The sequence below is a fragment of the Proteiniphilum sp. UBA5384 genome, assembly GCF_002410825.1.
Classification (GTDB): Bacteria; Bacteroidota; Bacteroidia; order Bacteroidales; family Dysgonomonadaceae; genus Proteiniphilum.
This window is the reverse complement of record NZ_DHOS01000032.1, coordinates 105,392-163,062: the sequence shown is the minus strand read 5'-3', so window position 1 is coordinate 163,062 and position 57,671 is coordinate 105,392. Positions and strand designations below refer to the sequence as shown.

Annotated in this window: 35 protein-coding genes and 1 pseudogene (2 of these 36 running past the window's edge); 18 read left to right on the top strand and 18 right to left on the bottom strand. The window is 43.4% G+C overall.

Annotated elements, in window-relative coordinates; translation table 11 throughout:
- From B4G81_RS06890 to B4G81_RS06875, 4 genes are all read right to left on the bottom strand, one after another.
- Positions 1-230: the beginning of a hypothetical protein gene (locus B4G81_RS06890; RefSeq protein WP_294081249.1), read on the bottom strand. Its footprint begins 358 nt before the window's first position; the window shows 230 of its 588 coding nt (coding positions 1-230); the start codon lies at positions 228-230; the stop codon falls past the left edge of the window.
- Between the two features lie 348 nt (positions 231-578).
- On the bottom strand, positions 579-2,066 hold the full coding sequence (locus B4G81_RS06885) for a TolC family protein (protein WP_294081248.1): 1,488 nt from the start codon (positions 2,064-2,066) through the stop codon (positions 579-581).
- 46 nt (positions 2,067-2,112) lie between these two features.
- Complete coding sequence (locus B4G81_RS06880; RefSeq protein ID WP_294081247.1) at positions 2,113-5,232, bottom strand: efflux RND transporter permease subunit; 3,120 nt, start codon at positions 5,230-5,232, stop codon at positions 2,113-2,115.
- The gene (locus B4G81_RS06875; RefSeq protein ID WP_294081246.1) at positions 5,229-6,296 is read right to left on the bottom strand and encodes an efflux RND transporter periplasmic adaptor subunit; all 1,068 of its coding nucleotides are present in this window, start codon (positions 6,294-6,296) and stop codon (positions 5,229-5,231) included. The genes B4G81_RS06880 and B4G81_RS06875 overlap by 4 nt, the downstream gene beginning before the upstream one ends.
- A 206-nt stretch (positions 6,297-6,502) precedes the next feature.
- Between B4G81_RS06875 and B4G81_RS06870 the strand changes: the two genes are divergently transcribed.
- Together B4G81_RS06870 and B4G81_RS06865 are read left to right on the top strand one after the other, a co-directional pair.
- Entirely contained in the window at positions 6,503-7,798 is a 1,296-nt protein-coding gene (locus B4G81_RS06870; protein WP_294081245.1) for an MATE family efflux transporter, read from the top strand.
- Positions 7,799-7,983: 185 nt separating this feature from the next.
- A complete protein-coding gene (locus B4G81_RS06865) occupies positions 7,984-9,057 on the top strand; it encodes a DUF3810 domain-containing protein (protein ID WP_294081244.1) in 1,074 nt (357 codons plus the stop codon).
- Positions 9,058-9,131: 74 nt separating this feature from the next.
- On the opposite strand, the gene B4G81_RS06860 is transcribed toward B4G81_RS06865, so the two are convergent.
- From B4G81_RS06860 to B4G81_RS06850, 3 genes are read right to left on the bottom strand one after another with little or no spacing between them, the layout of a single operon-like run.
- The gene (locus tag B4G81_RS06860) at positions 9,132-10,484 is read right to left on the bottom strand and encodes a TolC family protein (protein WP_414703178.1); all 1,353 of its coding nucleotides are present in this window, start codon (positions 10,482-10,484) and stop codon (positions 9,132-9,134) included.
- Between the two features lie 48 nt (positions 10,485-10,532).
- The gene (locus B4G81_RS06855) at positions 10,533-13,586 is read right to left on the bottom strand and encodes an efflux RND transporter permease subunit (protein WP_294081242.1); all 3,054 of its coding nucleotides are present in this window, start codon (positions 13,584-13,586) and stop codon (positions 10,533-10,535) included.
- A gap of 6 nt (positions 13,587-13,592) precedes the next feature.
- A complete protein-coding gene (locus B4G81_RS06850) occupies positions 13,593-14,699 on the bottom strand; it encodes an efflux RND transporter periplasmic adaptor subunit (protein ID WP_294081241.1) in 1,107 nt (368 codons plus the stop codon).
- Between the two features lie 350 nt (positions 14,700-15,049).
- Here B4G81_RS06850 and B4G81_RS06845 point away from each other — a divergent pair, with 350 nt between their 5' ends.
- A complete protein-coding gene (locus B4G81_RS06845) occupies positions 15,050-15,751 on the top strand; it encodes an SGNH/GDSL hydrolase family protein (RefSeq protein ID WP_294081240.1) in 702 nt (233 codons plus the stop codon).
- A gap of 66 nt (positions 15,752-15,817) precedes the next feature.
- Here B4G81_RS06845 and B4G81_RS06840 read toward each other — a convergent pair whose 3' ends face one another.
- Positions 15,818-17,119, bottom strand: coding sequence for a fimbrillin family protein (locus B4G81_RS06840; protein ID WP_294081239.1), 1,302 nt, complete (start codon positions 17,117-17,119; stop codon positions 15,818-15,820).
- A 555-nt stretch (positions 17,120-17,674) separates the two neighbouring features.
- Here B4G81_RS06840 and B4G81_RS06835 point away from each other — a divergent pair.
- The 14 genes from B4G81_RS06835 to B4G81_RS06770 all read left to right on the top strand — a co-directional run bounded on the left by B4G81_RS06835 (position 17,675) and on the right by B4G81_RS06770 (position 39,535).
- Entirely contained in the window at positions 17,675-18,421 is a 747-nt protein-coding gene (locus B4G81_RS06835; RefSeq protein ID WP_294081238.1) for a FadR/GntR family transcriptional regulator, read from the top strand.
- Positions 18,422-18,438: 17 nt separating this feature from the next.
- A complete protein-coding gene (locus tag B4G81_RS06830) occupies positions 18,439-19,491 on the top strand; it encodes a hypothetical protein (RefSeq protein ID WP_294081237.1) in 1,053 nt (350 codons plus the stop codon).
- A gap of 60 nt (positions 19,492-19,551) precedes the next feature.
- Positions 19,552-20,463 (top strand): dihydrodipicolinate synthase family protein, encoded by a 912-nt coding sequence (locus B4G81_RS06825; RefSeq protein ID WP_294081236.1) that lies wholly within the window; start codon positions 19,552-19,554, stop codon positions 20,461-20,463.
- A gap of 142 nt (positions 20,464-20,605) precedes the next feature.
- The gene (locus B4G81_RS06820) at positions 20,606-21,994 is read left to right on the top strand and encodes an IPT/TIG domain-containing protein (protein ID WP_294081235.1); all 1,389 of its coding nucleotides are present in this window, start codon (positions 20,606-20,608) and stop codon (positions 21,992-21,994) included.
- A gap of 49 nt (positions 21,995-22,043) precedes the next feature.
- Positions 22,044-25,151, top strand: a complete 3,108-nt coding sequence (locus B4G81_RS06815; RefSeq protein ID WP_294081265.1) for a SusC/RagA family TonB-linked outer membrane protein — start codon at positions 22,044-22,046, stop codon at positions 25,149-25,151.
- 12 nt (positions 25,152-25,163) lie between these two features.
- Positions 25,164-27,251 (top strand): RagB/SusD family nutrient uptake outer membrane protein, encoded by a 2,088-nt coding sequence (locus tag B4G81_RS06810; protein ID WP_294081234.1) that lies wholly within the window; start codon positions 25,164-25,166, stop codon positions 27,249-27,251.
- Between the two features lie 12 nt (positions 27,252-27,263).
- Positions 27,264-28,274 (top strand): BT_3044 domain-containing protein, encoded by a 1,011-nt coding sequence (locus B4G81_RS06805; protein WP_294081233.1) that lies wholly within the window; start codon positions 27,264-27,266, stop codon positions 28,272-28,274.
- A gap of 166 nt (positions 28,275-28,440) precedes the next feature.
- Positions 28,441-29,391 carry an Ig-like domain-containing protein gene (locus B4G81_RS06800; protein ID WP_294081264.1) on the top strand — a complete coding sequence of 317 codons (951 nt, stop codon included), beginning with the start codon at positions 28,441-28,443 and terminating at the stop codon, positions 29,389-29,391.
- A 110-nt stretch (positions 29,392-29,501) separates the two neighbouring features.
- Positions 29,502-31,475: an exo-alpha-sialidase gene (locus B4G81_RS06795; protein ID WP_294081232.1), complete on the top strand. Its 1,974-nt coding sequence runs from the start codon at positions 29,502-29,504 to the stop codon at positions 31,473-31,475.
- 67 nt (positions 31,476-31,542) lie between these two features.
- Entirely contained in the window at positions 31,543-32,673 is a 1,131-nt protein-coding gene (locus B4G81_RS06790; RefSeq protein ID WP_294081231.1) for a sialidase family protein, read from the top strand.
- Positions 32,674-32,882: 209 nt separating this feature from the next.
- The gene (locus B4G81_RS06785) at positions 32,883-35,354 is read left to right on the top strand and encodes a hypothetical protein (protein WP_414703177.1); all 2,472 of its coding nucleotides are present in this window, start codon (positions 32,883-32,885) and stop codon (positions 35,352-35,354) included.
- A gap of 60 nt (positions 35,355-35,414) precedes the next feature.
- On the top strand, positions 35,415-37,046 hold the full coding sequence (locus tag B4G81_RS06780) for a sialidase family protein (protein ID WP_294081229.1): 1,632 nt from the start codon (positions 35,415-35,417) through the stop codon (positions 37,044-37,046).
- Between the two features lie 19 nt (positions 37,047-37,065).
- On the top strand, positions 37,066-38,226 hold the full coding sequence (locus tag B4G81_RS06775) for a hypothetical protein (RefSeq protein WP_294081228.1): 1,161 nt from the start codon (positions 37,066-37,068) through the stop codon (positions 38,224-38,226).
- A 40-nt stretch (positions 38,227-38,266) separates the two neighbouring features.
- On the top strand, positions 38,267-39,535 hold the full coding sequence (locus B4G81_RS06770; protein WP_294081227.1) for an MFS transporter: 1,269 nt from the start codon (positions 38,267-38,269) through the stop codon (positions 39,533-39,535).
- Between the two features lie 208 nt (positions 39,536-39,743).
- Here the strand turns inward: B4G81_RS06770 and B4G81_RS06765 are convergent, their stop codons facing one another.
- From B4G81_RS06765 to B4G81_RS06750, 4 genes are all read right to left on the bottom strand, one after another.
- The gene (locus B4G81_RS06765) at positions 39,744-42,467 is read right to left on the bottom strand and encodes an alpha-L-rhamnosidase (protein ID WP_294081226.1); all 2,724 of its coding nucleotides are present in this window, start codon (positions 42,465-42,467) and stop codon (positions 39,744-39,746) included.
- Between the two features lie 155 nt (positions 42,468-42,622).
- Positions 42,623-45,409 carry a family 78 glycoside hydrolase catalytic domain gene (locus tag B4G81_RS06760; RefSeq protein WP_294081225.1) on the bottom strand — a complete coding sequence of 929 codons (2,787 nt, stop codon included), beginning with the start codon at positions 45,407-45,409 and terminating at the stop codon, positions 42,623-42,625.
- A 170-nt stretch (positions 45,410-45,579) separates the two neighbouring features.
- Positions 45,580-48,300 (bottom strand): glycoside hydrolase family 78 protein, encoded by a 2,721-nt coding sequence (locus B4G81_RS06755; protein WP_349678739.1) that lies wholly within the window; start codon positions 48,298-48,300, stop codon positions 45,580-45,582.
- Between the two features lie 272 nt (positions 48,301-48,572).
- Positions 48,573-48,794: a hypothetical protein gene (locus B4G81_RS06750; protein ID WP_294081223.1), complete on the bottom strand. Its 222-nt coding sequence runs from the start codon at positions 48,792-48,794 to the stop codon at positions 48,573-48,575.
- Between the two features lie 320 nt (positions 48,795-49,114).
- Here B4G81_RS06750 and B4G81_RS06745 point away from each other — a divergent pair.
- Positions 49,115-49,791, top strand: a pseudogene (locus B4G81_RS06745) (IS982 family transposase); the annotation flags it as partial.
- Between the two features lie 707 nt (positions 49,792-50,498).
- Here B4G81_RS06745 and tnpA read toward each other — a convergent pair.
- From tnpA to B4G81_RS06715, 6 genes are all read right to left on the bottom strand, one after another.
- Entirely contained in the window at positions 50,499-50,927 is a 429-nt protein-coding gene (gene tnpA, locus B4G81_RS06740) for an IS200/IS605 family transposase (RefSeq protein WP_294081222.1), read from the bottom strand.
- Positions 50,928-51,111: 184 nt separating this feature from the next.
- Positions 51,112-52,587, bottom strand: coding sequence for a phosphodiester glycosidase family protein (locus B4G81_RS06735; protein ID WP_294081221.1), 1,476 nt, complete (start codon positions 52,585-52,587; stop codon positions 51,112-51,114).
- 55 nt (positions 52,588-52,642) lie between these two features.
- Entirely contained in the window at positions 52,643-53,818 is a 1,176-nt protein-coding gene (locus B4G81_RS06730) for a DUF4998 domain-containing protein (RefSeq protein ID WP_294081220.1), read from the bottom strand.
- Between the two features lie 117 nt (positions 53,819-53,935).
- Entirely contained in the window at positions 53,936-55,177 is a 1,242-nt protein-coding gene (locus B4G81_RS06725) for a DUF5000 domain-containing lipoprotein (RefSeq protein WP_294081219.1), read from the bottom strand.
- 31 nt (positions 55,178-55,208) lie between these two features.
- Entirely contained in the window at positions 55,209-57,122 is a 1,914-nt protein-coding gene (locus tag B4G81_RS06720; protein ID WP_294081218.1) for a RagB/SusD family nutrient uptake outer membrane protein, read from the bottom strand.
- 16 nt (positions 57,123-57,138) lie between these two features.
- Positions 57,139-57,671 carry the 3' end of a SusC/RagA family TonB-linked outer membrane protein gene (locus tag B4G81_RS06715; protein ID WP_294081217.1) on the bottom strand. Its footprint extends 2,593 nt past the window's final position, so the window shows 533 of its 3,126 coding nt (coding positions 2,594-3,126); its start codon lies off the right edge, out of view — the gene reads right to left on this strand; its stop codon occupies positions 57,139-57,141.

Here is a 57,671-nt window from a genome sequence, read left to right as displayed (position 1 = left end):
GCCTCTGAAGATTGGGCTGCATAGAGTTTTAACTCTGCCTCGGTGTTTTTTTTCAGTTCAACGCTCTCCTTTTCCGCAGAAGAGAGCAATTCTTTGGCCTTAATACGCGCAGCATCCAATATCTGTTGCTCCTGTGCCTGTGCTTCCGCAATAATCCTGTCGGCTTCCTCTTTGCCTTTTTCCACGCCTTCTACGTAAAGTTTTGACGTAAGTTCCTGAATTTTGTCCATATATTAGTTTGTAATGAGTTTCTCCTGAAAAAATGAAACACCTTATCTACGTTAATAGGGTGTTGGATATCAGTAATTATTCTACTTTCTGTAAGTGAATGTACAAATTTACAAAAAAAGAATATATAATAACCGGATTATCATTTCAAAAAAAGAATCTTTTAAGAAAAAAAGGTTTTAATCCAGTTCTTTAATAAATAGTAATTTTGTGCAGCTACTTTTTTACTGTCACTACAAATTTACGATTGAGTACCTTAATTTATTTAGGTTCACTTACCGAAATGGAAATTTTGGGCACCTAATTGTAAAAGAAGAGCGCTCAAAAGCAGTTGCCATGGTGATATGATATCATAACTTACCTGCCGCTTTCAGATAATAAGTCTGGTTCAGCCATGAACGGGTCACAGCGTCAACATGATCCTTCCATGCACGTTGCCAGGTGGTTTGCGCTTCCAGGTAATCGGCAAGCGTTTCCATGCCGGTCTTATAGCGGTCTTCGCTTACCCGCATGTTTTCTTTTGCCTGGTCCAGAGAGCGACTGGTGAGTTGTACTTCGAGAATGGATTCATCCCATTTATCGAAAGCCTGTGTCAGTTCAAGTTCCATCTGTTGGGCAATGTCGTCCCGTTGTAATTGGACGATAGCCCGCTCAGTTTCGGCAGCACGGATCTTATTACGCCCTTCACCCCACTGGAATAGGGGAATATTGACGGAAACCATGGCTGAGAAAGATGCCCCGTCAAGGAGTTTATTGCCGTTCAATTCCAACCCGTTGATATATCCGTAATTAGCTGCAACGCCTACCTGGGGAAGAAAATCACTGCGGGTAAGGTTGATTTCCTGTTCTTTCAGCTGTATCTGTTGCTCAAGCATGGCATATTCGGGGCGGGAAGTGTAATCGGACAGATACCTGTTTTCTAAGGCGATAGATTCGTCGAATGATTCAGGTAGGGATATTTCACTGTCGAGTGGAAGACCGATTACATAACAGAGGTTTTTACGTGCCAGCCTGTGTCCGTTTTCAGCCTGCCGCAGCTGTAATTCGGCTTCATTGACCTTTACCTGCACTTTTAGCACATCATTCTGATGCTTCATCCCGACTTCCTGTGCATTCTGTACATCCCGCATAAGTTCTTTGACCACACGTTGGTAAGACTCCGCCAGGTTAACCAGTTCCCTCGTCTTTGCATAAGTCCAGTAGGCTTCATCAGCTTTTACAATGATTTCCGCACGGGAGAGTTGCTCATTCAGTCCGGCAATTTTATTTCCTATCTGTGCCATCCGGTAGGCAGACGTTATTTTACCACCCATGTAAATAGGTTGTTCAGCGCGCAATCCGGCCATCCACGTATTTTTCAGTTTCATTAAAATGTCCAGGCCGGGAAAAAGGGCATATTGGTTGAAGATGGGATTCCCATCAGATCCCATGACAGGGTTCCCGTCCGGACCATGAAGGATGTTCGGTACCAGCTGACCCGTTGCCGGATCGGGAACATAAGTAGGAAGATAACCTCCTTCAAAGCGGGTGTTCAACTTCGTATTGGAATAGAGATAGTTCCCCGAGGCGGAGATTTTGGGGAAGTAATTGGCCTTGTATGCTTTTAAGGTGTATTCGGCCTTTTCTTTGTTACGGGATGCTATGGATATCGCCTTATTGTTCTCCAGTGCCAGCTCCCGGCATTGGTCGAGGGTCATTTCCCGAACTGACAGGGAAGCTCCTTCCGGTTTATCGGCGGCTTTTCTTCCTTGTTCTGCCGCGGCACTCATTTCCTGTCCCCATGAAAGAGTAGGGACAAATAATAAGCAAATCAGTATAATTATTTTGTTTAGTTGCATACTTTTTAAAGTGAAAAATTAAAAGTGAAATCAACACATCATCATATCATTTTATCTTAATCTTAAAGAACAGCGCATATAACACCGGGATAAAAAGCAGTGTGATCAGCGTGCCGACCAGCAATCCTCCCATGATTACCACGGCGGCGGGACCGAATAGCGAATCGCCCAATAGTGGGATCATCCCCAGGATGGTTGTCAGCGAAGCCAGCATCACCGGGCGAAAACGGCTTTCTGAGCTGTCTATCAATGCTTTTGCCGGTTCTGTGCCGCTTGATATCTGCAGGGTGATCTCGTCCATCAGCACAATACCGTTCTTGATGAGCATGCCTACTAATCCCAGTGCTGCTACTATGGCGACGAACCCGAATGTTTTACCGGACAGGAGCATCGAGGCGATGATGCCGATAAAGAGCAGCGGCAGACAAAGGATGATGATGAGAGGTTTCTTATAATCTTTGAAAAGCATGATCAGGATGCCAATCATCAGGATAACCGCAAAGGGATAATATTTGAAGAGGTATTTCATTGACTCGTCGCTCGCACTCCGTTCCCCTTCCCATTTCATGCTGTAGCCTGCAGGCAGGTCGATACTTTCTATCTGCTGTGCGATGGTCTGGCGGGTATTTTCTACCGCCTCTCCCGATATGGGATAGCATTGCACGCGCATGGCACGTTCGCCATTGCTGCGGATAACTACAGGTTCTTCCCAGTCGATATAGACTCCGTTGGACGCCTGGCTAAGGGGGACGGTTTCCAGTATCGATGCCAGCACATCTTCTTCCGAGATAGCCCCGGTCATTAATCCCTGCAAGGTTTGACGGTCTAAGCCGGTCAACGAAGGCAGCATGTTGAAGACAGGCGTATGCTCGATCGACTCTATGGCGTTGCCGTCTTTATCGACACATTTCACGGTAATGGTCTTGCTGTCGATGCCGTCATAGAAAACGCCGGTGGGTATTCCGTCCGTCGCGCTCATGATCGACAAGCCGACATCCTGGCGGGTTAAGCCTATGTTCCGTGCCACCGGTTGGTTGTAATCCACCATCAATACCGGCACTTTGGGTTCCCAGTCGGTGGTGGGCATATATATCACAGGGCTGGCGTTGATGATTTCCGTTGCCTGTGCCGACAAACCCCTGAGCACTTCGGGATCGGGACCGCGGAATTCAATCTCGATAGGGAATTTCTTGTACATCAGGTTATAGCGTTTTACCCGGATATAGGCGTCGGGGAAATGCATGTTGAGATAATCCTGTATTTCATCGATAGAAGCGACGAGGGCTTTGGGTGAAGTGTAATCCACGATCAACTCACCATAAGAGAGCGACGGGTCGGCAATGCTTCTGACCAGGTTGTAACGGCTGGGTGTACCGCCGATGGATGTGGTGACATGGGTGACATCTTCACGGGCGAGCAGGTAGTCTTCTATTTCGCTCAGGTCGGCTTTTGTCTTTGTACTGTTGAGTCCTTCCTGTAATTTATATTCTATATAGAGCTGGTCGTAATCCATGTCGGGGAAAAATCCTTGTGGCAGGAGACGGAAGAATAATAGGCTGACGAGTACCAGCGCGACTCCCGTACCCAATGTAATGAGGCGATGCGACAACGTCCAATTCAGTACTCTCCGTAAGGCCCGGTAATATTTGTTGTCGTAAGGATCTTTCTGTTCTTTGCCTTCTTTTACTTTTAACGATCTGTCCGCCATAATAGGAACCATCGTCAATGCGATCACCCAACTCAACAGAAGTGAAACCGCCAGCACGATAAACAGGTCGCGTACATAAATTCCGGCTGTGTCGGGCGACAGGAAGATGGGCCAGAATGCCAGCACTGCGATCAATGTGGCTCCCAGTAACGGCATCGCCGTTTTTTTGCCGATGGCGGTCAACGCTGTTTTTCGTTCCACTCCCCGCTCCAGGTCAATCTGGATACCGTCGAGTATTACAATGGCATTATCCACCAGCATCCCCATTGCCAGTATGAATGAGGCAAGCGAAACCCGTTGCAGGGTGCCGTCGAACATTTGCAGTATCATCAGCGAACCGAATACAGTAACAACCAGGCTTAAGCCTAAGATGAGTCCGCTCCTGAACCCCATTGAGAAGATAAGTAAAAGCACCACAATAAGTACCGATTCAATCAGGTTGACTATAAAGGAATTCAATGCCGTGTTGACTCTTTCGGGTTGGAAGAATACCTTGTTCACTTCCATGCCGGCAGGAAGCCGCTCGTCCACCAGTTTTTCCACCACTTCATCCACCTTTTTGCCTATTTTTGTGATATCAGTTTCACTTAAAGCGGAGATGGAGATACCCAGCGCTTGCTTTTTGTCGTACCTCAGTTCATTGCGGACGGGACTTGTATTTTCTTCAGTGATGCGGGCAATGTCGCGCAGCCGTAACTGGTCGTTTTCATGCCCCTGCAGCAAGAGGTCTCCGATATCATCCACCGTCCTGTACCTGTCATTGACCGATACCCGTATGCGTGCGTCACCGCTTTCGTAGTAGCCGGAATAGATGGTACGGTTCTGGCCGTTCAGGGTGGAGAGCACTTCTGCGGGATGTACACCCAGGTTGGCGAGTTTATCTTCATAGAGTTCTATGTTGATGGATGCTTCCTGCTTCCCGTAGAGGGTTACATTGGATATACCCTCTATTTTCAGGATCTCCTTTTTGATCAGTTCCGCATATTTTCCCGCCTCTTCGTGGGTATATCCCTCAAAGGTAAGGGCATAAACCATACCGTAGACATCGCCAAAATCATCCATTACAACGGAAGGGGAGGCTCCCTCGGGCAGATTGGCCTGCACATCGCTTACTTTTCGGCGAAGAAGATCCCAGTACTGCTCCACCTCGTTGTTCTGCACCAGTGTGGTCAATTCGACCGTGATCATGGATACGTCATTCATCGAGCGGCTATACACATCGCCGATCCCTTTCATGGAACGGATGCTCTTTTCCAGCATATCGGTCACTTCGAGTTCCACCTGGTGGGCCGAGGCGCCGGGGTAGAGCGTAACGACGGTTGCTGTCTTGACCTTCAGTTCCGGATCCTCCAGCTTACTCATATTATAGTAAGCAGCCATGCCGCCGACTACCAGTACGACGAGCAGGAAATAAATCAGTTTCCGGTTACCCAATGCCCAGTTTCCTACGTCATTCATAACAAGCCTCCTACGTTGGTTTCAGTCGTTTGGGGTAACAGTTCGACTTTTTCCCCGTCCGACAGATGGTGGACTCCTGCTGAAACAACTTTTTCGCCGGCACGCAATCCTTCCGAGACGGTCAGGGTGCCGTCGGTCATTATTTCGGAGATGCGGATAGCGCGGGCATTAACCCTTTGTTGCGTTGAATCATACACCCATACCGTGGGGCTGTTATTGATTTCAAACACGGCGTTAAGAGGGATGGAAACCATGGTGGCGTTCTCCGGCTTGTATTGGATTGTCACCATAGTGGACATGCCGGGTGAAGGTAATGGCGAATCAGGTTCTTTATTGAACCGGAGACGAACGGTATAAAGCTGGTTCAGGTTTGCTTTCCGGTTGATGGCGATGAGTTCCAGCGGGAAAGTGCGGTTGGGGTAGAGTTCAAAATAGCAGCTGTAAGAGTCGAATTGGTCGCGTTGGATAAACTCACCTGCGGGAATATAGATCTCTACTTCCGGTGTTCCGGCACTGATCATTGAAAAGACAGGCATCCCGGCGCTGATTGTTTCGTTGCTGTCAAAATAGCGCTTTTGGATGTACCCGTCGAAGGGCGCTTTCAGCTTCGTATCCGATAAAGCGTTTTTGTGGGCGTCATATTTGGCGGTGATTTGCTGTAATCCCGATACGGCTTTGTCGTAATCGTTTTCCGATACACTTTGTCTTTCATGGAGTTGGATTATCCGTTCCGCTTCCGCCTTTATCTGTTTATATTCTGCTTCTGTAGCCGACAGTTGTATCGCGTAATCGCGCGAATCCATTTCGGCTATCACCTGCCCTTTTCGAACAAATTGTCCTTCCGTTACATTGATCTTTGTGATCGGTCCGCTTATACGGAAAGCCAGATTCACCTCTGATGCTGCTTTTACCTTACCCGGGAAGGAAACGGTTTTTTTTTCGCCATAGGTTATGGCGGAATCTACTTTTATCGTTTTTATAACCTCTTTCTGCTCTTTATCCTGTTTGCATCCGGTAGAACCTAGAAGCGATGCGCACAGACAGATAAATAGAATCTTCTTCATGTGACTAAAATTATATATTTTTTATTGATCCGTGAATTACCAAATTGCTAAAATTTCAAATACGGAAAAAGATATGTAAGAATAACGTTTTTTATCTAAAAATGTTTGAGTTTGGAGTATAAACAAAAATATATACTGTGACAATTCCCTGGATATTTGATAAGTTGAATTTTGCGAATCTTTCATTTTAGCGTAATTTTGCGGCAATGGACAAAAAAATATTTAGACTTGCCCTTCCCAATATCATTACCAATATTACTGTTCCGCTGTTAGGGATGATCGATATTGCGATTGCCGGCCGGCTTGGGTCAGCGGTTTATATTGGTGCCATTGCATTGGGTGCTACTATTTTCAATATGATCTACTGGAATTTCGGTTTCCTGCGGATGAGTTCCAGTGGATTCGCCTCCCAGGCGTTGGGTGCGCGGAATTTCACCGAGGTGATGAATGTTTTTATCCGTTCACTGGCTATTGGTTTGGGGGTAGGAGTATTGATTATCTTGTTGCAATATCCTATTGGATTGCTCGCTTCCGGGCTGATTCAATCGGGGCCGGAATCCACTGAGCACGTGATGACCTATTTTCATATTGTCATATGGGGTGCTCCTGCCGTATTGGGGTTATATGCGTTCAATGGTTGGTTTATCGGTATGCAGAATGCCCGGATTCCGATGATTGTGGCCATTCTGAATAATTTGCTCAATATTGCTTTGAGCTTCCTTTTCGTGTTCGGCTTCGGAATGAAAATTGAAGGGATCGCATTGGGAACTACACTTTCACAAACCATTTCGTTGGCGGTGGCTGCCGGTTTCTGGTGGAAGTATTATCGCCGGTTGCGGAAATATATCCGCAAAGAAACTATTTGGGATAAACAAGCTATCAGAGAGTATTTCAGGGTGAACGGTGATATCTTTGTCCGCACTTTTTTATTGACGCTGGTGACTACTTTCTTCACTTTTGCATCCTCGGGCATGGGAGAGATCATTCTGGCGGTAAATGCTTTGTTGATGCAATTCTTTATGCTGTTCTCCTACTTTATGGATGGATTTGCTTATGCTGCAGAAGCATTGACCGGTCGGTTTTATGGCGCAAAAAATCGGGAATACCTTCAATGGATGATTCGCAGGGTCTTTTTCTGGGGATTGATGGTCAGCCTGGTGGCGGTAGTGATTTATATGCTCTTTTCCGATCCCATATTGCTTATCATGACCAATGACCTTGCGATTATCGAGCACGCCAAAGATTTTATGTTTTGGACAGTATTAATCCCGATTATTGGTTTTGCCGCCTTCCTGTGGGACGGCATTTTTATCGGTGCCACCGCCTCCGCCGAGATGCGCAATGCGATGATCGTTTCTTCCGCCTCTTTTTTTGTTTGTTATTTTATCACGACACCTCTGTGGGGAAACAACGGACTCTGGTTTTCGTTTATCCTTTATCTTTTTGTGCGAGGAGCTACGCAGACCCTCTGGGCGAAGAAAGCATTGAAAATTAAGAATTAAAGAGAATCAGGGATTGGGCTTAAAAGATCTTTACTTTTAACAATCGAGAATTTTGAAGATAGAAAAATAGCTATCCCGAACCAATTGAGTAAAAGGGGTAAAAAAGACAGGAGGTTATTACCTTACAGAAAATGCGAGAAATAGGTTGAAATGAAAAGTCAGAAGAAAAGTAACATGAAGGCAGCATGAGACTAAAAAGAGAGGATAGAGTAGGGAAGCGGCAATTTATACGTTTGTTGATGGTGGCCGGCGGGTTATTTGCGATCATCTTCTTGTTCAGCCTCAGCCCGACGCTTTCGGAATGGTATATGCACCGGATTTACCCGGCGGTGGCCGTTGTATTGTCTTTTATCTCCAATATTTTCCCGTTTTCATTGTACGATATTTTTCTGATTGTGGCAGTACTGTTGTTGATAGTGTTGGTTGTGTCCGCCGTCATGCGTAAGATTTCTCTTTCACGGTTCCTTTTTTCGGTTATCCGGTTTGTGACAGTGTTGGTCGCTTGGTTCTATTTTGTATGGGGAATTGCTTATTTCAGGGAAGATTTTTATACCCGGAGCGATATAGAGGAAAAGGAGTATGATCCGGAAGTGCTTAAGAACTTCACCGTCCGGTTTATCGAGAAAGCCAACCTATATTATGTCGATTGCCGGGATATGGACCGGAGCGATGTACGGCTGGAAATTGAATCATTGTACCGTTCATTGCACGAGCCGCTAAAAATATCTTACCCAAACGGAAAAAGGAAGCCCAAGCCGATGATGTTTGAGCCGCTCTATTCCAAGACGGGTGTTTCGGGGTATTTCGGTCCGTTCTTCAATGAGATACATGTGAATAACTACAGCCTTAATTTTACCTATCCATCAACCCTGGCGCATGAAATGGCGCACCAGTTCGGAATTGCCCTCGAATCGGAGGCGAACTTGTATGCTTTTGTCATTTGTGCGCAGAGTAACGATGAGAAGATCCGTTATAGCGCGTATGCATCGACGCTCAACTATCTGTTAAACGATGTTTACAGGGTTTTGCCCGAGGAATACGCGTCATTAAGAACATCTGTCCGACCGGAGATTATTGCCGATCTCCAACGTAACCGGAGGCACTGGCTTGCTGCGAGAAATGAATCCCTGTCAACTATACAGGACAAGGTGTATGACGGTTACCTGAAAACAAATAAAATCAGTTCGGGGCAAGCCAACTATTCAGAAGTCGTCGAGTTACTGATCTCAAGTTATGGTATTTTGACGGAGTCTCCTTGATAATCCGCCGGTCTTCCGGTCATTTTTTCCCAGTCACCTCGTCTCCCGGTCATCTCTTCCTCTTGTCTCCCGGTCTATTCCAAATATTTCCCGATTCTCCCGCTGATCTGCAGCAGTGATATTTCATGAAGTTTGGTATTGTATTGTGCGGTGAGAAGTCGCTGCTCCGCTTCGAGCAGGCTATTCTGCGCCTCCCGCAGTTCCAATCCCGACAGGTCGCCGATCTTGTACCGTTCCATGGCGATCTCGTAATTGAGTTCTGCATTTTTGAGACTCTCTATTTCCAGATTGGTCAACTCTATATTGATCTGGTAGGCCATCCACATATTGGCAAAGTCGCTTTCCAGCGCCAACTTATTGCTTTCTACTTGTAACTCCCGATTTTGGATAGTGATCTCTGCATTTTTTTGTTCTCTTTTACGGTTGAATCCGTCGAAAATCGTATAACCGAGGGTGAGTCCCACGTTCGGACCCCAGGTGCGTTGCTTGTCAAGTGTTCCCTTATTGTAATTATAGTGGGTAAAACCATATCCCCCGTTTAAACGTAGATAGGGGTAATTCCTGCTTTTCAAGCTTTTGAGATCCAGTTCACTTAATATTTTATTCTTGTCGCTTAGCAGGAGGGTGGTGTTATGCTGCATGGCACGGGTAAATAATTCCTCTTTCGATAAGGAGGCGTCAAAGAGAATAGTGGTGTCTCTCGCAAGGAAATGTTGTTCCACATCACCGCCCATCAGCTCATTCAACTTTATCCTTGATCGATTGAGTGTTTCATACTGTTGAATAAGGAGTGAACTGTCGGCATTGAAGTAGACTTTCGCTTGTTGCAGGTCGAGTTGGGAAAGTGATCCCACCTGATATCGCGCTTCCACAATGCGTAATCTTTCTTTGGAAAGAGACACTGCATATTGGAGGTTTCCCAACCGTATCTGTTGTTGCACATAATTATAATATTCTGCCGTGAGATTAGCAATAAAATCTTCCATGGCCAGTCGTGTGTTCAATTCACCGATAGTTTGTAACTCTTTTAGCCGCTGATAATTGGTTTGTATCCGGAATCCTTCGAAGATCGTCCAATTGAGGTTTACACCTGCATCTAACGCAGAAGTGTTGGAATTGCGGGCTTTTATTGTCTCCCCTCCTTCCGCAGGATACTGGTCTGAATTGCTGTTGCGCAGGTTATAGCCGGCATTTACGCTGACATCCGGCAGGAATCCCGCATTTCCCAATGTGACATTATTATCTGAGATCAACTCTTCATTTCGTACGATACGTAGATCGTAATTGTTTTCTAGCCCGATCCTAAGACATTCCTGCAAATCCATCATGAGGTGTGTGGATTGTCCCTGTTGAGGTGCTTGTACGGTTTGTGCAGAAACAACAGGTGCAATCAGCAAGAAAAAGAGTAGTAAAAGCACGTTTTTTATCATCATTTTTTTAATTTCTCACATTCATCACATCTGTAAATCATCAAATCAACCTTGTTTCCTTTTCAACCGTTTCATTTCCTGTACTTCCCTGTTTGTAGAGAGATATATATACATGGTCGGGACGACATATAGGGTGAACAGTGTAGAAATAAGCAATCCGCCGACCACTGCCGTACCCATGGCAACTCGTCCGTTGGCTCCTTCGCCGGTGGCGAACATAAGGGGTAACAATCCAAGGATGGTGGAGATACTGGTCATAAGTATAGGGCGTAACCGCTGTATGGAGGCATCGATGATTGCTTTGAGCTTATTGACACCGGCATTCTGCCGCTGGTTGGCAAACTCCACGATCAGAATTCCGTTTTTGGTCACCAAGCCGATCAGCATGATAATACCTATCTGACTGTATATATTCATTGTAATGTCAAATATCCGCATGAACAGCAATGCTCCGAACAATGCCAATGGAACGGAGAACATGATGACAAACGGATCTTTAAAGCTCTCGAATTGTGCCGCCATCACCAGGAAGATCAATACGATAGCGAGGCCGAAAGCGAAAATCAGGCTCGAAGAACTCTCTTTGAAGTTCCTGGATTCGCCTTCCAAAGCAGTCCTGAATGAGTCGTCCAGTACTTCGGAGGCGATCCTGTCCATTTCTTCCAATCCCTCGCCGAGTGAATAACCGGGAGCTAATCCGGCAGTGATAGTGGCTGAGTTGAAGCGGTTATACCGGTAGAGTTGGGGAGGGGCAACCGTCTCTTCGAGTTTTACCAGATTGTCCATCTGGATCATCTGACCGGTATTGTTTTTGATGTAAATGGTTTTCAGGTCGACGGGAGTATTTCGCTGTTGCCGATTGATTTCCCCCAGTATCTGGTATTGTTTGCCATTCATGTAGAAATAGCCCATCCGCTGTCCGCTCAGCGCGTATTGCAGGGTTTGCCCGATGTCACGGGTGCTTACCCCGAGCATGGCTGCCTTATCGCGGTCGATAATGATTTTTGTTTCCGGTTTGGTGAACTTCAGGTCCACGTCGCCCATTCGAAAAACGGGACTGGCATCTACCCTTTCCATGAAGGGAGGAATAAATTCCTGCAGTTTTTCAAGATTGGGTGCTTGCAGGATATACTGTATCGGCATACCGGCGCGGCGTCCACCAAAAGTGGATTGCTGTTGCACAAAAGCACGGGCAGCGGTTTCATCCCTGACGGCGAGGGTGAGGGCGTCGGCAATTTCCATCTGGCTGCGGTCGCGTTCACGCATATCGGGTAGTACAAGTCGGATCGAACCAAAAGTGCCGCGGGTCATATTGATATTCGACACCCTTTCCGGTGCGATAACGTCGGCGATTTGCGAGATGCGTTCGGTATAATCCCTGATAAACTCATAAGTGGCCCCTTCGGGTGCAGAACTACGAATCATTACCAGGGATCGGTCTTCGAGTGGCGCCATTTCCGCGGGAATCTTATTCCAAAAAATAATAATAAATATACCTGCTACGATGATTACCGGCAGCACAAGCCATTTATTACGCAGGAAGGCCCGCAGCGATCTGTCATAAATATGATTCAATCCATTGAATATAAATTCGGTCTTTTCATGTAGCTTATTCTTTTTTCGTCCCGTGGTGAGCATTTTCGAGGATAGCATCGGTACGAAGGATAATGCGGCAAAAGCTGAAATGATAAGTGCTCCGGAAATCACAATGCTGAATTCACGGAACAGGCGCCCTGTCATCCCTTCCAGAAAAACAATTGGAAAAAATATCGCCACCAAGGTCATTGTGGTGGAGATTACCGCAAAGAAAATCTCCTTCGATCCTGCGATGGATGCCTCTTCAGGATCCATTCCACCTTCCACCTTCTGAAAAATATTCTCGGTCACTACGATCGCATCATCAACGACCAATCCTACAGATAGTACTACGGCCAACATCGATAATACGTTAATGGAAAACCCCGCCAGGTACATCACAAAGAAAATACCGATTAGCGAAATAGGAATCACAAGGGCGGGAATCAGCGTCACCCGCCAATTCCTTAAAAAGAGGAAAATGATCGCTACCACAAGGATAAAAGCGATCAGCACGGTCTCTTCCACCTCGTTGATAGAGGCACGAATGAATTTGGTATTATCGAATGCCGTATCGAGAGTCACATCTTCCGGAAGGTCCTTGCGCATTTGTTCCATACGTATCCTCACCTCATTGGCAATATTGATGTGATTGGCTCCCGGTTGCGGAATAATTACGCAACTCACCATGGGCACACCGTTCCTTTTGAGGATATTCTGCCGGTTGGCCGCATCGAGCTCGGCAAATCCCACGTCGCGGAAGCGTACGACACGGAAGTCGTTTTCCACGAGGATGAGGTTGTTGAAATCTTCAGGAGTTTGCATCAATCCCATGGTGCGGATGGATTGTGCTATCTGGTCGCCTTCGATACTTCCGGCGGGAAGTTCGATGTTTTCCCTGTCGAGTGCGTTCTTTATATCTATCGGGGTGATATTATATGCTGCCATCTTAAGCGGATCGAGCCATAGCCGCATGGCATAGCGGTATTCACCCCATATCTCCACGGCGCTTACATTGGAAATGGTCTGCAGACGCTCTTTCACGGTGAGGTCGGCGATCTCGGAGAGTTCCAGCATGGAGCGTATGGGACTCTGGATGGTGATCTGCATGATAGGATCGGAGTCGGCATCGGCTTTCGACACCGTGGGGGGATCCACATCACGCGGGAGATACCTTTGCGCGATGGAGACCTTATCCCGCACATCGTTGGCGGCGGTTTCCATATCCACGCTCAGTTCAAATTCTACGGTGATCCTTGCACTTCCCTGACTACTGCGACTGGTCAGCGAACGGATACCGGGGATACCATTGATATTCTGCTCCAATGGTTCGGTGATTTGATTTTCGATCACTTCCGCATTGGCCCCCGGATAGGATACCTGTACGGTGATGATGGGATTGTCTACGTTGGGATATTCGCGTACAGGCAGACTGGTGTAGCCGATCATACCGAAAATGATGATGATCAGCACTAATACGGTGGCTAAAACCGGGCGCTTTATACTTAATTCAGATAAATTCATTTCCTGTTAATCTGCTCTGTTTTCAACCATTTGGCCGATTTGTACCGGCATCCCATTCCGTAATTGCATCACACCGGTAGTGAGCAGCGTATCGCCTATATTTAGGCCGCTGATTACTTCTACTGATGCTGATGTACGCATCCCGGTAACGATTTCTACCTCTCTTGCATTGCCATTGTCGTATACATAGGCAATATCACGTCCCATCTCCTTAATGCTGGAAATACTTGGTATGACGATGGCATTGTTGATTTGGTCGAGATTGATACGGACGCTGGCGGACTGACCCGGTTTCATCTTCCCGTCGCTATTGGGATAGCGGGCACGGGCAAAAAGGCTGAGTGTACGCACGTCTAACCGTGATTCAACGGCATATACTGTAGCGTTGTATACTCCCAGGTCATTCTCTACCGAGAAATAAATTTCTGTTCCCGGTTTAATCGTATTCACAAAATTCTGGGTGAGGGAAAATTCAATCTTGAGGGGTGAGATTTTAGTGAGTGTAGTGATTACAACCGATGGTGAAGCATATGCTCCCTCACTCACTTGACGTAAGCCGATCATCCCGTCGAAAGGTGCTCGCAACTCGGTTTGCTGAATGCGTGTTTTTACCAATTCGATATCGGCTTTTAATGTTTCTAATTGTGTAGCAACCGATTGATAGGTTTCCTGGCTGATGGCGTCCTTTTCAAGGAGGGTTTGTTGGCGGTATAACCTGTCTTCAGCTAATGGCAATTGCGCCTGGAGTTTTTTTAGTTCAGCCTGTAATGGAGCATCATTCACCTTGGCCAGCAATGTTCCTTTTTGCACTTGGGATCCTTCTTCAAAATAGATGCTGGTGATCTTCCCGGATGATTCAAACGTGAGGTCTACTTCTTCGTCGGGTAGTAGGACGCCTGTAATTCGGAACATGTTGTTCAGTGTTTGAGGCTTCAGTAGGGTAGCATTCACCATCAATGCCGATCTGCCGTTTCCACCGGTTACAATGCGTGCTACGGAGACATCGTCGCGACCTTCGGAAGTAAACAGCTTTTTGATTTTTGGGAAGAATGCCATCCCCAAGATCAATATTGCTATGGAGACAAAAACTATTATTTTCGTTTTTCTGTTCATACAATTGTGTTGTAATTTTTATAGGTCAACGTGCATCTCCGGGTATTACCATATCGTTACCGCTTCCCGAAAATCGAAATATCCGTTGAAGTTCTTGTTGGGTTGACCTATAGGCAGATTTATCAGCCATCTCCTCTAATAAGATTCCTTACCCTAATTATTGCGCAAAAAAATCTATCAAAAGTACCTATTAAAGTAGAGAAAAAGTAATGTTATACCTCTTTTTAGATTTTTTTAGGGCTTATAATCGATGTATCATCCAAATAAATCGACGAATAATAGTTTAGGTCATCAATTAAATAACTATTTTTGACATTCAAAAATCAATTTCAAAACAACAAAAAAATAAGATGAATGTGAAAAAATTATTTCTTGTGTTGGTATTTGCGATGAGTGGTATATTATTGGTGGAGGCCCAAGATTGGGCGAACCTGAACCGGTTCAGGGAGGATAATGCAAAACTGGCTCCCGCAAAAACATGTGATCAACGGGTGGTATTTATGGGGAATTCCATTACCCAGGGTTGGAAAGAAAAGGTGCCTGAATTCTTTGAAGGTCGTCCTTACATCAATCGGGGTATTAGCGGGCAGACCACGCCGCAGATGTTACTTCGTTTCCGTCAGGATGTACTTAATTTATGGCCCAAAGTGGTGGTAATTCTGGCTGGTACCAATGATATTGCAGGAAATACCGGTCCTTCTACATTGGAAATGATTGAAGATAATATCTATTCCATGACGGAATTGGCACAATCGCACGGCATACAAGTTGTGTTATGTTCGGTGCTCCCTGCATATGATTATCCCTGGCGTCCTGGTCTGGAACCGGCTCCTAAGATTGTGGAACTGAATAGTCGAATCAAGCAGTATGCTGCCACACATGGGGCTGTCTACTGTGATTTCTTCTCTGTAATGGCTGATGACCGCAATGGTCTACCCAAAGAACTTTCGGAAGACGGTGTTCATCCCAATAAAGAAGGATATGCCATCATGGGGCCGCTGGTGGAGAATGCCATTGCCCGGACGCTCCTCATGTGGAAGGAGTTTAAATAATATTTTTGAGGAGGAATGTCAGGAAGTTGCTTGTAAGTAACTTCCTGACATTTATTGAATTGGTTGCTATTGTGCTATAAACTCGTATTGTTTGATATTTCTTAGTCCGGGTGCTTTGAAATATTCTCCGAGATCACCCTTGATTTTTACTTTTTTATTGAAATTATCCGGATTAGTTCGTAGATTCAATTCATCTCTGATTTTTCCGCTACCCAACATCACCGGTATTATCCGAGCCAGATCAGTCTCGTTTTGGAAGGTTGCCAGCGCTAGATTACTTTGAGAAATATCACCGGATAAATCAGTCGAAAAGCTGTTCATGGTGGAAGATGAAAAATATCCTACAATAAATCCTTCCACCCAAACTTCGGTTCTCCCTTGATTGGATTGTGCTTCTGCCACCGTGAAGGGAGTTTTCTTGGAGCCTTTGATAAGGGGAGGAGAATCGGTAGTGCTATTAGCATTTGCGTTTGCAGAAGGTCCATCAATCCATGGAGAGATATTGCTTTCTGTTATAATAGCTGTTTTTTCGGCAAAGAGGGTGACATTATAGGTGTATAGGGTTGATTTCTCGAAAGCATTGATCTCGAATACATCAGCCAAGGATAATTTGTATATTTCGGATTCCTCTTCATTGACAATAAACCATAATTCCATATCGGAGAGATCGGTTTCCGGTAAAAGAATGGCTTCTGCCGCCGAACCATTGTTATCCACCAGAAATTCAATGCTTCCACGTTCTTGCGCAGCGGAGAGTTCTCCAGTGGAGAGGTTAAAAGTTGCCTTAGTGCCGGTATTGGAGATTCTTACGGATAATTCTTTCAGATTGACAGACGCATCTTTAGCGATCTTCAGCACGATTCTGGAGAGTTGATGTGTAAACTGCATCCGGACGTTTGGATTTTTTGAGTTGAACCCTTTGGCATTATTGGAATACAGCAGGTCTATCTTGCTTTGTACCGATTGATTCATCAGATCTATCGGATAGGAGAAGTTATCGATATTTCCACGATAGGGATAGTAGCTGATAAAATCAACATGCGATTCATCGAAAGGAAGGGCGATTTCTTCCACGTCTTTTCCCGGATTAAAGGAAGTGGAGCCGGATGTTACATATTCCACGTTCTGCCTGAGGCTGGAAGTGTTGAGCGGTTGCCCAGACTTTACCATATAGACACCTATGGCATCATCTTTTTCCCATGAAGCATTAGAAGCACGGGTTGTCGGTTCCCCTATTTCTGCTTTTAGTTTGAGGGTACGTGCCACCCTGTCGGAATCTATAGTGTCTCCTTCACAGGAATAGAGAAAGACACTGAGTAATGGCAATACGAGTACTGAAAAAACATACTTACTGTTTTTTATTTTCATAGTGATAAAATTTTAAATTCATCTTACAGGCGTAAGATGGTGGTGTTAAACAAATAGAAAGAAGCGAATTACGCGAAGTAAAAAAGGCGAACAATACTCAAACACCGTATCTCAATTTGCTTATACGGCGAAAAGACCGATCTCATACAAGAAACTAAAACTATCTGTTAACCAGATAAAATAAACTATTTAATACAAATATAAGGAATTCAATAAAAAGAATTACTATTTTGACTAAAAAAATAAAATGTAAGAATCATTTTTAGTAAAAATACATTCACTTTTATCAAAATATAGTACGAGATCTTTTTTTAAATGGACTGTAGTGATTTGTTATAATGAGTCAATATTATTCTTTTTCATTAGAGATAGTTTATTTCATACCTTTTAAAGGTTAATTGTGGTTATAGAAATATATTTATATGTGAATTAATTTAAAAATAGACGATTGTATTGTTAAAATGTAATCTGTTTCTTGCACGCTTAAAAATATTATAGCATATTTGTCAGACAAATAATATAATTGATACATAAGGCGTGAAATATTGAAATAATATGGAAAAGCTGAAAATCCAAAATAATTCTGTTACATTAGTAGATCAGGTAGAGGATAAGCTTTTGGCTTATTTTAAAGAGAAAAACCTACAGACGGGAGATCATATCCCGAATGAGATGGAATTATCTGCATCTTTAGGCGTAGCCAGAAGCGTATTGCGTGAGGCATTGAGTCGATTAAAAATGATGGGGATGATTGAAACCCGTCCCCGGCGTGGTATGATACTTACAGAGCCTTCTATTTTAGGAGGTATGAAGCGAGTAGTGGATCCCCGTATTTTAAGTGAGGATGCTTTGTTCGATATTTTGGGTTTTAGGATAGCCTTGGAAATAGGAATATGCCATGATATTTTTAGGAACATTACGCAAGAAGACATACAAGATCTTGAAGGGATAGTAAATGTAGGTATTATGTATGAGAACAATGAATACGCTCCTTTCAGTGAGTTCTCATTTCATACGAAACTATATCAGATAACAGGGAATAAAACAATCGCTGAATTTCAAAATATAGTTCATCCTGTGATGACTTTTGTTAAAGATAAATTTAAAGAATATCTGGCACCTATTAATATTAAATTGAAAGAAGAGGGACGGATTGTAACTCACCGGGATCTGTTGCAATACTTGAAAGATAAAGACGAGGCTGGATACAGGGAAGCCTTAGAAAAGCATTTTGAGGTATATAAGATTTTTATTAGACAAAAGAACGGTGCCGTGTATCATCAGAAATATATTGTGGAGTAATAGTATTCTTAATAAGTATGAACCTAACTGCTGGCACTTATAAAATAGATAATAGGACGTTACCATGGCAAATAAAATGGAATAGTTTGAGATCTCTTCCGCAATTATCTAACAAAGAGAATAAAGGGGTCGCTGCTGTTTTTTCGGGTTTCGTCGGTAGTGAACTGATTATTGCAGGAGGTACCAATTTCTTGGATAAGATGCCGTGGGAAGGAGGAAAGAAGAACTGGGAAAGGGTACTTTATTGTGTTGATATCGATAGCGGAGAATTTCAATGGAAAATGATACCCGATTTTCTACCTGTACCTGTCGCCTATGGTGTTTCTATACAATTAGAGCAAGGAGTATTGTGTATAGGGGGATGTGATGCCGACCGTTGTTTTGACGAGGTGTTTTTTATCTATAAGGAAAATGGAATGTTCAGATTATCCAATGACTGGCCTTCCCTTCCGGTTCCTTTGGCGAATGCTACGGGTGCCCTCTTGGATAATAAAATATACATAGCTGGAGGTCAGGAGGAGATGATAGAAGAAAATGCGACCAATCATTTTTTCGTATTAGATCTTGACAACAAGGATAAAGGATGGACTGTGTTGCCCGCTTGGGACGGCAGTGCCAGAGGGTATGCGGTGGGTGTCGCGATCAATAAGGGAAAGAACGCCGGCTTTTATTTGTTTAGTGGACGAGATTACCGTTCATCAGGTTATGTGGAGATATTGACTGACGGTCACATGTTTGATCCTGTACTCAATAGCTGGACACAGCTTCAGGGAACATTTTCGGTGATGGGGGGAACCGCATTTGCACAGACAGGAGATGTTGTCTTTTTGGGAGGTGTTACAAAGTTACTCCCCGGATCATACCATCATCCGGGTTTTGACAATATCCTTAGAGTATATGATCCTGTAGCAGGCGTATTTGTTTATGAGGAAATTCTTTCTTTTCCTGTTCCGGTTACGACCAATATTGCCAAGTGGAAAAACAATTTTTATATTACCAGTGGGGAAATAAAACCGGGAATGAGAACACCCTCTATTTATAGAGGACGAATATTACCAGTGAGAAAATAATTCAGAATATCATTATTTATTATTTATTATTTATAAAGTATTAATATTTAGTTTATTGAAATGAAAAATTACCAGAGACTAAAAGGTTTGGTAGCTGCGACATTTACCCCTATGCTTCCGAATGGCGATATTCATTATGCTGTTATAGATCAATATGCACAGCATATTGCTGATTCGGGTATATCGGGAGTATTTGTTTGTGGTACTACCGGCGAATTCACATCATTGACGACGGAAGAGAGGAAGCTAATCCTGAAACATTGGATAAGAGCTGCAGAAGGACGCTTTAAAGTGATTGCCCATGTGGGGAGTGATAGCCAGTGCGAGTCGGTGGAACTATCCCGTCATGCGGCGGAGATCGGGGCATGGGGTATTGGCTCCATTGCGCCCAGTTTTTTCAAACCTTCTTCGGTGCATGACCTCATAGATTTTTTTAAACCCGTAGCGGCTGCGGCAGCTGAACTTCCGTTCTATTATTACAATATGCCTTCGATGACAGGGGTATGTTTGCCTGTTTCTCAGTTTTTACATGAAGGGAAGCAAGAGATTCCCAATCTTGTCGGTGTAAAATATACGCACAGCAATCTGATGGAAATGGGTGATTGCATTCATCTTGACAATGGGGCGTTTGAAGTATTACACGGGTATGATGAGATGCTTATATGCGGATTAGCGTTGGGGGCGGTTGCCGGAGTAGGAAGTACCTATAATTATTTGGCTTCCGTTTATTTAAATATCATGAAAGCGATGGAAGAAGGAAATCTGATATCTGCACGGGAATTTCAAATGCAATCCATCGAAGTGGTCAAAGTAATAATCAAATACGGAGGAGGTGTAAGAGGCGGAAAAGCCATTATGAATTTGATTGGGATAGAATGCGGAGAGTGCCGTTTACCGATTGCTCCGTTCGATAAGGGTGAGTACGATTCATTAAGGAAAGATCTGGAAGAAATCGGTTTTTGGGGAAAATAGAGAAAGGGATACATCCTGCAAATAGTACCCCTTTCTACAATAATTTTAAAACACGAATATCTTAAAATCATTACAAAGATGAGAATAAATTGTCGATTTTTAGCCTTTTTTATTTTTTTATTTGCGCTATTTATCAGAGAGAATGAGTGCTGTTTATTCACTAATCAACATTAATTTTGATAAAATGAAATTTGATAAATTACTATTAAACCAAGAAACATCAAAAAGAGGTATCTTCTTGATGATAATCTTGTCTGTTTTTGTGGTTTCTTGCAGTAAAAATGGGGAAAACACAAAAGGAATCGAAGAATATAATCCTTCAAAACCAATAACGTTATCAACGTTTTATCCAGATTCGGGAAGATTCCAGGAGAAAATAATGTTAGCAGGAGAGAATTTTGGTACTAATACAAAAGAGATCAGGGTCTGGTTTAATCAAAAGAGGGCACCGGTTATTGGTTCCACAGGTAGCCGGATATATGTTCAAGCACCACGTTTACCGGGGGATACTTGTACAATTTCAATAGCCATAGGCAATGACTCTGTAGTTTACGATCAAAAATTTAGATATTTCACATCAGTTACTGTAACAACTATTGCTGGAAATGGGAGCAGAGATGAGTATCAGGATGGAGATTTGAGTAACTCCGTTTTGTTGCCTAGATATCTTTGTGTTGACAATGAAAATAATGTTTTCGTAGTATGCCGAGGTATCAATGATACTAGTTATCCGGAAATGAATGTGATTGCCAGAATCGACGAATTGGCACATGAACTTATCACAATAACAAGAGGTGTGGCAGGGAATGCTCCGGCAGCTGATCCCGAAACGGGTATAATTACTTTTCCAACCGAAAAAACCATTGGTTCATTCTACACGCTCGATCCAAAGGAATTCTGGGGACCAAGAATAAGAGAAATGAAATGGCAAGATAATGAGAATATTCCGGCGAAGGGGTGGAAGCATAGTATGGCTGTCAATCCTAAAGATGGGTATATCTATACTCGCTATCATTATGGGGATATTGTGAAAATGAATCCTCAAACTTATGAAGTGGAGACTATATACAAAACACAACAAGGTGACAGTTACGGATTAACTTTCAGTCCATTAAAACCAAATATTCTTTATATGTCCTTTAGAGGAAATGCTGGAGTGAATGCCCATAGTATATGTAGTATTGACGTGACTGATCCTGAGAATACTTTTAAAAAGTTAAGTGGCCCTACCAATGGAGGCCACAGGGATGGATTGTTAGAAATAGCACAATTCCGTGAACCGGCACAGATACTTTGTGATGTAGATGGCAGTATATATGTAGCTGATGGGGGGAATCACTGTATACGACGGATAACACCCGAAAATATGGTTGAAACAGTTCTTGGGATGCCGGGTACATCGGGATGGAAAGATGGGGGAAAAGAAGAGGCACTCTTTTACACTCCTACTGGAATCGGTATCAGTCAAGATGGCTCAATTTACGTAGCAGATCATGATAACAACAGGATCCGTAAACTTTCAATCAATTAATAAAAAAGATCTATTATTAATCAATGATAAACATAACAGAATAAGCATGATGAAACATACAATATGTATTTTATTGATCTTATCATCATTTTGTATCCAGCTATTCGCCCAGGACAGAACATTCCTGATTGAAGGTGTGGTTTATGATGAAACAGACTTTCCTCTACCTGGGGCCACGGTATATTTACGGGATAAGATTAGTGTTGGCACGTCGACTGATTCCGAAGGGAAATTTAGTATTAGGGCTAGCATGAATGATGTGATCGTATTTTCCTTTGTAGGATATGAGCAAATAGAATATCTGGCTACAGGAGAAAAAAAAGATCTTATTATTAAATTCGAGAACGTTGCGCAAGAACTGGAAGAACTTGTGGTAATGGGTATGGGCACGCAAAGAAGAATATCTACTGTTGCAGCCGTAACGAGTGTTGATGTGGGTGAACTTCAAACGCCTGCAACATCTGTTACTAATTTATTAGGAGGTCGTGTTCCAGGTGTTATATCGATGCAAACAAGTGGTGAGCCAGGAAGAAACATTTCAGAATTTTGGGTGAGGGGTATCGGTACATTCGGGGCTAACTCAAGTGCATTAGTACTAATAGATGGATTAGAGGGGAACCTTAATTCGATTGATCCGGCCGATATTGAAAGCTTTTCAGTTTTAAAAGATGCTTCCGCAACTGCAGTTTATGGGGTAAGGGGCGCCAACGGTGTGGTTCTTGTCACAACTAAAAGAGGTCAGGCAGGAAAGCTTTCTATTACCGGACGTGTTAATTATACCATTTCACGGCTTAATAGAGTCCCTGAATATTTAAGGGCTTATGATTACGCATTGTTAGCAAATGAAGCAAGGGAAGTGCGAAATGAATCCCCCCTTTATTCTAATGTAGAATTAGATATTATTAAGGATGGGACCGATCCTGACCTATATCCCGATATAAATTGGCAAGATGAAGTATTGAGGAATACCGGATTACGACAATCGTATTATGTGAGCGCCCGAGGTGGTGCTCAAGTAGCGAGATATTTTCTCAGTTTGGGAGTAAGTAGTGAAACTGCAGCCTATAACACCGATAAAAATAGTTTATATGCAGCGAATGTTGGATATAATACCTATTCTTACAGAGCGAATATTGATCTGGAATTATCTCCTAATACAACACTCTATTTTGGTACTGATGGATTCCTTTCCGACCAAAAAGATCCCGGAGTCGCAAGCACAAACTATATTTGGAATGCCCAATCAAGCCTGAATCCCTTATTACTTCCGAAGATGTATTCTAATGGACAATTCCCCGCTTCAGGATCCGGTTCACTCACATCACCATTAGTACAGATAAATTATATGGGAAGGAGGTTAAAGCAAGCGTTTAATGGAAAGTTTACTCTCGCACTTGACCAAGATCTTTCCATGTTGGTGAAAGGATTATCCATCAAGGTGCAGGGTGCATACGATATTGATAGTTACTTTAGTGAAAATCGCCTTTTGAATCCGCCATTATATCAGGCCGTAGGTCGGGACCAAAAAGGGGATCTTATTACTATTCTTCGGGTACCGGAAGGAGATATTTCTTATAGTAGGAGTACAGATCAGTTCAGAAAGTATCATTTTGAATCTACCCTCAATTATGAGCAACTGATTGCTGATGAGCATCGGGTTTCGGGTTTGGTCTATTATTATTTGAGTGATGAGAAAAAAGCCAGTGATGCGACGAACAACCTTACAGCTATTCCTCTTCGTTATCAGGGTGTTTCGAGCCGACTGACTTACGGGCTCAGGGATACATATATGATCGATTTTAATTTCGGATATACCGGATCTGAGAATTTTCAGCCTGGAAGACAATATGGTTTTTTCCCTTCTATAGCATTAGGATGGGTTCCCTCAAATTACGACTTTTTGACAAAATCGTTACCCTTTATTGATTTCTTTAAAATAAGAGGATCATATGGTTCGGTGGGGAATGACCGTATCAGTAACCTTCGGTTTCCTTACCTGACAATGGTTAACCTGGGTAGCGGAAATCCGTGGGGAACATCCGCATCCCTTGAAACCGTCGGCGAATCAAGAATTGGTGCGGATAATCTCAGATGGGAAAAAGCCATTAAGGCGAATATTGGAATTGAAACACGACTCTTTAATGAAAAAATTTCCCTTGTTGTCGATATGTTTAATGATGTAAGGGATGGTATTTTTATGCAGCGTGTTCAAGTACCGGATTATGCCGGTCTGATTACAAAACCCTACAGTAATATAGGGAAGATGAGTAGCTACGGATCAGACGGAAATATTGCTTTCACACAAGATCTCAAGAGGAATATGAGTTTTACCATCCGGGGTAATTACACCTATTCCAGAAATAATGTTCAACATTGGGAAGAAGCCAACCCGCCTTATCCGTATCAGGACGCATCGGGTTATCCTCATGGCACGATTAGGGGATATCATGCCATTGGTTTATTCAAGGATTGGGATGATGTAAATAACAGCCCCGCTCAGTTTGGCAATGTGATGCCGGGAGATATCAAATATCGGGACGTGAATGGGGATGGTGTGATTAATACGAACGACATGACACCATTGTCTTATAGCACCTATCCATTACTTATGTATGGCTTTGGAGGTGAGTTCAGGTATAAGGATCTGACAATAGGAGTGTTGTTTAAAGGAACAGGTAAAACAGACTTTTTTCATGTGGGCTATAATGTTCCAAATGTAGGTCGCAATGGGATGGGATATGTCCCGTTTTTCAGGGGTGAAAATGGAAATGTTCTCACCATCGTAAATGATCCTGCTAATCGCTGGATCCCCAGAGATTATGCGATTGAACATGGAATTGATCTTAAATATGCTGAAAATCCAAATGCCCGGTTCCCCAGACTTTCCTATGGATACAATGAAAATAATTCCCAGATATCTGATTTCTGGAAAGGTGATGCGCGCTACCTGAGATTGCAGGAAGTAACGATTAATTATAATCTGAAAAACGACTTCCTCAGAAAACTGAAAATTGCTTCTATCGACCTTCAGTTAGTAGGCAATAACCTGCTGTTATGGGATAAAGTAAAATTATTTGATCCAGAGCAAGCACACCGGAACGGTGAAATATATCCTATACCTACAACATATGCACTGCAACTGTATATTAATTTATAAAATATAAATAAAATGAAAATATATGATTTCTATCATACTCCTTCTTCAAACAAGGGTATATCGGTAGACTCCGAAAATGCCGGTAGGCGAAAGAAGAAATGGGGAAAATTGTTTATTTCAACGATTTTTACTTTTTCAATCCTTCTTGCATCCTCTTCTTGTAAAGACTTTTTGAGTATAGACGATTATTTTAGCGATGAAATGAAATTGGATTCTGTTTTCTCTAATACAAGATATATAAAAGCGTATATGTGGGATGCGGCAAACTTATTTCCTGATGAAGGAGCGATATTTCAGAATAACTATACTCCGGGGCCGCTGGCAACAGATGAGGCTTTTACAAGTTTCCTCACCACAAGCAGTTACAACGGAATGAGATATGTGTTAGGTGAAATAACTCCTGATAATATGTACTCATTTAATACATGGGGAAAACTATACCAGATTATTCGCAAATGTAACACCATATTTAACCGGATTGATGAGGCAAAAGATATGACAACCCGTGATCGGTTCGAGATACTTGGTACAACTCGTTTTATAAGAGCCTATGCATATTATAATATACTGGTTGATTTTGGTCCTCCTATCCTGCTTGATGATGAAGTAATGGAGTCAAATGAACAACTTCCTTATTATGACCGTGCAAGAAGTACTTACGATGAAGCTGTTGAATATATATGCAATGAACTTGAAGAAGCCGCTATATACCTTCCCGCAAGTAGATCTCTCATGGAATTCGGGTTACCCACGCAGGGTGCTGCATATGGTTTGGTCGCCCGTATTAGGTTGATTCATGCTAGCCCTTTATATAATGGAGGAGATGCGGCCAGAAGAGCATTCGGTAATTGGAAACGATCTGTAGATGGTGTCCCCTATGTGTCACAAACATATGATGAGAAAAGATGGGCAATAGCCGCAGCTGCTGCAAAAAAAGTAATGGACCTGGATGGGGCGGGTGGAAAACGTTATAAATTGCATACGGTAGTAGCAGATTCGGAAACTCCTCCATTACCCACCGGGGTGACATCCGATCCGGGCTATTATAATGAATGGCCTGACGGAGCTGCCGGAATAGATCATTTTAAATCATACTCCGATATGTTTACGGGAGAATCTGTAATACCAGTTAACCCTGAATATGTGTGGGGTATAAGGAGTAATTCTATCCGCAATAATACACGTATGTCTTTTCCTCAAAAATTGAGTGGATGGAATGGATTGAGTGTTACCCAGAAAGTTATAGATGCCTATGCTACTGTTGATGGCAGAGCTATTGACGATTCGAGTACGGAATACCCTTACAGTGAATCAGGGTTCACAAATGAAGTCAAAATATTTTCAGGCTACAGACTTAATGCAGGGGTAAGTAATATGTACCACAATCGTGAAATGCGTTTTTACGCTTCGGTAGGATTTAGTGAGTGCTTTTGGCCTATGACATCTTCCACGTCATCAGGACAATACAATCAGACCATCACTTATTATTATGATTCTCCTAATGGAAAGGGTGGTGTTAGTGCTCCTCAGGATCATCCGATTACGGGCTATGTTATTAAAAAGTATATACACCCTAACGATGCATGGGGTGGTACAAATGCACATAGAATGGACAAAGCATTTCCTATTCTCCGTTATGCGGAAGTGTTGTTAAGTTATGCGGAAGCATTGAATAATTTGACTGAAAGCCATACTGTAGAAGCTGATGGGAAGGAACAGGTTCTTACGCGGGATATGGCCGAAATTAAAAGGGCTTTTAACCAAGTGAGGTATCGAGCGGGATTACCGGGTCTGAACGGGAGTGAAGACAGACAAACCGTTCAAAATATGATTGAGAAAGAGCGAATGATTGAATTTCTTTTCGAGAATCGCAGATATTACGATGTCAGAAGATGGGGTATATACGAAGCAACAGAAAACGTCCCCATTAAAGGTATGAACGTGGAAGGATCAAAAGAAGTCTTTTATAATAAAGTTATTCCGAATACTTCCAGAATTGGAGCCAGAGTTGTCAATAGACGATTAATACTATTACCTATCCCATTGAGAGAGGTAAGAATTTTACCATCATTAGATCAAAACCCTGGTTGGGAGGATTAATTTTTAAATCTTATGAAGATGAAAAGTAAGAATTTTAGATACGGTATAAATAATGCCAATGGGAATGATTTTGCCCATTTAGGGAAAATGGGCAAGGGTATGTTCTTCTCATTAATTATGCTTGCACTGGCTCTTGTCGCCTGTGACAGGGATGAAGTCTTCGAGAAAGAACAATACAAGAACGTTTTTGCTTTAATAAGTGAAAACGATAATGTGTCACGTAAATTTCATTTGTTGGGCAAAGAATCGGTAGGGTATGTAGCTGCTTCGTTGGGGGGGACAAATCCGACAACAAAGAATATTGTGGTGAAAATGGTGGAGGACCCGTATTATTTAAATGCTTTCAATAAAATGAATTTTGATGTGGATAAGGCTAAATACGTACTCCCCATGCCGGAAAGTAATTATGATATTGAGAACTTTGAATTCACTATTCCTGACGGTGAAATTCGTGGGAGATTGCCGATACGAGTGAGGCCGGATGGTTTATCGCCGGATCATGAATATGGTATTCCATTAAGAGTGGAGTCGCATTCTGCTTATGAAGTTAATCCGGACAAGAGCTATATTATTTATAGTGTGAGGATTAAAAATCGATGGGCCGCAGGCGATGGTAATACTGTATACAATATGAATGCCAGAATGAGTGAAAAAGGAGAAACATATGAATTACAAATGCCGGGTACCAAAGTGATGCATCCAATAACTGAAAATCAGGTGAGGATTATGGCTGGAAACGAAACCTATGAAGCTATAGCATCGACCTTTAATAAGTTTGCCATATTATTGACGATAGATGAGGACAACAGAGTTGCAATTTCACCGTACAAGAATATTGAAGTCACTCAAATGGATGGGGATCCTTTTTATAATAATACTTTTTTTATTGAAGATGATGGATTTCAAACATATAAAACTTTTCGTTTAAGATATGAGTATAAATCAGATAATAAGATATATGAATTTAAGGAGGAGTTACGTTTGCAATTCAATCCCAATGAAGAATCAGAGGAGTTTGATTAGTAATGATTATATGAGGAATAATATGGTGTGATAAGTATCAACAATTTTATTTAAAATGATGAAAACAATTTTTTTAAAATATATAACAGTTCTCTTTGTTCTTATTGGATTTGTTTCTTGTGATGAGTATGTCAGAAGAGATGTAGAAAAAAACATATATGTGAATATGTTATCTCTCAATTTGTTTGTGGAGGACGAGATACAGTTGATAGCCAGTCCATCGGATGGTACGTATGAATATCGTTGGAAGAGTGAAAACACTGATATCGCCACTGTAGATGACAATGGTTTGGTGAAGGTGATAAGTGAAGGGTACACTGATATTACTGTAAGTAGTGGAAATATTCAAACCAAAATACCTTTAACAGCATTAGTGAGAATTCCACTTCAAAACGTAGAACTGAGCGACACATATCTGGAAATGTTACCTGGGCAAGCAAAGACTATTCTTGTTACCCTCATTCCTGATAATACAAACGATATTCCTTCCGATTCATGGACATCAGAGGATGAAAGTATTGTAACTGTAAATGCCAGTGGTGCATTATCTATTGTAAGAGAAGGGGTGACTACAATTACATATCGTATTGGAGATATTGTAAAAACTCTTACCGTAGATGCTGCTTATACCCGCTCATTTTTAGGGCCTCATATCCTTTCTGCCAACGCTCCATATGAGTTGCCTGCAGCGAACTTTGATACCGGAGGAGAAGGGTTCGCTTTTCACGATGATGCTACTATAAGGGGAAATACCTATAGACAAGACAATGGCGACAACGGAAGCCCCCAAGTAGATATTGAAGGCAAAGGAGTCAATATTGGGAACATAGCAGTTGGTGAGTGGCTTGTTTATACTATAGAAGTGGAAGAGCCGGGAGATTATCGGGTGGAAGTGAGTCTCTCTGCAAGATATGATGGAAGTAGCTTTCATCTTGAACTCGATAATGACAATGTTACGGGAACAGTGACTATCCCTAGTAATAATAGCTGGAATGCCTGGAGGTGGTTTACAACACCTTCGTTAGTCCTGAACTTTACAGAAGGAAGACACCGAATTAAATTTTATGTTGAAGGATACGGATTTAATCTCAGAGCTTTTAGATTCACGAAGATTTGAGGTGTAAATATTATTTTTTCGATTATTAAAGTAGAAATTGACTATTGGATGATGAGTGTGAAGTTGAAACGTAAACTTTGGTACACTCATCATTCTTAACTTTCAAAAACATGAAATATAGTATAGTTGCCATTCTTATATTATACTTTGTATTAATTGTTTCTTGTAGTGGAAATACAGAGTCTGAACATCGGCCAGCAAAAGTTGAAACCCTTGGAGTAGATGGCATAACAGAAAATTCCGCTGTCTGCAAAGGCGGTATAATAGATGCAGGAACAAGAGTTATTGCAGAGTTCGGCATGGAAGTAGAGGATGGAACAGGTTACAAAAAATATCGGCGTACCACATTGTCAGGCGCTGAGTTCGGAGTTACTCTTACCGGATTAAATCCGGATCAAACTTATAAATACCGTGCATATATTGATGATGGTTCAATTCAGTATGGAACTGAAAAAGAATTCACTACCCTTAAAAAGGGAGAAGGGGCGAATCCCGGACTCACTTCACTTGAAATTCTCTCCGGATATAATAGATTGCAAATTGTGGGTGTTTTTTCCTCCTTATCTGGGGTAGCTTATATTAAAATAGGAGGGATTGACACGCAAGAGCCGGTAATAATAGAGGCAGGCGAAATAGAGAATAATAAATTTGAGCGAATACTGGAACTTCCGGAAAAGGAATATCTGCTTGAGTTAACGGTATATGATCATCTGGGACGGGAAATAATAAAAGAAACAGCCCCTGCAATAATTTATGGCGAAGCATACCGCAGCACTCTCCAAAATGTAGAGTTAAAATCCCTTCAGTTCAATATTACTGACAATTCGCTTATATTCAATTGGGGAGAAGTTTCTCAATACGTATTGAGGACTGAATTTACGTATACCAATATCCATCTGGATGAAAAAACAGTGTTAAATCCAACTGCACTGAACGATATTGCAACTGGGTACGCAAAATATAGGACTGCCTATCTTCCGGTGGAGAATATGTTGGACACGTTATATACTGAATTCGAAACCGTTGAAGTTGGAGATAATGAAAATCGGTCAACAGGAAATAATCCATTCATTCAGGGGAATGAGGGTTATTTCGCCTACCGTATTCCCTCGATGGTTGTGACGAATAATGGTACAATTTTGGCGTTTGCTGAAGGAAGGAGAAACAGCATAGAAGATACGGGCGATATTGATATTGTGCTAAAACGCTCTACAGATAATGGATCAACCTGGTCTCCTCTGGAAATTGTGAAAGATGATGGGGTAAATCGCTGTCAAAATCCGGTGCCAATACATATACCTGAAACAAACAGGATAATTTTACTCACTTGTTGGAATGTTGGTGCAAGTGGAGATCGAAGGGTATTTGTCACTTATTCTGATGATGAGGGGAAAACATGGGCTGAAGAGAAAGAAATCTCCGCCTCGGTTAAACCGGGTAATTGGAATTGGTATGCCACCGGTCCTTGTCATGGAATCGTTAAAACATACTCCCCGCATAAAGGAAGGATAGTTGTACCATGCAACCATACGTTGAACGGAGGAGGGGGTATTTCCTATTCTCATATTATCTTTTCGGACGACGGAGGTATTACATGGGAGTTGGGAGGAGAACCATGTGCAGATACAAACGAAAGCACCGTAGTAGAACTTAGTAATGGCGACCTAATGCTTAATATGAGAAGAACAACATCTCCCAACAATCGTGTTGTATCCACGAGTAGTGATGGTGGTATTACATGGAAAGAATGTTGGCGGGATAATACTTTAATATCGCCGGGATGCCAGGGTTCCATATTCAGATATGATTTGAATGGTGAAAATGGTAAAGCGAGAATTTTATTTTCCAATCCTGCTCATGAAACAAGTAGGCGCAATAATACCCTTAGGCTTAGTAATAATGATGGGGAAACCTGGACTAAAAAACGGATGTATGTGGAAAATACCGGTCAATCTGTTTTCTATGGCGCATATTCGGATATTGCTAAATTGATCGATGGAGACATAGCTATGCTATATGAGAAAGGATATCGGAATGAGGAAGGTATCTGGTTCCGTAAAATCGATATATCTGAATTGGAATAGAGCGGATAGCATTCGAATGAGATTTTTTGACATTAGATTTCAACCTGTTTAAAAATAACTATATAGAATGAGAATTTATCATAAGTATCTTTTTATTCTTTTGTTTTTACCGGTATTATTGGCTTCATCTGTGCCAGTAGATTTGGATATTATTCCGGAAACACAGAAAAAATTCAACTATGTATATGAACAAGGAGCATCGGGGTATGAAGTGTACCGTATCCCGGCAATTGTGAAAACAAAGGGAGATATATTACTTGCTTTTGCAGAAGCGAGGAAATTAAGAAGGAATGGTGATTCGGGTGATATCGATTTGGTTGTGAAGAGGTCTCTTGACAAGGGGAAAACCTGGAGTGATTACATAGTGATATGGGATGATGGAGAAAACTCCTGTGGAAATCCCGTGCCTATAGTGGACGATAAGGGGAGGGTACACTTGTTGATGACATGGAATCACGGTGATGATAAATGGGGCGCACTGGTAAACGGAACCGGAAGAAATATCCGCCGGGCTTATTATACTTATTCAGACGACGAGGGGAGATCATGGGCTAACCCTCAAGAGATAACCTCAAGTATTAAAGATCCGGCTTGGGATTGGTACGGGACTGGGCCCGTACATGGTATCCAGATAAAGAATGGAGTATATAAAAACCGTTTGGTCACGCCGAACTATTTTACAATAAGAGAGAATGGGAAAGTTGTTGACTACTCCCATATTGCTTATTCGGATGATTATGGAAAAAACTGGAAATCAGGAAGACCTACACCCGTGGGAAGTGTCGGTGAGTGTTCGGTTACGGAACTTGGTGATGGATACTTAATGCTTACTATGAGGACCGGAGACGGATCTTATCGTAAGTATAGTCTGAGCTACGACGGGGGAATTTCCTGGTCCGAGCCGGAATACAATATACAACAGTTGGATGCTAATTGTCAGGGAAGCATTCTGAAAATCGGCGATGCACTCTTTCTTTCTAACGCGGCAGCAGCCACAAGAACAAACCTGACCATTCAAAAAAGCACGGATAACGGAGTAACCTGGAGTGGAAAATATGTTGTTTACACTGGGAACTCAGGATATTCTGACTTGGTTGAAATTTCAGAGAATCAGATTGGAATATTTTACGAAGGAGGGGAAAAAAGATATACAGATGGTTTGGATTTTAAGATTATAGACATCAAATTAATAAAGTAATATCTTTTATTCCGGTCTCTTTTTCAGCTTTTCCCTTCCGTTGTTTAAGATTTTAAATACAAATTATCTTGAAAACTATTCACGTAAAACAGGAGGGACGAAGATTATGGTATTTTTTATAGAAAGTGGATGCGCTTGATAGTTTGCAAACCTACTATAATTGGTGAGTATGAATTACGGAGATAAATCGTTTTAAAATAATGTTTTATATGGTCTTGAAAAAAATGATTTTTTTTATTGGTGTGACATTGATCTTAGCATGCACGGCACAAAAAAATAATTTGGAATTGCCGGCATCTATTTCAGGTATCTATCCTCATTTGGCTTATTATAATAACGAAGGTGAATGCGGCACCGGAGCTGTGGTTCCCTGGGCGGGAAGCTTATGGGTGATTACCTATGGCCCTCATTTGCCTTACGGTTCATCCGACAAATTATATCAGGTCACACCCGGTTTACAGCAAATAGTCCGAGATGAGAGTATTGGAGGTACTCCTGCCAACCGGATGATACACAAGGAAAGTAATCAGCTTTTTATGGGGCCCTATGCCATTGATGCGGAAGGGGGCATCCGTGCAATTCTATATACCGATATGCCCGGAAGGCATACTGGGAATGCGCGTCATTTGACTAATCCCGCCAATAAGATCTACTACGGCACCATGGAAGAAGGATTTTATGAAGTGGATGTGAATACGCTGGAAGTGGAAGAACTATTCCGGGACGGGAATGTGGATCGCAAGCCCGGAGAAATGGCGCAGGAAGCGGCGTTATTGCCCGGTGCTCATGGTAAAGGCCTCTACTCGGGACAGGGGGTACTGGTCTATTCCAATAATGGCGAAGCTACACAAGAAGCATTGCATAAATTTGATGTGGAGGCCGGATCCCTTTCCGAATGGGATGGGAAAGAGTGGAAATTAGTACGCCGAAATCAGTTTGTAGAAGTAACCGGCCCCGGCGGAATATATGGTAATCCCAGTCCTGAAATCGCCCCGATCTGGGCAACCGGATGGGATCATAAGTCCCTGTTGCTTGGTGTGCGGGATGTGAAAGATGGATGGAGTTTTTACCGTCTGCCGAAAGCAAGTCATAGTTACGACGGTGCACACGGGTGGAATACTGAATGGCCCCGTATCCGCGATGTAGGTACGCAAGAGCAACCGGATTATCTGATGACGATGCATGGGATGTTCTGGAATTTTCCCGGTACGTTCAGGGTGACAAACAGCGCCGGCATCCGTCCCCGTTCCGCTTATTTGAAAGTAATCGGTGATTTTACAAGATGGGAGGATCAATTGGTTTTTGGTTGTGATGATTCTGCCCAAAAGGAGTTTCTTAATAAACGTAAGGCAAAAGGAAATATTGAAGGACCGGGTCAGTCTAATTCAAATCTATGGTTTACAACGGTATCCATACCCGACCAGTTGGGCCCTGTTACCGCAACCGGCACAGTCTGGGCAGGAGAAATAGTCAATGCGGATGAATGCTCGGAACCGTTCCTATTTGCCGGTTGGCCACATCGCAGCAGTTGGGTGAAAAATGAAGGGGCTACTCAGGTAACGGTCACTTATGAAGTAGATAAAAAGGGAAATAATGAGTGGAGTACGTTGAAAACTATAGATTTGGTTCCCGGTGAGTCGGTCCATGTCGACTTTTCTTCATCGGAAACAGGAGAGTGGGTACGAGCCAAACCGGACAGGCCGGTTACACTTACTTTGACCTTTACCTATAGTGATAACGATACAAGGAGTACTGTTCCGGATGCAATTTTCAACGGATTGACCGATGTAGGGTCGGAATCGAGTCTGGGTGGATTGTTGTATGCTTTGGGTGAAAACCGCCGTGCGCTCGGTTTATTTGCGAATAGAACCACCGAGGGAAAAATATCGGAAACCGGATATTATGAAATGGGTGAAGCACTGAAACTGGAACGGAAAGAGGATGCCGAAACAGCCGGTTTTATCCGCGATCGGTTTGCCATACCCTCGCAGGTAGTGGAGATAGAAAAAGGATCCGTTCTAATAGTTGATGATAAAAACCGGCGGTGGAGATTACCCTTAGGAGAGGATGCTTACAGTTCTTTGACCGATCGGGGACTGTTGCGTATATGTCGTGAAGTAGCCACAGAGCGGGATCTGTTCAGTTGCCACGGTACCTTTTATGAATTGCCGGCAGAAAATGCGGACGGATATGCCAAGATCCGCCCGGTAGCTACCCATCACTACCGTATCAATGACTATGCTTCCTACCGTGGAATGCTTATACTAACCGGTATTACTCCTGAAGAAGGAAAGGAAAACCCGCATATCATTGTTTCGGAAGACGGCAAAGCAGCCGTATGGGCAGGCGTCATCGATGACCTGTGGAAATTAGGAAAACCGACCGGTAAAGGAGGTCCGTGGGTAGATTCAAACGTAAAAGCACAAGTTGCTTCCGACCCTTATCTGATCGGTTTTTATGATGAACGGGAATTGACCTTGTCTCATACGTCAGAAAATAAAGTGAAGATCACACTGGAAGTGGATCCGACGGGAAACGGCGATTGGATGGAGTATGCGGTTTACACGGTAGAACCGGGACAACAACAACGTCATCAGTTTACCCCTTCTTTTCAGGCACGCTGGATCCGGTTTACTTCGGATACCGATGCAAATATAACCACATGGTTGGAATATAAATAGTGTTAGCTGCTTATTTAAAAATCTAAATAAGGACATAATATAAACTTTAAAAATATAAATATGAGAAAAGTATCATTATGTTTGGTTGCGGGAATAATTTTCTTTTTATCCTGTCAATCATATGGTCAGGATATTAAAGCGGATGTACAATACCCTATGTTGCCGGTATTAAGTCAAAAAGATATAAATCCGGTAATGCGTGTCGATCTTATAAACCGGACAGGAGAAAATTACGAGATACAAAAAATAGATTTGGAACTGGAAGGTGATGATGTAAGTCAGATTGTAGAGTCAATCAGCATTTATGGTGCGAAAAATAATGGAATGATCAATTCTGGTAAGCTTCTCAGCAATCCTCTCCCTGCATTGCAAAAAGTTTCTTTTGAAGACACCTTTACAATCGATACAGATACGTTTTCCTTTTGGATATCCATAAAACTAAAAGAAGATATATCTCTTCAAAGCCGGATACGAGTAATACTTACGGAAATTAGGACGGATCCGGAAGTCCTGAGACTTTCGGAAAAAAGACCTACCGAAAAACTGAGAGTGGGAGTCGCCGTTCGTCAACATAAGCAGGACGGTGTGCATACTTCGCGTATCCCGGGACTGGAGACTTCGAAAAATGGAACGCTGCTGGCCATATATGATGCGCGTTACGATAGTGGTCGTGATCTGCAGGGGCATATGGACATTGCATTGAACCGGAGTACCGATGGAGGTCGGACTTGGGACCCAATGCAGACTGTGCTGGATATGAACGAGTGGGGTGGATTGCCAGAGAAATATAACGGGGTAAGCGATGCCTGTATTCTTGTGGATGATAATACAGGTGATATCTATGTCGCCGGACTATGGATGCATGGGGTACTCGATCGTGAAACCGGGAGATGGGTGGAAGGTATGACCGAAGACAGTACCCGATGGATTCATCAGTGGCATGCGAAAGGTTCACAGCCGGGATTTGGTGTAAAAGAAACATCTCAATTCCTGATTACGAAGAGTTCAGACGACGGGCTGACCTGGAGCGAACCGATGAATATAACCCCTATCAAGAAGAGAGAGTGGTGGTTGTTTGCCCCGGCACCGGGACATGGAATCACCCTGGCAGATGGCACATTGGTGCTACCCACACAGGGAAGGGATGAAACTGGCAAACCGTTTTCCAATATCACATGGAGCAAAGATGGTGGAAAGACATGGACTACCAGTAATCCTGCTACAAAAAATACCACAGAATGTATGGCTGTGGAGTTGTCCGACGGGTCCATTATGTTGAACATGAGAGATAACCGTAACAGGGGGAATGAGGAGGTAAACGGACGCTCTGTCTTTATCACTAACGATTTGGGAGAAACATGGGTTGAACATCATACTTCCCGAAATGCATTGATAGAACCCACCTGTATGGCAAGTTTACATAAGCACGTCTATCAGGAAAATGGAGAGAAGAAAACAATGCTCTTATTTGTCAATCCCGCTTCAACTTCAAAACGCAATAATATCACGCTGAAAGCGAGTTATGACGATGGCAATACTTGGCCCGAAGAGAAATATATCCTGTTGGATGAATACAGTGGACGGGGATATTCCTGCATCACTTCGGTCAATGATACAACTATTGGAATCCTTTATGAGAGTAGTCAGGCCGACATGGTTTTCCAGACTGTTTCCCTTGAAGAACTTAAATAAACGAATCACTCAATCATTTATGATACCTAAAAAAACTTATCTGACCCGTACCGCTCTCTATCTATTGCTTGTGGTACTTGCAGCCGTTATAAATTCCTTTTCCCTGAAAGCGAATAATTTTAACAATCTACATCAGATCAATGTATTTTCCATGGAAACATTGGCTGATTCAACGCTCCACGAAGGACTGGCAGGTACATTCTTCGGGAAGCAGGGAAACTGGTTTATTATGGCGGGAGGTTCTTCATTTCCTTATGGTAAGCCGTGGCAGGGTGGAGTCAAGCAGTATTCGGATAAGGTTTTTGTTTTTCAGCAGCAGTCAGACGGTTCACTCAACATAGTGTATGAGGGAAGTGATTTACCCGTTCCTGTTGCCGAAGGATCCTATGCGACTATACCGGGAGGATTGCTCTGTGCGGGAGGACTCACCCCGGAGGGGATTACCGCAAAATCATGGTTGCTTTCGTATAATGGAGGGGCAGTTGCCATTACTGAATACCCTGCGTTACCAATACCGGTTAAAAACTCTACTGCCACAGTGATCGGTTCTAGAGTCTATCTGGTGGGAGGTGAATTGGCAGACGGCAACTCATCGAATCAATTTCTTGTGCTTGATCTGAGTAATCCGGGCAAAGGATGGAACAAACTGGTCAATTTTCCGGTATCGATCTCGGGGGCTGCCCTCATATCCCAGCAGTATGGTGAAGAGATGTCGCTTTTTGTTTTTGGAGGCAGGGCGAAGGTCGATTCCGGACCAACTGCTTTCTATTCATCGGTATATCATTTTCGTCCCTCTACAGGTAGATGGGTTAAGAAGCAGGATATCCGTTTGAAGGAAAATGAGGGTATTCCATTGGCAATGGCCACAGCCGCTTCGGTAGATAGTTCGCATATCCTACTATATGGGGGAGATGGAGGAGTGGTATTTAATCAGGTGGAACATGCTGTCAATAAGGGAGATTTTGATGAACGGGACAGCCTTTGGATAAATCACGGGGGATTCAATAATAAAATATTGGTTTACAGTATTATTACAGATGAGTGGTTGCAGGCGGGGGAAACAATGAATCCTCCTGTAGCGGTTGCGGCAAATATTTCGGATGGTGAGAACGTGTATATCGTTTGTGGTGAAATTCGCCCGGGAGTCCGTTCACCTTATATTACCCGTCTTTATAGATAAAACTGTCGTAAAGAGCAAGAAATAAAATAATAAAAAGACAATGAAGAATAAAAAATATTACCCTTGGATAGTTGTTTGTTTGCTTTGGATGGTTGCATTGCTCAATTATCTTGACCGACAGATGCTTTCTACCTTGCAGTCATCGATGCAATTGGATATAAAAGAGTTAGCTATAGCGGAGAATTTTGGACGGGTAATGGGTATTTTCCTGTTAATTTACGGATTGATGAGCCCGGTTGCAGGAGTAATTGCCGACAGGGTCAATCGTAAGTGGGTTATTGTAACCAGTCTGTTTGTCTGGTCGGCGGTGACTTATTTGCTCGGACTTGCCCAAACTTTCCAGCAGGTATACTGGTTACGGGCATTCATGGGTGTGAGTGAGGCGTTATACCTGCCTACCGCACTGGCGATGATTGCAGATTTCCACAGTTCCAAAACCCGTTCACTCGCTATCGGGATTCATATGTCGGGGTTGTACGTGGGACAGGCGCTTGGAGGATTCGGGGCAACCATTGCTGCTAACTATTCCTGGCATACCGTTTTTCATTGGTTTGGAATGATCGGGATTATCTATTCGGTGGTATTGATATTCTTCTTACACGATAAAGAGGGGCATGCCGGCACTGCAACCGCAAGGTTAAATTCCAAATCTACAGAAAAAATTAAAAAAGAGTCCCTATTCAGTTCATTCGGTGTGATCCTCGGGACACTTTCTTTCTGGATATTACTTTTCTACTTTATGGCGCCCAGTTTTCCGGGTTGGGCTACAAAAAACTGGCTTCCTACCCTTTTCTCTGAGAATCTGGGGATAGAGATGGCCAAGGCAGGCCCGATGGCTACCATCTCAATCGCCATAGCCTCTTTTATTGGTGTCCTAATTGGAGGACCTCTGTCTGACCGCTGGGTGCAAAAAAATATCAGGGGTAGAATATACACTAGCGCCATCGGATTGATCCTCACCGTACCATCCCTTGTCTTACTGGGATACGGACATACATACGCAGGACTTATTGGAGCCAGCATGCTTTTCGGAATTGGCTTCGGTATGTTTGATACCAATAATATGCCTATTCTCTGCCAGATTATACCTCAACAATACAGGGCTACTGCCTACGGAATCATGAACATGATGGGGGTTTTCGCCGGATATACCGTGACATTGATGTTGGGCTCCTCTACCGACGCCGGTAATCTCGGTGCGGATTTTAGCAAACTATCCATTGTTGTGCTGGCTGCTGTTGTGCTAATGCTGACTTTGGTAAAACCGAAGCATGAATTAAGTTATCCGCAAGAAGAAAAGCAATCATAAAAGAATAGCGGATTTATCTGGAAGGTACTGAAAATACAGATTCTTTATATCCCGATAGGACTGTAATCCTATCGGGATTTTCTACTACTCCGGAATTTTATAATTCACACACAAAAAAACGCCTGCTCTATAAATGTAGTAACATCTTTATTTCTGGTGAAATAGTATGGGTTGTGTGTCTATTTTCCTAAGTGGTCTTTAGCTCCGTTTATAAGTTTGATAATCGATAGTTCCCGGATCCTACTTCTATTTCAATTCCGGTTTCTGTTTCGGTAACGTTTCTCACACCATTCCCGGATGGTTTCGACACGTTCAGTTCTTTCGGTAACCTGATAATGGCCGAACTGTTCCCCGGAATGGTGATATCCCAGAGGAATGTGCCGTTTCCCTTTTTCCATTCGCTTTTTACCTCTCCGTAAACCGATTTATAGGAAGCTTTTACGTGCGACAATCCTTCGGGAAATTTCGGTTCCATCAGCAGTTTTTTATAAGCGATGCTTTGAGGATGGTTTTTGATGCCTGCCAAATCCTCGTAAAACCAGATTAGCAGGTCGCCCAGTAGCATGACATGATTGGCGGAATTCATCGCAGGATCGGCCGTATCGCCATTCCATAGTTCCCAGATGGTGGTTGCACCTTTTTCAATCATATATCCCCAGCTGGGATAGGTACGGTTAGAGGCGATCTTGTAAGCCAGGTCTACATTTCCATGCTCTGTAAGACCCCGCATAAGGTGTTGTATGCCCAAAACGCCTGTGCTTACATGTCCGTTGAAATCTACTTCGGTTTTACGTACGATATTGTCGAACACCTTTTGTGCATATCCTTCCGGTACCAATCCCAAACGCAGTGAAAGTATATTGGCCGTGACGGTATTGTTGTCATAGAGGGCGGAGTCTGCATTAAAAAAACGGGTATTATAGGCTTCCTTGATTTTGGATGCCAACTCTTCGTACCCAGCAATATCCTTTTCATTTCCGGTGAGCAGGGCAAATTCACTCATCAGACCTAACAGGCTGTAATACATGGTGGAACTGAGTATGGCGCCGGCCGTTTTCCGGGTGGGGTCTTGCGAGTGGATGAGTTCCTGCGATTCGGGCGGCATACACCAATCGCCATAAGTATCTTTCGTGACAATATAATCCTGCATCGATACTTGTTGAATACGTTCCAGATAACGTTTCATGGAAGGGTAGTGCTTCTTGATCGGTGCAGTGTCGCCATATTGTTGCCATAACATTTTTGCAGTGTAGAAATAGGCGGCCGGCCAGGTCACATCGTCATTATAGATAGTCCAGTAGCGTGGGGAGACCACGGAGATACTGCCTTCGGGACTTTGAGAATCCTCCACATCTTGTAACCATTTGCTATACAGGAGGGCATTGTCGAACACGAATGCCTCTCCGAAACATCCGGTCACCCGGTCGCCCATCCATCCCTGGCGTTCGTCGCGTTGCGGACAGTCGGTGGGCATGCCCCGGTAATTTCCACGGATACCCCAATAGGCATTTTTGAATATCTGGTTGATGGTTTCGTCGGATGTTTCAAATTGTCCGGTCGTTTCCATCAGGTCATAGATCACCTTCCCTGTGAAATCGGATAATGCCGGTTGGTAATCCAATCCTGATATTTCCACGAAGCGGAATCCGTGGAAGACGAAAGATGGCTCCCAACTGAAATCCCCATCTTGTGCGGGAGTATAAATATCGGTCACCTTTGCGCTCCTTAGGTTAGCCATATAGAGTGTGCCGTCGGGATTGAGCAATTCCGCGAACCGCATGGTGATAGGTTGATCCTTTTTCCCTTTCAACCGGTTGATCTTTATCCAGCCGACCATGTTCTGACCCATATCGAGGATAAATTTCCCGTCGATGAGTTTGGTGATGGCTACCGGTGTCAGTTCTTCCTGCACCCGGATGTTGGGATTAGGTTGTGCAACGAGTGTACCCTCCGGGGCAACCATGATATCAGCTTGTTTCCATGCTGTGTCATCATATTGACCTTTGTTCCATCCGTCCAATTTTAAACGGGCATCATATTCTTCGCCGTCGAATTCATTATTGGTAATGATGGGGCCTTGAGAGGTGACCTTCCAGGATTCGTCGCTGACGATGACGTCAGTGGATCCGTCGCCATATTCAATTTCCAATTGGGCCAGCAGGCGTGGTAACCCGAACATGAGACTCCATCCGTCCCGCATGCCGAAATAGCGGCCGCTTCCCAGTTTTACCGCCAATAGATTGTCGTTTTTCCTGACAAGTGGAGTGACATCATATACATTATAGTATACTTTTTGGGGATACCATGAGACCGTTGGAGCGAGGACATCGTCCGACACACGATTTTCGTTGATATAAGCTTCATAGGCGCCCTGCCCCGAGATGTAGAGCATGGCACGCTTCACATTTTGTTTACTGTCGAACGGTTTTCTTAGATAACGGGCAGCCAGACGGGTGTGTCCCTTGTCTGTCTCGCCGGGATTCGAAAGTGCGTCTTCGCCGATCCATTTGGCTTTCCAGCCGGTAATATCCGGCAATGCCATCGACCAATGGTTGACTTTGCTCCAGGCTGTTTCTCCCTGGTTGGTAATTACTTTTACCCGCCAGTAATAGACTTCTCTTGGAGAGAGTGCATTTCCTTTATAATGGATCAATATGGATTCATTATCTGATACGATCCCGGAATCCCATAACAGGTTGTTCCCTTTTTTTAGGTCCTGCTCCGATCCTGCGACCTGAATCTGATAGGCTTCCTGTTGCAGATCGGGTTGCGCTGAGCTGATTTGCCACGAGAACTGGGGAGTTGAGGTGTCCAGTCCCTGTGGGTTTTCCTGCATTTCCACTTTTAGGGAACCGATCTTGACAGCTGTTCCCTGACATCCGGTCATGATTCCGGCCAGGATAAGTACAATTGAAAAATAAGCGTGTTTCATTTTTATAAAGAATAAAGAGTAAAGATTTTATAATCAATAGCTAAGAGCCCAATCGATGGGCTGAAAACTTAGTCATTTCTATCACTTATCGTGTAAAGCACACTATCGAACGTAGTGCAATATCATGCAAAGCGCACTATCTCCGAAGACATTATCTAATCTGTAAACCGGTATTTTCCTGCCGGCACTTCAAACAGGATATACCCGTCTTTCCTACCTGTTTCTTTGGCGTGATCAGTATTTATATCAACTGTTTTTCCATTGTGCTCAGGAAACAGGATGGTTGCCGTGCAATTAGGGGGTACCGTTACATTTAATTCTGTTTTTCCGTTTTCCCGTTTCCATGATGACTCGATCAATCCTGCCGGCGAATTGAACGACGCTTTTGCGTGTGATATTTGAGTTTCTGTGAATTTCGGAACTTTTACCACAAACTTTCGGAATCCGGGGATATCGGGATCCCTTCGGATTCCCGATACTCCATCAATATACCAGGCTCCGGGATAAAGATAGGAACTGTGCAATAGTGAATGTCCCGGAAGATCTTTTTCCCACATCTCCCAGATGGTGGTGGCTCCACTCTTCCGCATAAGCCCCCAACTCGGATAGGTGGTCTGGGATGTCATGGAGTAGATAAGATCATCACGACCCTCTTCGCGCAATACTTTGAAAAGCATCGCTCCACCGGTAATGCCCACGTCGATATGTCTGTTTTGGTTGATCAGTATCTCCTCTGCCAGACTTTCCATCACTTTGGGTCTCAATTCAGCGGGCATGATATCACCGTAAAGGGCGGCGGCAAGGCTCCGCATTGTCTTGTCGGAGTAGTTTTGTATCTCGGCAATGTACCATCTTGTATGAATGGCTTTGGAGGAACGTGCTGCCTGTTGTGTCCATTGATCCGCCTCCTTGGTTTTTCCAATTACCGCTGCAATCTTCGCTGCCGTTTTTAGGTTATATACCCAATAGCAGTTGTTGAAAAACAAGTTTTCATCGGAATTGTTATTCATTCCCTGTGATGTGGCCCCCGGCCAGAGCCAGTCGCCCAGAAAATCCCATTGTGCTCCGTATCGTTTGAGCATATCATTTTCTACGTGGGTGTTGAGGAATTCCAACCATGCTTGAATCATTTCGAAATTATCTTCGAGTACCCGCACGTCTCCATGGTATTGGTACATGAACCACGGGAGGGTGACCACAATTCCTCCCCATGCCGGGCCGCCACCACCATGGTAGGTGGGTGCACTCTGCGGGAGTACGCCTCCACCCAATATTCTTCCGCTTCCTTCCTGCTTGCGCGCCCACTCCGGATCGTTCATATTGCCCGTCATGGGCTCCGATCCCTGTACATCGCGCCAATCTTCCAGCCATTTGGTATAGAACGCCCCTAATTTGTAATTGAACAGGCCGGTTTCGGAAGTGGCATGTGCATCACCACCATAGCCGAACCGTTCGCGTTGTGGGCAGTCGACGATAAATCCACCCAGTGATAGGTTTTCGAAAGTCCATTTTACGGTATTGTATATCCAGTTTTGCAAAGGATCGGAGCACTCGAAGCGGGTAGTTTCATCGAAAGCGGTACGTATCATCCACCCTTTGATATCTTCTTTTTGGGGTGCCGATTTTAACCCCTTGATGGTGATCCACCTGCCGGAACTATAATTGAAACGGTTTTCAAAGGTGCCTTTTCCGGAAGCGCCAATTACATAAGCATTCATCAGCCCGAACGTCATATCATCCTGCTCCCGTTCCGAAAAAAGAAACCGGATGGTATCACCGGGATTGCCCTGTAGGGAAATCCGTGTCCATCCCGCGAAGTTCACTCCCATATCCACGCGGTAAGTGCCATCCGGACGAGATTCGATGGAGATGGGATGAATCTCATCCATCAGTTTATTGGTCTCCACTTGTTGTGCTGATAGTTCCAATGCCGGCGTATATACTGTAGCTTTTTTCCAGTTGTGGTCGTCGAGGGTTGTGAGATTCCATCCTTTCACTTCTTTGCGGGCATCCCAGATCTCGCCTCCATAACCGCCTACGCCAAATCCCCAATTGCCGGTCAGCCTATTGGGACTCGGATGAGTTTTCCACGACTCGTCGGTGGCAATCCTTGTGAGCTTTTGACCATTCCTTGCCCAAATATCTGTTTGTGCAATTACAAGAGGGGTGCGGGGTTTGTCGGAAGTGGCATAGGGACCGAAAATGGACCATGAAGTTCCCACCCATAACACAATGACGTTTTTGCCGGAAGTAAGTGCCGGAGCAATATCATAAGCGATATACCGTGCCCGCTTGGTATGATCCGTGGCCGCTGGGGCAAGCACGTGATCATCTATCTTCTTTCCGTTGACATATACTTCATGGTATCCTACTGATGCCACAAAGAGTGTGGCCTTAGTAGGTTTTTCCTTTACATTGAAAGTTTTCCGGAACCAGGGATCCGGCATCTTGTTAGGCCCTTCTGCCGGGTTGTAAGCTTCGTCCGTGCCGATCCACTTTGCCGTCCACTCCTCCTGTGTGAATAACCCCGTACTCCATTCAGCCGGTTTGGCGTACACAGATTCATTCCCCTTTTCATCCTTTACGGCTACTGTCCAAAAATATTTTTGATCGGATTGCAACGGTTTGCCTCCGTATTCAATCAGTTGCATATTATCCGACTCTATCCATCCGCTGTCCCACATATCACCAAAATTGTCAGCCTTTTTTTGTTTTGAACTGCCAATCAAAATACGGTATGCCGTTTGCCGCTGACCGTATGCGGAATCGTCAGTTGGCTGCAGTGTCCAGCTGAAACGAGGATGGGGTACATTCAGTCCGGTCGGATTGGTCAGGTATTCGCAGGTGAGGTTGACAGGGATTACCGATGATGGAGGTTTGCTTCCCCAAGCCGTTATGGCGGTGAATATGAATACAGTCAGAAAAAAGAATATTCGTTTCATTTGTTTACTATTTGCAAAATAGCTGAACAAGAGGAGTATAATTAGGATGAAGTATCTATACAATTTTACCATAATAAAAAACTGTTTCAGGGTAGACCAAGAACGATTTACTGATTGATGAATTTATTAATCAAGTAAATCATCATACTAAAAAACATCTAATCAGCACATCAAAATACCGTTGTTATAAACGAATGGCTCCCGCTCCCAACTGATTTATAATTGCTTTCTTTAGGGAGATATACTTTTGCCGTGCAGTTGGGAGGCACAGAGATATCCATTTTGAATTGATCTCCATCGATTTTCCAGTTGACGGAAATCGTCCCGTACAACGTCTCGTAAGACGCCTCTACAAATTTCAGATCCCCCACCGGCTTGGGAGCAATCACAAAGTTTTGGAACCCACTATAATCTTCTGCCGTTATTCCTGCCAGCGATTTGTAGAACCATTCTTCAATCTGGCCCATCATGAAATGATTCCATGATGCACCGTCTCTCGGATCCCACAGTTCAGTAAGGGTAGTAATGCCGAATTGGAGTTGGAAACCGTATCCCGGCACTTCCCGGTGATTATGCATCTTGTACATGATCTCGTTCAGCCCGTTATCAGCCAATGTCTGGAACAGGTACCTGTTACCGGCATCTCCCGTGGAAAGCCGATACCCTTTTTCCTCTATATCTCTCACCAGATTGTCCAATACAGCTTGTTTGTATTGATGCTCCACAATCTCTGCGAACAACGGCATGGCATTCGAAGCCTGGTTTCCCGTACCGTATTGACGGGTGTTTTCATCAAAAAACTCTTTGTTGAAAGCATCCTTTACCTGCTTTCTTAGTTTTGAATAAAAAGTAAAATCGTTGCGATTATTCGTTATTTCAGCAGCTTGCGCCAGATAGTCGATCACCATATAATAATGGGTGGAGGCAGATAACGATACCGGCGTGTTTTTTGAAGGACCATAAGGCTCGTCCTTACGGTAATCGCACCAGTCACCCAATCCGTGGGAGACAATATGGTTGGTCGCAGTGGTGGAGAGATAATCTACATATCTTTTCATCACGTCGTAGTATTCCTTAATCAATGAATTATCCCCATAGAACCGGTAATACATAAACGGCAGGAAAACGGCAGCACTTCCCCATTCGGGAGAGTCACGGAAGCCTCCTTCAAAAACAACATATTCCGGAGCAATATCAGGCACCAATCCATTTGGCAGTTGTGCGTCACGTATATCCCGCATAATCTTCGGGACGAATGTCGTCAGATCAAAATTATAGAATAATCCCGGACCGTTCAGATGCAATTGCTCTAGCCATCCTAATTTCTCACGATGGGGACAATCGGTGAATACAGCATGCATATTGCTTTTAATGGCATTCACTATGAGCCGGTGAGTCTCATTGAATATTTCATTGGAACAGTGAAAACGGCCTGTCGGAGTGCTCGAATTATATACAAAATGGGATTGCATTTCTTTTGGTTTAATTCCGTCTATCTGTATATATTTATAACCATAATAGGAGAAACGGGGATGCCAGACTTCCTCCGGATCTCCTTTCAAGATATATTCGTAATAATAGGGCGAACCCGATCGGGATTGGTCTACCGTGCCATCTTCGTGAATCCTTTCACCTACTGTTAATCTCACCTTGTCGCCCGGTTTTCCTGAAACTTTGATCTCCGGAAAACCTGACAGGTTTTGTCCCATATCGAAGACATGGGCATCCCCCACCTTTTTTACCGATTTAGGCAAATAGGTTTCCATTATTTTGACGGAGGTGGTTGTTTGTGGTGTCAGTCGGCCATTCGGGGTACTTTGTACCACTGCCGGCTGCCAATCTGACTGGTTGAACCCATAGCTGTCCCATCCTTTCTGCTCTAATCTTGCATCATAATCCTCACCGCCATACATGTCATTGAATACGAGAGGACTTAAGGAATATTTCCAGCTTTCGTCCGAGGCAATTTCCTGGCTTGTACCATCCTCATAAGTGATATGCAATTTAAAAAAGAGGGTGGGAGGTCCAAAGCTTACCTGCATTTTTACATAGCGCCCGCCTTGCTGATTAAAAAATCCATTACCCAGTAATACCCCGATTGTATTGTTTTGTTGCAGGGCATCAGTTATATCATAGGCATTATAATAGATTGTCTTGTCATAATCACTCCACATCGGGTCAAATTGGGAATCCCCCACTTTTTCACCGTTCAGCGACAGCTCATAATGCCCCAATCCGCTGATATCGACGATTGCGTCTTTAATTTTCTTGCTGACCGGAAAATCTTTTCTCAGGTAGATGCTCCTTCTGGAAAGTGGATGGGTATCTTGCCATTTTTTTCCTGCCTCGGAGGAAATGGACAATCCATGGTAATTTCTTCCTTCTGGGATATGGGCGTCTTTCCTGTCGATCGCTCCGATCCATTTGGCATCTAACCCTATATCCGATGGGGCGATCCGGAATCTGTGCATCTCACTCCATGCTGAAGCATTATTGTCAGAGTCCCATACCTTGACTCTCCATAGATAGGCTGTCCCCGGTTCCAGCATTTGTGACCCGTTATATTGCACCCGTTGGTTCAGATTGGATTGCACTTTTCCCGAATCCCATATTTTCACCTCCTTCCCATTGACATGGGTATATACCTCTATGGTGTAGGCAGACTGGCTTACGTCCTGCTTCTCGGATTGTAGTTTCCATCCAAAGCGAGGTTTGGCGGACACCAACAGAGGTTCTTGTTGATAGTCACAAGTGGGGTTTATGATTCTGAATTGATGAGGGTTATTCCCATATGCTGTGTCATGAGTACAGATCATAGAGATGAGCAGGGTAATTAAAATTCCCGGCTTTAGAAACTTGTGTGAAATGGTTAGCAGGTTCAATAAAGGCATGTTGCTTTTTGTATGATGATATTGTTACTTAATTTCGGCACATAAAACTCAATCTTACAAAGTTAAAACATTATTATCATTCTGTAACTCGTTTGGAATGATATAAGGACTAAGATATTTGATACGGATGAGGGGTTTTATATTCTTAAGAGTTAATAAGATAGTTCATTACTGTAAATATAGGTTTGCGCCGTAACTAAGCAGGCACCAAGGTTTAATCCTGTAAGTAAGAATTGTTTTTAATTTCATTGTGTTTATGTTTTTATTGTATTTCATCTATTATTCTTACCTTTACGTATAACATCAATATTTATTTTATTCGTATGGCAACTTATACTGTAACTATTGGCGAACGTTCCGAACAGGGGAAAAGGTTTTGTCCATGCTGTATAATCATCAAAAGTAGTGATTCTCCATGAATCGGAGGAAGCCATAAAAGCTGCATACACGTCTCCCGAAGTAACGAAAGAAAGGCAGGTCGCCTTTTCGATCATTTCCGCCGGTCTATGGCTAATAATACAGAGAAATACCTATGAAATACATATACGGTGATATTGGGGAGGTCAATTTCCTGTTTCCACGCGGAGGAAGCAAGCCGCACATGGCGCTCATGGTATCGAACGACGGATTGCAGGAAGACGTAGGAAAATAGCAGAAAAGTCAGTGTCTTTAAATCGCTAAATAATAAAATGTTACTAACAATTTCGCCATGATTTCCAGCCATAAAGTTACAAAAATTTATTTCATAGTCGATGAGTTTTTTTAAGAATTTGACAACCTTTTGCACAACAACTTGCAGTAAGAAGCAAAAACGAAGAAGAGGAATTGTAAATTTACGATGTCCCAAAGCGAAGTGATGACTATCCTGATCCTGTTCCACAGCGGAGCATTCAAAAACTTGAAAAGATTTAGTGTACGGGGATCTCTTTTATCGATTCCACGCCCCTTCGCCATTGCCACATAAAAAGGAAGAAGCAACATAGGACATTCAAGGGTATCGCCGAAAAGGGACAATGCTTCATCGGCTGGTTCTATGGTTTCAAACTACACCTGATTATCAACGACAAGGGAGAAATCCTCGACTTTATCCTTACCCCGGGCAACGTGGATGACAGGGAACCGCTCAAGAATATGGACCTGCACAAGAGAATCTTGGGGAAACTCTTCGGTGACAAGGGATACATTTCAAAAGAGCTGTTCGAACAACTTTTTGTCGATGGCGTACATTTTGTTGCCAAATTACGCAAGAATATGAAAAATGCCCTGATGCTGTTGCAAGACCGCATCATGCTCCGCAAGAGGGCACTGATCGAATCGGTGAATGATGAGCTGAAAAATATGTGTAAGATAGAATACACAAGACCCAGATGTTTTGACAATTTCATTATCAATACGTTATCAGCTCTGTTGGCCTACTCTTTCTTCGACAAGAAGCCTTCTATCAATACGATAGACGACATTGTTGAGAGAGGTAAATTAGCTGTGGTTTAGGTCGACTCACGTTATTTATATCTTTCGGATCATTTCCTGTATTTTTCCTATCTTTATGGTTTGCTTGTGATCCTTGGGTTGCCAACCCAAGAAATTTGATTTTGGATATTTTCTATATTCGAGAGAAAGTATTCGGTAACTTGTTTCTCTTCGGCTTCCTGATCGGATTGTTCAAAGATGTCTTGTTCACCTAGAATAGGCTGCAATCCACTTTTGACCTTTGACAGTGAGTTTTTCTATCTCATCTTCGTCTTCACTCACGCCAATTGTTTTTAACTCCTTGAATACTCCTCTCCTTTTTCAAACACTACAACACTGGTTATACCTGAACGATTTTTTTCTTGCGTATAAACATACGAAAATGTATATATTTTTATCCCTGCGTTCCACTATTTGTAATGTAAATAGCTTATTATAATGTAGTTGTAAAAATTACTTTTAAAACGGGTCAAAGTCAAGAATAGTATAGAATGATATAAAAACTGAAGTATTTGATTTGACAGAAGTGGTTCATTAATTACTTTTTTGATGCAGCATTATTTCAAATTATTGTCTACAATATACATAGGCTCTCCTTTAAAAAAGAGGAGAACTGAACCACTATGGATTGAAAATCCATAGGTTCAATTCCGACTAAAAGTCGGCTGAGTTTCGACCAAGGTCGATTAAAAGTGAACAACTAAAGTTACGCTCTTTGAAATACCGTTTCATTCCAGGATAAAGTTTTCGTTGGAATTGGGATGATCCCCGTGGTGATCAAGGTAAGTGGACAACATCTCATCCGTGATATTACCCACGCTCCAGCAACCATAACCGATGGCCCAGAAGTGACTCCCCCAGTAGCGACGTTGGAGTTCCGGAAATTCCGCCAACAATAACCGTGAACTGCGACCTTTAAGACGCTTCACGATCTCGCTTACGCTCAACTTAGGAGGGTAACTTATATGCAAGTGGATATGATCCTTGCTCACAACTCCTTTAAGGATCTCGATGTCCAACGAATTACTCACCTGGCGAAGTATGTCACGGCAGCGCAACTGAACATCCCCGGTCAGAACTTTATAACGATATTTCGTTATCCAGACCAGGTGAACCTGTAAATTGTGCACAGTGTGACTACCCTTGCGGTGTTCCATATGAACTGACTTTTTTACAAAAGTACGAAATATTTGTAGAAGCTAAAGCCTTGCACTGAAAGTGCATAGTTTTAACTGACGAACTTGAAAAATAAAAGCCGGCGCGGATTTTTCGATCTGTATCCGTTCATAGGACAGATTTGAAAATCCGCGTCGGCAAAGGGGCGCTTAAGGATCCGGCTGATTACTTTGTTAAGATTGCCAATCCGTTGGCTACTGTGCGCGGAGAGGCATCGGAGTACCTGTTGATGATCTGGAAGCCATTATTCTCTTTGATCACCATGGTGCTGGAGCCTCCACCGTCGAGGTTAATGGCCTGGTAAGTGCCGAGGCTCTTCATGATCAGAGCCAGATCGGTCAGTTCAACCCCGACAGAATATGTACTATTCCTTCCGTCCACCACTACGAGGTAGACTGTATTATTTCGTGAATAGCCGACTGCTGTCCTGGGCTCTTTCGTGTCGCCGCTCCAGGCTCCGTTATTGCCATTCACCACCAACCAGTGTGATCCGCCTCCGACCATTTCTTTAAATCGGGTCAGATTAATACTGGAAGAGAAATAACCAATGATCGGAGCTCCTTCGGTGGTAATGCCGAAATATGTATTACCTTCATTTTTCAGATAATCTTTAATGACGGTTCCATTTATAACGACCGGGCCCAATGGTAACCCGGTGTACTCGAAGAAATCGGCATTGGCTGCCGCCAGGACTTTTCCCGTGGCATTGTCCCGGTGTTCGGCCATCGCTTTTACCGTTTGCAGTTTGAATTCCGTTCCATTGTCGGGCATCAGGGGACTTAAGGTCACCCTGCCGCCAGCCAGGTTGGCTTCCAACACAAAGATGCTGAGCGGTTCATTATTCGCTTTTTTGAACTGCAAGGATGAGTACTCCACATCTTCGTGAATGTAGGAGGCCGACTGTGAGGAAACTTCATTCACCAGTCCTGATTTTTCCACGACATTTTTAATAGAAATGCTGGAATAGTAGGTGGGAGCGGGTATTGTAATCCGTCCGGAGTAAAAAGTATCGATGCAGGCCGGCTCAGGAAGGAACATGGAATAATAGTCGATATCGCTATTTTCTTGGTACCCTCCCATGGTCACTGATTGCTGACCTGATTTGACATCTAAACGACGGTCTTTTCCTTCCTTGTCTGTATAGAATAACCGCAATGCCACTTCGTTGTCCCGGGCATCCGACCACTCCAGCACAGGATTCTTTCCGGTAATGAAGATCTTGTCTTTTACCGCCCTGGCTGATAATGTCGAAATGTATTTGTCTCCATACGCTTTTCCCTGTGTCACCACGGAAATCGCCGAAGGATTATGCTGTTGGTCGTAAGCACGGGCCTCGAAGGTATGACTCCCTTCTTCAAGGCCTTCAACAATCAACTCGGCTATGCCATCCTTGATCTCGTCTTTACGGATGACGATGGAGTCATTGGAGCCATTCCTGAATAACGCGCAATAGTCAACTTTTTCATCCTCAAGAAAAATATGAAGTTTTACCCGGTTATGTCCGGGATATGCCACTAAACTTTTTACTTGCGCCTGAAAAGCTGAAGATATCTCAAGCGATTCGGAAGAATCGCTTGAGCAGGATATGCTGATACCCAGTACCAATCCTACCAATAGAAAAGTTGTTTTTAAATCTATCATGTTTAATGTTTTATGCTAAAATTGATTTCCAGTCGGAGGTCTGATAAGCAATGGCTTAATAATCTCCCCATAACGTTATCTCCCCGATATTCACGCAGTTCGATCCCTGCCAGTTGGGACTATTGATAACCAGACGGATATATCGAACCTTGCCGGCACTTTCCGAAACATCGTATTCCCATCCGGCAGCCCATACGGCACTCTCGTTGGCAGTCGGTTTTATGATCTCATGGTCGCCCATTAGCACCCAGTCGGCTTTCCAGTCATCCGTTACCCAATAAGTATTGTCGCCAACGGCTTTTTGCAGCTCGTTGGTTCCCCAGATTTCAAAATAACGCGGACTATGGCCTGTGAAAGCGGTGACATCGGCTCTCGCCCAAATACGGAAACGGCTGATTTCAGCCAATACTCCCATATCGAATGTGAAGTGATGCGGGAAGTTGAATCCCGCGGCATTCTCTACCGTGTGCAAGATATTCGGATTTGTGGCAGAGCCATCCCATATTTTTGAAAGAGGCCGGTTATTGTTTACCGAAGTATTATCTCCGGCTAAAACAACCATCGAGAAGTTTGCCTTATTGATTTCTCTCTCCAATTTAGGCAAGGTGTATTCCCTTGCGGGAGAATCCAATGTTTCCAGTGCGTTTTCGGGAAAATAGGTAGTGACAACTTTTATAATATCACCCGTATTTAATCCGTTCAGGATCGTCTGACTCTCACTGTTTTCTACTTGTGTAGACAGTTCATCGCCATCAATTTCATAATACACGGTCACATACTGGATAGTGGGATAGGCGATATCTTCCCAGGTAATCAGCATTGAACCATCGGTTTGCTTTGTGATGGAAACTATTCCACGATTTCTTAGCGTTTGTTGGGAAAGGGGACCGTAAACATCAACGGGCACTTCGACCGGTAAGGAAAAATGTCCTTCATTGTCGCGTGTGATAAATTCAAAAACATAACTGTCTTCTTCTATATCTGCGAGGTCATAGGCCAATTGCAATCGTCCGCTTTGCGTACGTTTCACATCAACAACGATGGAATCGGCGCGTTGGTTCCAGTAGATTACTGTTTTTGTGATTCGCGGATCGGCATTAAGTTCCCAAGTAAACCTGATTTTTTCATATCCGGAAAATGCTTTCAGCGAATCCACAACGCCGGTATAGATATCTTCGCCCCAATCGTAATATTTCTCGTGGATACTGTTCATGTCATCGCATTTTATCATTGTCAATAAGATGACGGATGATAAAACTATCAGGCAGATTTTTCTGATTGACATCACTATAGGTAAATGTATATGTTTATCCATTTTTTTCTGATTATTAAAACATTGATACTGTTTTTATTCTCTTATTCCGTCATCGCCATATAGGGTTACTTCCGCAATATGCAGAGCTGCCGTTCTTGCCCACGTTTCCTTTACTACAAAGCGGATATAGCGCATCTCTCCAACCCCCGATTCGAATATAAATTCAAAACCGGCGTCACTAACGGTTTTGTCCTCATCAGTAATTTGTCCTAATGGGAGTCCTGATGGTTTGACAACTTCAAAATCACCTAATTGCACCCACTCTGTCTGCCAATCATTTCCACTCCAATAGGGGTCATTTATGCCATGGCTAAGCTCCTTGCAGCCCCAGACTTCAAAGTAATGTATATTGTGTTGATTATAATAATAAGAATTATGCTCCCCTCTATTATAAAGAATTATCCGGCTGAGTTGGGCTTCTATCCCCAAGTCAATCGTGAAGTTTTGAGGAGGCGTAAAACCTCCGGCGGGGTCTGTATGCCATATTACGCTTAAACTTCCATCCCAGATGTTTCCAATCGGACGATTCTGGTACGACGTGTAATTATCTCCCAATAAATGACCGTTCGAAAACTTCTTTTTATCCAGTTCCTTCTCGTATAACGGAACAGCGGATACTATTACTGTATCGGAAAGATTGCCATACCGGTCTATCAGTTTTACGCCGAATTTGCGCTCGTCGGTATTGTATCCTCTGATGGAGTATTTGGCTTCAGTGGTTGTGGAATAAACCAGATTGTATTCTTCCCATTCTTTCGTGCTGTCGTTTACCGCGTACAAAAAGGCACCGATCAACGCATTGGTTTCGTTTTGCCACCTCACAACCACGCCTCCGAAATCGGGTTCCATGGTGATGGATTTGAATATTGTCTGATAGGGCGGTTCCAATGGTGTGAATGATCCGGCGAGGGCGGCTGACTTATTTTCACTGTGATCCACCAGATAGAGCGTAAATGCGCAAGGGTCTACCTCGCCTAATCCTTCCACCATGATGTAGTTGTTGTAAATGGATGAACGGGCAACTTTTTTCTCGCCTTTAACCATATATTCACAGGTGACGTAAGAGATATCCGTTTCGTTCGGGAGATCATAGCTTATTTTCGCTCCACCGGGCAATGCCTCTACCCGGATATTGGTAATGGTTGAAGGCGAAGTACCGTCTGTGGGGTATTGCCCTATTTTATCTTCATCGCAGGCTATTATCAATACCAGTATTACGGATAGAAATCCGATGTAATAAAATAGCCTTTTTAAATGTATATTTTTTCGTTTCATATCATCTATATTTTTCAATCATTGAGATTATTTACCATCCCGGGTTTTGTGCCAAGTTCGAATTTTTTATAATTGCCGTGGTATATATTGGCCATAGATAGTCTTTGCTCTTGAAATTCCGTTTATTGAAATAGGTGACAATATTATAGTATTCCTCGACTTTTACGCTTTGGTAATCCCATCCTTGCACCGGTTGGTTCAAATAGGTCATTGCGTCTTTCCAGCGCCGCAGGTCGAAGAACCGTTGTCCTTCGAATGCCAGTTCAATCATCCGTTCCCGTTTGATGATTTCACGCATTCCTTCTTTGGTCCTCGGTTTTGCGGGAATATTAGAATATTTGTTCCAGGAATCAACTACACCTTCCAAGCCCGCCCGGATACGGATACTGTCTACCCATTGGTAAACATCGTTATCCGGTGATTCCTTGATTTCGTTCAACGCCTCGGCACGGAGAAGGTACAAATCACTTAACCGGATATTGGGAATCGAGAATCGCCATGGAGTGGGGGACGTCGTTGTGGTAGCCGATCGGAAACTTACCAGTTTCTTGATAAAATAGCCGGTTATGATGTATGAATCATTGTAAAAAACGCCATGGCTTTCTCCACTCCGGTTCTTAATGACAATTGCTTCGCTCTCTTTTTGGGCCAACATCTCGTATAAGCTCCTGTCAAAAGCCAAATGAGCGTAAAAACGGGGTTCGCGGTAATAATTCAGATTCGCCGTGGATTCACCTTTGCTGATGTAATATTTGTGGAAATCACCCGTATCTTTTCTCATTACATAACGTTGACTATAATTCCATGAAGGATCTTCATCAATCGGTATCCCGTGATTGGTATAATATTGTTCGGCTACTTTCAAGGTAGCGCCCAGTTCCGAAGTCCCGCCATAGGTCGCAAAGAACTTGGGCGTGCAATAATTCTGGAATTGGTTTGCAAGCGTATATGCCGGATGTGCCCAGATAACTTCGTTGTTATCATTCATCGGCCTTTCGCTGACAGCCCCCCGAAGGGTATATTTCAGGACTGTGGTGTCTGACATTGTTTCCGGTCCTTTCTTGAAATGATACAAGGCATGGCCGTTTTCCTGGCAGATATCGATGGCATCGGTAATTGCCGCCAGCGCCTTTTCCCATTTCGTATTGTCTGCCTGTGTCGGGAATAATTGCACGCCCCGTTTATCCTTGAAATTGGCGTACATGGAATTTCCGTTGAGCAACGGACTGGCCGCCCAAACCAGAGCTTTGGCCTTTACGGAAGCGGCTATCGGCTTGGTTATACGTCCCATTTCCGTGATGGTTTCCTCAATTTTATCGGGCAGGTTTTCCATGGATTCATCCAAAAGGTTTACCACATAGTCGATGACGGTTTCAACCGGTTCACGATATACCCTCACCGTTTCCGGGTCGGAATTGACGGAAAGATTGGTATCCACAATGGGAATGGGCCCATACAATTGTAACAGGAAGAAATGCAGGTAGGCTTTGATGAATTTTACTTCCGATACCCAACGTACCCGTTCCCAAGCTTCCAGATCGGGAACTTTTTCGATATTTTCCAGAAAAATATTACAATCGCGGATGCCTACCCATAAATTCCGGCCGTCGCGTCTTCCGTCCCAGTAATTTTGATAGGGATCAGATGCATTTTGATTGTTCATGGCAATTTGTACTCCGCTTCGGGCATTTAAATTTCCCCTGACAGTGTTGCACCAGATTTCATCAGATCCAAAATTACCGGGATAAGTAAATGGATCGTTTTGATTCGGGATCATGTTGTAGCAGGAAAAGAGGTATTTTTCTGCATTGATACGGTTGGAAAAGGCGTTGTCGATTGTCGCCACGCCATCTGGAACAACGTCCAGGTAATCTGAGCAGTTGTGTAATAAAGTTATACCGGCGAGTATAACAAAGAATCTGAATGTATTGGCTATTCTTTTCATTTTCGTGCTTGTCTAATTAAAATTCAACATTAATTCCAACATTTATTACCCGTTGCAAGGGATAATTAAACGCATTTCCGGCTTGCTCGATATCCCATAATTTGAATTTGCTAAAAACAAGCAGGTTACTCCCCGAAACATAAACGCGGATATTTGACATGTGATATGGTTTTATCATTTTCTTGGGAAAGGTATACCCTATTTCCGCCGTTTTCAGTCGCAGGAACGCCCCGTCCCGCATCCACCATGTACTGGTTTGATTGTTATTACTGATAGTCGTTTCCGATAATCGCGGCCAAAATGCGTAAATGTCGCGGTTGTCTTCCGACCAATGGTCGTCGGCTATTTCCTGCAGCAATGCCCTGTTATTTGTGCGGGTTGTAATGTTCGTACTTCCGGCTACAAACGGTGCTATACTTCCGGGACTGATCCAAAAGGAAGAGCGTGCGGATCCCTGGAAGAAAACCGAGAAATCAAAGTTCTTGTAACCGGCGGAAAGGCCGAATCCGTAAATTATTTCAGGAGTGGTGGGGTATCCGATTGGCACCA

What these genes read in the sequence shown, in the direction of transcription:
- B4G81_RS06730 (WP_294081220.1), bottom strand. Translation starts at nt 53,818, where the DNA reads ATGATAAAATGCGATGACATGAACAGTATCCACGAGAAATATTACGAT.
- B4G81_RS06835 (WP_294081238.1), top strand. Translation starts at nt 17,675, where the DNA reads ATGGAAAAGCTGAAAATCCAAAATAATTCTGTTACATTAGTAGATCAG.
- B4G81_RS06780 (WP_294081229.1), top strand. Translation starts at nt 35,415, where the DNA reads ATGAGAAAAGTATCATTATGTTTGGTTGCGGGAATAATTTTCTTTTTA.
- B4G81_RS06760 (WP_294081225.1), bottom strand. Translation starts at nt 45,409, where the DNA reads ATGAAACGAATATTCTTTTTTCTGACTGTATTCATATTCACCGCCATA.
- B4G81_RS06815 (WP_294081265.1), top strand. Translation starts at nt 22,044, where the DNA reads ATGAAACATACAATATGTATTTTATTGATCTTATCATCATTTTGTATC.
- B4G81_RS06855 (WP_294081242.1), bottom strand. Translation starts at nt 13,586, where the DNA reads ATGAATTTATCTGAATTAAGTATAAAGCGCCCGGTTTTAGCCACCGTA.
- B4G81_RS06735 (WP_294081221.1), bottom strand. Translation starts at nt 52,587, where the DNA reads ATGATAGATTTAAAAACAACTTTTCTATTGGTAGGATTGGTACTGGGT.
- B4G81_RS06810 (WP_294081234.1), top strand. Translation starts at nt 25,164, where the DNA reads ATGAAAATATATGATTTCTATCATACTCCTTCTTCAAACAAGGGTATA.
- B4G81_RS06875 (WP_294081246.1), bottom strand. Translation starts at nt 6,296, where the DNA reads ATGAAGAAGATTCTATTTATCTGTCTGTGCGCATCGCTTCTAGGTTCT.
- B4G81_RS06770 (WP_294081227.1), top strand. Translation starts at nt 38,267, where the DNA reads ATGAAGAATAAAAAATATTACCCTTGGATAGTTGTTTGTTTGCTTTGG.
- B4G81_RS06755 (WP_349678739.1), bottom strand. Translation starts at nt 48,300, where the DNA reads ATGCCTTTATTGAACCTGCTAACCATTTCACACAAGTTTCTAAAGCCG.
- B4G81_RS06870 (WP_294081245.1), top strand. Translation starts at nt 6,503, where the DNA reads ATGGACAAAAAAATATTTAGACTTGCCCTTCCCAATATCATTACCAAT.
- B4G81_RS06850 (WP_294081241.1), bottom strand. Translation starts at nt 14,699, where the DNA reads ATGAACAGAAAAACGAAAATAATAGTTTTTGTCTCCATAGCAATATTG.
- tnpA (WP_294081222.1), bottom strand. Translation starts at nt 50,927, where the DNA reads ATGGAACACCGCAAGGGTAGTCACACTGTGCACAATTTACAGGTTCAC.
- B4G81_RS06820 (WP_294081235.1), top strand. Translation starts at nt 20,606, where the DNA reads ATGAGTGCTGTTTATTCACTAATCAACATTAATTTTGATAAAATGAAA.
- B4G81_RS06825 (WP_294081236.1), top strand. Translation starts at nt 19,552, where the DNA reads ATGAAAAATTACCAGAGACTAAAAGGTTTGGTAGCTGCGACATTTACC.
- B4G81_RS06885 (WP_294081248.1), bottom strand. Translation starts at nt 2,066, where the DNA reads ATGCAACTAAACAAAATAATTATACTGATTTGCTTATTATTTGTCCCT.
- B4G81_RS06765 (WP_294081226.1), bottom strand. Translation starts at nt 42,467, where the DNA reads ATGAAACACGCTTATTTTTCAATTGTACTTATCCTGGCCGGAATCATG.
- B4G81_RS06785 (WP_414703177.1), top strand. Translation starts at nt 32,883, where the DNA reads ATGGTCTTGAAAAAAATGATTTTTTTTATTGGTGTGACATTGATCTTA.
- B4G81_RS06840 (WP_294081239.1), bottom strand. Translation starts at nt 17,119, where the DNA reads ATGAAAATAAAAAACAGTAAGTATGTTTTTTCAGTACTCGTATTGCCA.
- B4G81_RS06800 (WP_294081264.1), top strand. Translation starts at nt 28,441, where the DNA reads ATGTTATCTCTCAATTTGTTTGTGGAGGACGAGATACAGTTGATAGCC.
- B4G81_RS06865 (WP_294081244.1), top strand. Translation starts at nt 7,984, where the DNA reads ATGAGACTAAAAAGAGAGGATAGAGTAGGGAAGCGGCAATTTATACGT.
- B4G81_RS06725 (WP_294081219.1), bottom strand. Translation starts at nt 55,177, where the DNA reads ATGAAACGAAAAAATATACATTTAAAAAGGCTATTTTATTACATCGGA.
- B4G81_RS06830 (WP_294081237.1), top strand. Translation starts at nt 18,439, where the DNA reads ATGAACCTAACTGCTGGCACTTATAAAATAGATAATAGGACGTTACCA.
- B4G81_RS06750 (WP_294081223.1), bottom strand. Translation starts at nt 48,794, where the DNA reads ATGATCGAAAAGGCGACCTGCCTTTCTTTCGTTACTTCGGGAGACGTG.
- B4G81_RS06720 (WP_294081218.1), bottom strand. Translation starts at nt 57,122, where the DNA reads ATGAAAAGAATAGCCAATACATTCAGATTCTTTGTTATACTCGCCGGT.
- B4G81_RS06880 (WP_294081247.1), bottom strand. Translation starts at nt 5,232, where the DNA reads ATGAATGACGTAGGAAACTGGGCATTGGGTAACCGGAAACTGATTTAT.
- B4G81_RS06775 (WP_294081228.1), top strand. Translation starts at nt 37,066, where the DNA reads ATGATACCTAAAAAAACTTATCTGACCCGTACCGCTCTCTATCTATTG.
- B4G81_RS06805 (WP_294081233.1), top strand. Translation starts at nt 27,264, where the DNA reads ATGAAGATGAAAAGTAAGAATTTTAGATACGGTATAAATAATGCCAAT.
- B4G81_RS06845 (WP_294081240.1), top strand. Translation starts at nt 15,050, where the DNA reads ATGAATGTGAAAAAATTATTTCTTGTGTTGGTATTTGCGATGAGTGGT.
- B4G81_RS06795 (WP_294081232.1), top strand. Translation starts at nt 29,502, where the DNA reads ATGAAATATAGTATAGTTGCCATTCTTATATTATACTTTGTATTAATT.
- B4G81_RS06790 (WP_294081231.1), top strand. Translation starts at nt 31,543, where the DNA reads ATGAGAATTTATCATAAGTATCTTTTTATTCTTTTGTTTTTACCGGTA.